This window comes from Gemmatimonadota bacterium (genome assembly GCA_009692115.1).
GTDB lineage: Bacteria > Gemmatimonadota > Gemmatimonadetes > Gemmatimonadales > GWC2-71-9 > SHZU01.
In genome coordinates, this window is the sequence record SHZU01000006.1 from 1 (window position 1) to 57,671 (window position 57,671).

General features: G+C 65.7%; 45 protein-coding genes and 2 pseudogenes (1 of these 47 running past the window's edge). 26 read left to right on the forward strand and 21 right to left on the reverse strand.

All coding sequences use genetic code 11. The features are described from left to right. Positions 1-234 precede the first annotated feature (234 nt). Positions 235-1,692 (forward strand): class A beta-lactamase-related serine hydrolase, encoded by a 1,458-nt coding sequence (locus tag EXR94_08295; GenBank protein ID MSR02723.1) that lies wholly within the window; start codon positions 235-237, stop codon positions 1,690-1,692. Positions 1,693-1,773: 81 nt separating this feature from the next. On the opposite strand, the gene EXR94_08300 is transcribed toward EXR94_08295, so the two are convergent. Beyond that, on the reverse strand, positions 1,774-3,741 hold the full coding sequence (locus EXR94_08300; protein MSR02724.1) for a hypothetical protein: 1,968 nt from the start codon (positions 3,739-3,741) through the stop codon (positions 1,774-1,776). 11 nt (positions 3,742-3,752) lie between these two features. Then, on the reverse strand, positions 3,753-4,442 hold the full coding sequence (locus EXR94_08305; GenBank protein MSR02725.1) for a DUF305 domain-containing protein: 690 nt from the start codon (positions 4,440-4,442) through the stop codon (positions 3,753-3,755). 449 nt (positions 4,443-4,891) lie between these two features. On the opposite strand from EXR94_08305, the gene EXR94_08310 reads away from it, so the two are divergent. The 7 genes from EXR94_08310 to EXR94_08340 all read left to right on the forward strand — a co-directional run bounded on the left by EXR94_08310 (position 4,892) and on the right by EXR94_08340 (position 13,501). Next, positions 4,892-6,502, forward strand: coding sequence for a hypothetical protein (locus EXR94_08310; protein MSR02726.1), 1,611 nt, complete (start codon positions 4,892-4,894; stop codon positions 6,500-6,502). A gap of 1 nt (position 6,503) precedes the next feature. Next, on the forward strand, positions 6,504-7,145 hold the full coding sequence (locus EXR94_08315) for an arylsulfatase (GenBank protein MSR02727.1): 642 nt from the start codon (positions 6,504-6,506) through the stop codon (positions 7,143-7,145). Between the two features lie 4 nt (positions 7,146-7,149). Beyond that, entirely contained in the window at positions 7,150-7,659 is a 510-nt protein-coding gene (locus tag EXR94_08320; protein MSR02728.1) for a CHAT domain-containing protein, read from the forward strand. Between the two features lie 182 nt (positions 7,660-7,841). Then, entirely contained in the window at positions 7,842-10,028 is a 2,187-nt protein-coding gene (locus tag EXR94_08325) for a hypothetical protein (GenBank protein MSR02729.1), read from the forward strand. A gap of 5 nt (positions 10,029-10,033) precedes the next feature. Continuing rightward, positions 10,034-11,269 carry a DSD1 family PLP-dependent enzyme gene (locus EXR94_08330; protein MSR02730.1) on the forward strand — a complete coding sequence of 412 codons (1,236 nt, stop codon included), beginning with the start codon at positions 10,034-10,036 and terminating at the stop codon, positions 11,267-11,269. Beyond that, positions 11,266-12,300: an acetamidase gene (locus EXR94_08335; protein MSR02731.1), complete on the forward strand. Its 1,035-nt coding sequence runs from the start codon at positions 11,266-11,268 to the stop codon at positions 12,298-12,300. Before EXR94_08330 ends, EXR94_08335 begins: the two co-directional genes overlap by 4 nt. Before the next feature lie 73 nt (positions 12,301-12,373). Next, positions 12,374-13,501: a hypothetical protein gene (locus tag EXR94_08340; GenBank protein ID MSR02732.1), complete on the forward strand. Its 1,128-nt coding sequence runs from the start codon at positions 12,374-12,376 to the stop codon at positions 13,499-13,501. An 11-nt stretch (positions 13,502-13,512) separates the two neighbouring features. Here the strand turns inward: EXR94_08340 and EXR94_08345 are convergent, their stop codons facing one another. Then, positions 13,513-14,295 (reverse strand): peptidase E, encoded by a 783-nt coding sequence (locus EXR94_08345; GenBank protein ID MSR02733.1) that lies wholly within the window; start codon positions 14,293-14,295, stop codon positions 13,513-13,515. 65 nt (positions 14,296-14,360) lie between these two features. Here EXR94_08345 and EXR94_08350 point away from each other — a divergent pair, with 65 nt between their 5' ends. The 4 genes from EXR94_08350 to EXR94_08365 all read left to right on the forward strand — a co-directional run bounded on the left by EXR94_08350 (position 14,361) and on the right by EXR94_08365 (position 19,721). Continuing rightward, positions 14,361-15,959, forward strand: coding sequence for a class A beta-lactamase-related serine hydrolase (locus EXR94_08350; GenBank protein ID MSR02734.1), 1,599 nt, complete (start codon positions 14,361-14,363; stop codon positions 15,957-15,959). 96 nt (positions 15,960-16,055) lie between these two features. Beyond that, positions 16,056-17,105: a hypothetical protein gene (locus EXR94_08355; GenBank protein ID MSR02735.1), complete on the forward strand. Its 1,050-nt coding sequence runs from the start codon at positions 16,056-16,058 to the stop codon at positions 17,103-17,105. Between the two features lie 36 nt (positions 17,106-17,141). Then, complete coding sequence (locus EXR94_08360) at positions 17,142-18,338, forward strand: hypothetical protein (GenBank protein MSR02736.1); 1,197 nt, start codon at positions 17,142-17,144, stop codon at positions 18,336-18,338. A gap of 303 nt (positions 18,339-18,641) precedes the next feature. Continuing rightward, positions 18,642-19,721 (forward strand): MBL fold metallo-hydrolase, encoded by a 1,080-nt coding sequence (locus tag EXR94_08365; GenBank protein ID MSR02737.1) that lies wholly within the window; start codon positions 18,642-18,644, stop codon positions 19,719-19,721. Here EXR94_08365 and EXR94_08370 read toward each other — a convergent pair. From EXR94_08370 to EXR94_08385, 4 genes are read right to left on the reverse strand one after another with little or no spacing between them, the layout of a single operon-like run. Then, positions 19,714-20,841, reverse strand: a complete 1,128-nt coding sequence (locus tag EXR94_08370; GenBank protein ID MSR02738.1) for a hypothetical protein — start codon at positions 20,839-20,841, stop codon at positions 19,714-19,716. The two genes, EXR94_08365 and EXR94_08370, sit on opposite strands and share 8 nt — an antisense overlap. Continuing rightward, complete coding sequence (locus EXR94_08375) at positions 20,838-21,998, reverse strand: acyl-CoA dehydrogenase (protein MSR02739.1); 1,161 nt, start codon at positions 21,996-21,998, stop codon at positions 20,838-20,840. The genes EXR94_08370 and EXR94_08375 overlap by 4 nt, the downstream gene beginning before the upstream one ends. Then, positions 21,995-22,192 carry a hypothetical protein gene (locus tag EXR94_08380; protein MSR02740.1) on the reverse strand — a complete coding sequence of 66 codons (198 nt, stop codon included), beginning with the start codon at positions 22,190-22,192 and terminating at the stop codon, positions 21,995-21,997. Before EXR94_08380 ends, EXR94_08375 begins: the two co-directional genes overlap by 4 nt. Next, the gene (locus EXR94_08385) at positions 22,113-22,811 is read right to left on the reverse strand and encodes a 3-keto-5-aminohexanoate cleavage protein (GenBank protein ID MSR02741.1); all 699 of its coding nucleotides are present in this window, start codon (positions 22,809-22,811) and stop codon (positions 22,113-22,115) included. The genes EXR94_08380 and EXR94_08385 overlap by 80 nt, the downstream gene beginning before the upstream one ends. 89 nt (positions 22,812-22,900) lie before the next feature. Between EXR94_08385 and EXR94_08390 the strand changes: the two genes are divergently transcribed. Together EXR94_08390 and EXR94_08395 are read left to right on the forward strand one after the other, a co-directional pair. Beyond that, complete coding sequence (locus EXR94_08390; protein MSR02742.1) at positions 22,901-24,436, forward strand: M20/M25/M40 family metallo-hydrolase; 1,536 nt, start codon at positions 22,901-22,903, stop codon at positions 24,434-24,436. Between the two features lie 3 nt (positions 24,437-24,439). After that, positions 24,440-25,579 carry a hypothetical protein gene (locus tag EXR94_08395; GenBank protein MSR02743.1) on the forward strand — a complete coding sequence of 380 codons (1,140 nt, stop codon included), beginning with the start codon at positions 24,440-24,442 and terminating at the stop codon, positions 25,577-25,579. Between the two features lie 255 nt (positions 25,580-25,834). Here the strand turns inward: EXR94_08395 and EXR94_08400 are convergent, their stop codons facing one another. Both EXR94_08400 and EXR94_08405 read right to left on the reverse strand, forming a co-directional pair. After that, positions 25,835-27,427, reverse strand: a complete 1,593-nt coding sequence (locus tag EXR94_08400) for an L-lactate permease (protein MSR02744.1) — start codon at positions 27,425-27,427, stop codon at positions 25,835-25,837. Positions 27,428-27,430: 3 nt separating this feature from the next. After that, on the reverse strand, positions 27,431-28,429 hold the full coding sequence (locus tag EXR94_08405; GenBank protein ID MSR02745.1) for a dipeptide epimerase: 999 nt from the start codon (positions 28,427-28,429) through the stop codon (positions 27,431-27,433). Positions 28,430-28,522: 93 nt separating this feature from the next. Here EXR94_08405 and EXR94_08410 point away from each other — a divergent pair, with 93 nt between their 5' ends. Continuing rightward, positions 28,523-30,151 carry a M1 family peptidase gene (locus EXR94_08410; protein ID MSR02746.1) on the forward strand — a complete coding sequence of 543 codons (1,629 nt, stop codon included), beginning with the start codon at positions 28,523-28,525 and terminating at the stop codon, positions 30,149-30,151. 7 nt (positions 30,152-30,158) lie between these two features. Here the strand turns inward: EXR94_08410 and EXR94_08415 are convergent, their stop codons facing one another. Genes EXR94_08415 through EXR94_08425 form a run of 3 tightly spaced genes read right to left on the reverse strand, consistent with a single transcriptional unit; the run spans position 30,159 to position 32,410 of the window. Then, entirely contained in the window at positions 30,159-30,551 is a 393-nt protein-coding gene (locus EXR94_08415; GenBank protein MSR02747.1) for a hypothetical protein, read from the reverse strand. Positions 30,552-30,589: 38 nt separating this feature from the next. Further along, entirely contained in the window at positions 30,590-30,949 is a 360-nt protein-coding gene (locus EXR94_08420) for a hypothetical protein (GenBank protein MSR02748.1), read from the reverse strand. A gap of 9 nt (positions 30,950-30,958) precedes the next feature. Next, positions 30,959-32,410, reverse strand: a complete 1,452-nt coding sequence (locus EXR94_08425) for an SDR family oxidoreductase (GenBank protein ID MSR02749.1) — start codon at positions 32,408-32,410, stop codon at positions 30,959-30,961. A gap of 142 nt (positions 32,411-32,552) precedes the next feature. Here EXR94_08425 and EXR94_08430 point away from each other — a divergent pair, with 142 nt between their 5' ends. Both EXR94_08430 and EXR94_08435 read left to right on the forward strand, forming a co-directional pair. Further along, positions 32,553-33,173 (forward strand): alpha/beta fold hydrolase, encoded by a 621-nt coding sequence (locus tag EXR94_08430; GenBank protein ID MSR02750.1) that lies wholly within the window; start codon positions 32,553-32,555, stop codon positions 33,171-33,173. Beyond that, the gene (locus EXR94_08435; GenBank protein MSR02751.1) at positions 33,149-36,073 is read left to right on the forward strand and encodes a hypothetical protein; all 2,925 of its coding nucleotides are present in this window, start codon (positions 33,149-33,151) and stop codon (positions 36,071-36,073) included. Before EXR94_08430 ends, EXR94_08435 begins: the two co-directional genes overlap by 25 nt. Here the strand turns inward: EXR94_08435 and EXR94_08440 are convergent. Both EXR94_08440 and EXR94_08445 read right to left on the reverse strand, forming a co-directional pair. Beyond that, positions 36,066-36,881, reverse strand: a complete 816-nt coding sequence (locus tag EXR94_08440; protein ID MSR02752.1) for a GNAT family N-acetyltransferase — start codon at positions 36,879-36,881, stop codon at positions 36,066-36,068. The two genes, EXR94_08435 and EXR94_08440, sit on opposite strands and share 8 nt — an antisense overlap. Then, positions 36,878-37,576, reverse strand: coding sequence for a DUF72 domain-containing protein (locus tag EXR94_08445; GenBank protein MSR02753.1), 699 nt, complete (start codon positions 37,574-37,576; stop codon positions 36,878-36,880). The genes EXR94_08440 and EXR94_08445 overlap by 4 nt, the downstream gene beginning before the upstream one ends. Before the next feature lie 140 nt (positions 37,577-37,716). Between EXR94_08445 and EXR94_08450 the strand changes: the two genes are divergently transcribed. After that, positions 37,717-39,618, forward strand: a complete 1,902-nt coding sequence (locus EXR94_08450) for a pyrroloquinoline quinone-dependent dehydrogenase (GenBank protein MSR02754.1) — start codon at positions 37,717-37,719, stop codon at positions 39,616-39,618. On the opposite strand, the gene EXR94_08455 is transcribed toward EXR94_08450, so the two are convergent. The 4 genes from EXR94_08455 to EXR94_08470 form a co-directional block, all read right to left on the reverse strand. Further along, positions 39,607-40,032 carry a PIN domain-containing protein gene (locus EXR94_08455; protein MSR02755.1) on the reverse strand — a complete coding sequence of 142 codons (426 nt, stop codon included), beginning with the start codon at positions 40,030-40,032 and terminating at the stop codon, positions 39,607-39,609. The two genes, EXR94_08450 and EXR94_08455, sit on opposite strands and share 12 nt — an antisense overlap. Next, positions 40,019-40,246: a MerR family transcriptional regulator gene (locus EXR94_08460; protein ID MSR02756.1), complete on the reverse strand. Its 228-nt coding sequence runs from the start codon at positions 40,244-40,246 to the stop codon at positions 40,019-40,021. Before EXR94_08460 ends, EXR94_08455 begins: the two co-directional genes overlap by 14 nt. A gap of 236 nt (positions 40,247-40,482) precedes the next feature. Continuing rightward, positions 40,483-41,901, reverse strand: coding sequence for an AarF/ABC1/UbiB kinase family protein (locus EXR94_08465; GenBank protein MSR02757.1), 1,419 nt, complete (start codon positions 41,899-41,901; stop codon positions 40,483-40,485). Between the two features lie 16 nt (positions 41,902-41,917). After that, positions 41,918-45,169 carry a sialidase gene (locus EXR94_08470; protein ID MSR02758.1) on the reverse strand — a complete coding sequence of 1,084 codons (3,252 nt, stop codon included), beginning with the start codon at positions 45,167-45,169 and terminating at the stop codon, positions 41,918-41,920. Between the two features lie 78 nt (positions 45,170-45,247). On the opposite strand from EXR94_08470, the gene xth reads away from it, so the two are divergent. The 5 genes and pseudogenes from xth to EXR94_08495 all read left to right on the forward strand — a co-directional run bounded on the left by xth (position 45,248) and on the right by EXR94_08495 (position 51,183). Then, the gene (xth, locus tag EXR94_08475) at positions 45,248-46,030 is read left to right on the forward strand and encodes an exodeoxyribonuclease III (GenBank protein MSR02759.1); all 783 of its coding nucleotides are present in this window, start codon (positions 45,248-45,250) and stop codon (positions 46,028-46,030) included. 193 nt (positions 46,031-46,223) lie between these two features. Then, positions 46,224-47,018: pseudogene (locus EXR94_08480) on the forward strand (hypothetical protein). A 57-nt stretch (positions 47,019-47,075) separates the two neighbouring features. Continuing rightward, positions 47,076-49,697: an aminopeptidase gene (locus tag EXR94_08485; GenBank protein MSR02760.1), complete on the forward strand. Its 2,622-nt coding sequence runs from the start codon at positions 47,076-47,078 to the stop codon at positions 49,695-49,697. Positions 49,698-49,707: 10 nt separating this feature from the next. Further along, a complete protein-coding gene (locus EXR94_08490; protein ID MSR02761.1) occupies positions 49,708-50,487 on the forward strand; it encodes an MBL fold metallo-hydrolase in 780 nt (259 codons plus the stop codon). Between the two features lie 174 nt (positions 50,488-50,661). Continuing rightward, on the forward strand, positions 50,662-51,183 hold the full coding sequence (locus EXR94_08495; GenBank protein ID MSR02762.1) for a hypothetical protein: 522 nt from the start codon (positions 50,662-50,664) through the stop codon (positions 51,181-51,183). On the opposite strand, the gene EXR94_08500 is transcribed toward EXR94_08495, so the two are convergent. After that, positions 51,165-51,509: a nuclear transport factor 2 family protein gene (locus EXR94_08500; protein ID MSR02763.1), complete on the reverse strand. Its 345-nt coding sequence runs from the start codon at positions 51,507-51,509 to the stop codon at positions 51,165-51,167. The genes EXR94_08495 and EXR94_08500 overlap by 19 nt on opposite strands. A gap of 123 nt (positions 51,510-51,632) precedes the next feature. On the opposite strand from EXR94_08500, the gene alr reads away from it, so the two are divergent. Beyond that, on the forward strand, positions 51,633-52,838 hold the full coding sequence (gene alr / locus EXR94_08505; GenBank protein MSR02764.1) for an alanine racemase: 1,206 nt from the start codon (positions 51,633-51,635) through the stop codon (positions 52,836-52,838). 129 nt (positions 52,839-52,967) lie between these two features. On the opposite strand, the gene EXR94_08510 is transcribed toward alr, so the two are convergent. Then, positions 52,968-54,932 (reverse strand): oligopeptide transporter, OPT family, encoded by a 1,965-nt coding sequence (locus tag EXR94_08510; protein ID MSR02765.1) that lies wholly within the window; start codon positions 54,930-54,932, stop codon positions 52,968-52,970. Between the two features lie 18 nt (positions 54,933-54,950). Next, positions 54,951-55,541 (reverse strand): annotated as a pseudogene (locus EXR94_08515) (phosphoribosylanthranilate isomerase). 37 nt (positions 55,542-55,578) lie between these two features. On the opposite strand from EXR94_08515, the gene EXR94_08520 reads away from it, so the two are divergent. Next, complete coding sequence (locus EXR94_08520; GenBank protein MSR02766.1) at positions 55,579-55,995, forward strand: hypothetical protein; 417 nt, start codon at positions 55,579-55,581, stop codon at positions 55,993-55,995. 64 nt (positions 55,996-56,059) lie between these two features. After that, positions 56,060-57,671, forward strand: partial view of a gamma-glutamyltransferase family protein gene (locus EXR94_08525; GenBank protein ID MSR02767.1) — the 5' portion only. It continues 236 nt past the right edge of the window; 1,612 of the gene's 1,848 nt are visible here — the first part of the coding sequence; it begins with the start codon at positions 56,060-56,062; its stop codon lies beyond the right edge, outside the window.

Sequence of the window (57,671 nt, forward strand, 5' to 3'; positions counted from 1 at the left end):
GCCACCGCGCTCGACGACATCGACTTCGATGCCTCGGAAAGCGTGATCGGCCCCTACGAGAAGCGGAACTGGGACGGGAGCCGGATGCGGGCCATCAGCGTCACCTGTGTGCGGGGCGAACTCCTCGTCTAATCCGTCCGGGGGCGTTCCCAAGCTAGCGCGATGGCGGCGCGTCTGATTGCGGTCCATCGGAGAGGCCCGTAGGTTCGCAAAAGGAATTCATGGGAGGGCCCGATGCGCTTGAATGAACTGTGCCGCCGGATGACCACTCTCACTGCCCTCGAACCGATCCTTCAGGCCCAGCTCGCCGAACTGGCCCCCAAGAGCCTGGTCCCCGGATACGTGGCGGGCGTCTACCACGCCGGCCAGCAGATCACGCCGGTCCACGGAATCGCCAATCTCAACACCGGCGCCCCGATGACCGCCGACACCGGCTGGCTCCTCGGGTCGATCACCAAGGTCCTCACCACCACGGCGTTGCTCCGGCTGGTCGAACGAGGCCAGGTGGATCTCGATCAACCCGTGGTTCGCTACGTGCCCGATTTCCGGCTCAGCGAGCCGGGCGCGGCGGAGCGGATCCTGGTCCGTCACCTGGTGAACCACACCAATGGCATCGATGCCGACACCTTGATGCCCACCCGCGAGTTCGGGCCCAGGGCCGTGGCGTCCTATATATCCGCCCTGGCCAGCTGCGGCACTCTCTTCGAGCCGGGCACTTTCAGCCACTACTCGAACCCCGGCTTTACCCTGGCCGGGCGGATCATCGAGCTGGTGACCGGACTGCCATTCAACGAGGCGTTCGAACGGGAGATCTACGCCACCGTCGGGATGCCCGACTCGTCCACCTCGGCCACCCAGGCCATCCTTCGGCGGACGGCGATCGGCGCTTTCGCCGACCCAGCCACCGGCGGCGTCAGGCCGTCCCACCTCTTCATGTTGCCGGTGTCCGCGGCCCCCGCCGGGGCAACCTCGATCGTCACGGCGGCCGACCTGATCGCGTTCGGGAGAACCCACCTCAACCACGGCGTTTCGCCTAACGGTACCCGGGTGATCTCCCGCGAGTCCGCGGAACTGATGCGGACCGCGAGCTTCGGGCCTGGCACCCCGAACTGCGAGCCGTCAGGCCTGGGGTGGCGCCTCACCCCGATCGGCGGCACCGTGGCCCTCGGCCATGGCGGCGGATCGCCGGGCGGGACCTCGTCGCTGGTGGTCTTCCCCGAGCTCGACCTGATCGTGGTGGGCTTCGGCAGCGGGCCGGGGTCGGTCGCCATCCACGACGCGGTGATCGCCACCGTGCTCAAGGAACTGGCGGGGCGTTCGGTCGAAGCGCCGTACCAGGTGTCGGCAGGTCCAACGGACCTCACGCCCTACGAGGGCGAATACCGGCACTTCCAGTCCCGGACCACGATCAAGGCGGTCGACGGCGTCCTCGAGATGGCGTCTGCCATCGAGCCCTGCGACGAGGAACACCACCGGTTCCTGGCGGATTACATGGGTGGCGCGCTCGCGTTCCCCGCCGTCAGATGGGTGCCCCTCACGCCAACCCTGTTCGCGGTGGCCGGTGCACCAGCCGAAATGTTCCATGGGGTCTGGGGCCGGATGGGGCTGGCATCGTTCCACCAGCCCGGGCCCGACGGGCGCTTCAAGTTCATGCACAGCTTGTGGCGGGCCGCTCGCCGTACCGGAGCCTGACCCGATGCCGACAGTGGCCAAACACAAGCGCCAGCGACCCGACGGGCCGCTGGCGCTTGATAATCGATGAACCGATTGTTACTACTTTGCCGCCAAGTTCTTCACGGCGCCGGCCAGGAGCCGAACCTTGGCCGCGTCCGAAGAGTCGTTGGCGTCCGAAGCCACCTGCGACGCCAGCTGGCCCAACGCGGAGCTGCGCCCCGAGCCTGAAGCCTTTTCCGCCGACGCCAGGGACTGCCGAATCGCTGAGATCCGTCCGCCCTGCAACCCACCTGACCGCTCCAGCTGATCGAGGTAAGCTCGTGCCAGCGGGTAGCTCGCCGGCCAGACGTGCTTGGGCTGACCCTGGGCGTTGAGGTAATCCAGCTTCACGGTCTTGGCGGCGTCGATCTCATTCTGCGTCATTGCCGGGCTCGCGGTCAGCTCGAAGACGTCGAGTCCCCGGCCAATCTCGGAGCTGACCATGTACCCGTTGTACCAATAGACCGACCAGGAGCCGGCGTTACCCATCCGCGCCCCATCCACCGGGCCGCGATCGAAGAACGCGATTTCCTTGGGGTGCTTGGGATCGGTCCAGTCGAACACGGTGATCCCGCCCTGATAGAAGGCTTGAACCATCACATCACGCCCGGGAATCGGGATCATTGAGCCGTTGTGGGCGACACAGTTCTCGAGCGAGGTCTGGGCCGCGGGGATCTTGTAGTAGCTCTGGAACACCATCCGGCCGTTCTCAATCGTGAAGATGGCGTCAGCACCCCATTCCTTCGGGTCCGTGGCCCGGCACTTCGGGCCGCCGCCGCCGCCCCACTCGTCGCTGAACAGGATCTTGGTGCCGTCGTTGTTGAACGTGGCCGAGTGCCAGTACGAGAAGTTGGTGTCGGATACCGCGCCGATCCGCCGGGGGTTGGCCGGATCTTTGATGTCGATCAACAGGCCGTAACCCTCGCAGGCGCCGCCAGCCATCCCGATGCCTGGAGCCAGGGTGATGTCGTGGCAACTGGTGACACCGGGGTGCGTGTGGCCGTCGTCCTTCCCGCGACCGATCATCTTGGCGATCATCGCGGGCAAGCCGGCCCGGAGCGCCGCGCTATCGGCTGAGGTGGGCAGGCCGCTGCCCTGGCGGGCCTGAACGACGGAATCGAGCAGCATCTTGGCAAAGCCCGCGGGGAGCACTTGATCGCCCCCGCCAAAGCTCACGACGAATTCACCCCGGGCTCGCGCGGCCTGGACCGTGGCAAGGTCGTCCGGGGCGGCCCCGTGCGCCTTGACGGCCTTGAGGTCGTTGAAGATCCGCGGCGTGCTCACGATGGCGGCCTTCGAGGGATCCTTGAGCGGAACCTGGATGACCTCGATCCGGAACTCGGCCGTGTTGGGGTCGTTCTTGTCGCCGATGCACCCGGGAAGCTCCAGATCCGAACGGCTGGGCGAGGATCCCGAGATGTAGACGTAGACGTTCTCGGTGTCCTTGGGATCAACCAGAACCGAGTGGGTGTGGGAGCCCCGGCAGGTCTGCACGTTGGCCACGTTCCGCGGGTTGCCGGGGTCGGTGATGTCGAAAATCCGGATCCCCTTGATCCGCTCTTGACTCACCGGGTCCTTGACGCCCTGGTCGCCGCAGTCGATCCGGCCGGTGTTCCCCTCGGCGGACACGAAGAGCAGGTTCTTGTAGGTCGACACATCGCTCTGCGAGGCTGGGCAATATTTGCTGTATGTGAGTGAGGGACTGGCGGGACTGGAGATGTCCCACACCTGGTACCCGTTGTAGTTGCCCTGGAACACTAGGTTGCCGCTGAAGGCCAGGTCCGAGTTGGTGCTGCCGACGAATTGGGCCGATGGCTTCGTGTTGGAGACCAGGCGCATGTTCCACGCGGCCTCGCCCGCGTCGTACACACCGGCCTTGAGGCCGACCCGAGGGTCGGGATTCGGCGGCGTAATCGACAAGGCAGCCCTCGGGTTCGGCATCGAGCCGCCCGAGCTGCTGGTATTGGAGCACCCTGCCAGGGCCACCAGGCCGAGCGCGAGCGGGGCAAGCGGACGAGCGAGACGCATGGAGCGGTTCCTCATTTGGAGTGTCGTTCTAGGATGATCGAGAACAGCAGCTTTTCCATCCGGGCAATTTCAGTCGTCTGATCGATGTTGACGTCGGCGGCAAACTTGAACACCAACTGATCCTGCCCGGCGCCGTAGGTGTCGAACAATTCCTTGACCATGGCGGTGGCGCCGTTGTGGTGCTGGATCATGAACTTGAGGAAGAGTTGGTCGAACTCGGGGCCCCGAGCGGCGGTGAGTTGGCGCATCTGCTCGGGGGTGAGCATCCCGGGCATCAACATGTCGTGTTCGACGCCATTCATCACCATCTTTGTGCCGGCGGGGTTGGGCTCCGGCACCGGTTGGCGCCGCTCGCGGAGCCAGTTCTGCATCAGAGCGATTTCGTCCTGCTGGGCGTTGATGACCCGGCCAGCGAGGGTCACCACGGTGGGACGGGCCCCATTGGTGGGGGCCAACCGAGCCATCGCAATCGCCTGGGCGTGGTGGCTGATCATTCCCGACATGAACCGGATGTCGGCTTCGGTGTAGGCGTAACGGGCGCTGTCGGCCTGGGCTTTGGCGATGCTGCGTTCCAGCGACGCCGCGACCTCCGCGCTCGGGATCGGGGCCGGAGTGGTGGTGGCCGGCTGGCCGGCGCAGGCCATGGCGGCGGCGCCAAACAGCGCCAATCCAACCCCGCGATTGAGGATGATGCTTGTCACACGACTGTCTCCTTGAGCCTCCGACGACCGGCTGGCTACCTCCAATACTACTTAGATATTGGCCAAACGGATTCAACCCGTGCCTCCGTCGCCCTTGGGGGGGTAGCCGCCCAGGACAGAGGAGAGACATAACGGCAGGCGGCACAAAAGGTTACAACCCGGGCCGTCGAAGGATGGCGCACCCGGCCCACCGGCGGTATCGTAGACGGTCCTCACCTTATTCAGCTTCGTGCGAAAGACCGCAAAAATCCTCGGCGGGGTTCTCGTCGTTGTCCTCGTCCTCGGGGCGGGGGCCTCTGGGTACATCCAGGCCGCCTGGGACCGGGACTACAGTGCCGTCCCTGCCGACCGGGCCCTGACCCGCTCGGGCCCGATGTTGGTACCGAAACGAACCTGAGGCGTACTTTGGTATCGCGCTTGGGTACCTGACCGCCCCTTGGAGATCTCGGATGAACCTCCGCGTTTTGATGCTAATGCCCGGCCTGGTCGTTCTCCTGACCGGAATGGCGTCGGGGCAGGCCGCTCCGGTCCCGATCCGAGCGGACCTCCTGCTGCTCGGGGGTCGGCTGCTGGACGGGGCCGGCGGCGACTGGGTCTCCGCCGACATTGGGATCACGGGAGACAAAATCAGTTTCGTCGGACATGCCGAGAGCGCCCGCATTCGGGCCCGGGACACCGTGTTGGTGAAGGAGCTCTTAGTCACGCCCGGGCTCTGGGATGTCCACTCCCACGAGGAGGCCGGCCGCGAGCCCGGGCGGTGGGGGCGTCCCTTCGTGACGCAAGGAGTCACGACCGTTATCCTCGGCATTGACGGTTTCGGCGACAACGACATTGCGGCCACGTTCGCGCGCTATCGGAAGCAGGGCATCACCCTCAACGCCGCGCGGTTCGTGGGGCACGGCCCCGCGCGCACCATGGTGATGGGGAACGACTTCGCCCGCCCCGCCGCGCCGGCGGAGGTCGACCTCATGAAGGCCTACATTCGCAAAGGCATGGACGAAGGGGCCTTGGGCTTCTCGACGGGGCTCGCCTACAACCCAGGCTACTACTCCTCGACCGACGAAGTCATCGCGCTCAACCGGGTGGCGGCGGAGTACGGCGGGGTCTACGATACCCACGACCGCGACATGGGCGTGTCCTATAAAGGAGTTGGTTTCCTCAATTCGGTCACCGAGGCCATCCAAATCGCGGAAGAAGGCGGGACGCCGCTAGTGTTCAGCCACTTCAACTCGCTCGGACTGAAGGCGCATCCCGACATGCCGGAGGCCATCCGCCGGATCGAGGCGGCCCGAGGGCGGGGGGTCAACATCATGGGGGCGCAGATCGTCTACACCGCCTCCGAGTCGAGCGTCGACGGCCACCTGATGCCGCGGTGGGCGCCGGCCGGGGGCCCGGACTCGTTGCTGGCTCGGTTGAAGGATCCGGTTTCCTGGGCCAGGATGGAACCCGAGATCGCCGAAATCCTGGCCAACCGGGGTGGGCCGACCAAGATCCTCATCACCGAAGGCCCCAAGGAATTCACCAAGCGCTCGCTTAGCGACATCGCATCCAGGTGGGGGGTGACACCGACCGAGGCGATTCGCCGTCTCCTGATCCAGACCCACGGCACCCGGCTGATGGACATGAACCTCGACATTTACAGCATCGAGAACGTCCGCACCCTGGCCCGGAAGGACTGGATCATGACGACGACCGACGGCTACACCCCGGCCAGCGACAGCACCTATACTCACCCGCGGACCTATGGCGGCTTTACCCGGAAGTTCACCCAGCTCGTGCGGGACGAGAAGCTGATCACCATGCCCTACGCCATCCGCGGGATGACGTCGCTCCCCGCCTCGTTCTACGGAATCCCGAACCGCGGCCTCATCAAACCAGGATTCTTCGCCGACATTGCGGTGTTCGATGAGGCGAGGATCCAGGAAAAGGCCACCTACGACGAGCCCCGTCAATACTCGGAGGGCACGGTCCATGTTCTTGTGAACGGCAAGTTTGCGCTCAAGAACGGAAAAGTCACCGGGGTCCTGGCGGGCCAGCCGATCCGCCGCGGCGGCCGGTAGCGTGGCGCGGGTCGCGCTGATCCACGCGCTGCAGCAATCGATCGCGCCGGTCAACGAGGAAATGGCCCGGAGCTGGCCCGAGGCCGAGCGGATCAACCTGTTGGATGATTCACTCTCAGCGGATCTGGCCCGGTCCGGAGGACTCGATGTCGCCATGACCGAGCGCTTCCTCATCCTGGCCGACTACGCCGTCCAGGCCGGCGCGGATGGGCTTCTGTTCAGTTGCTCGGCGTTTGGTCCCTGCATCGAGGCGGTCGCGCGCCGGTTGGCCCCGCGTCCCGTGCTCAAGCCGAACGAGGCAATGATCGAGGAGGCCGTGAGGACCGGCGGCCGGGTTGGGTTGGTGGCCACGTTCGCCCCGACCCTGGCCTCGATGCGGCCGGAGTTCCCGCCGGAGCTGGACGTCCGCGTGGCACTCGCCGACGGCGGGCTCGCGGCGCTCCAAGCCGGGGACGGCCCGCGTCACGACGACCTGGTGTCGGCGGCGGCCCGGCGACTGGTGGAGCAGGAGGGGTGTACCACGATTGCGCTGGCCCAGTTCAGCATGGCCCGCGCGGCACCGATGGTGGCAGCCGCGACCGGGAGGCCGGTGCTGACTCCGGTCGCGAGCGCCGTCCGGGCCATGCGGGAGCGCTGCCGCTAGCTACATTCATGGGGACCGGACCACCGCGCCCCTCGGAGTTGCAGGAGACCCCTCATGGCAACCCTATCCCCGTAGCTTGCCGTGGAGCGGGGCTGAGGCCGTTCAGGTGGCGAAGGCGTTTGACCGGGTGGAGCGGCTGACCGGTGCCGCCGCCTCCAAGGCGAATCTCTCGGCGGCGATGAACCGGGTCGAGGTGATCCACGTGGCGACTCATGCCTCGCTCAATGCCGACAATCCGTTGTTTTCGCGGATCGACCTGGCGCCGGGCGGGGACGGGGATGGGCGGCTCGAGGTCCACGAGATCGACGGTCTTCGGACGACGGCCCGCTTGGTTTTCTTGTCGGGATGCGAAACGGCCCGCCGGGCGCCGATTCGGAGCGGAGCGGATCCCGGGGAAGATCTCGCGACCCTGGCGCTCGCGTTCCACCGGGCCGGGGCGGCGAACGTGGTGGCGACGTTGTGGCGGTGTCGGACCGGGGCGCGGGCTCATCTCCGTATCAGTATCATCAGGTGAGGGTCGTTGCCCTAGTGGGTGAGCTAGACTCTCGGTCTTTGGCGCCGTATGTTGGAACCGGTACCAACTTGCTCAGCAAGAACAATCGGGTGTCGCGTCGATGCTGGCTCGCGGGTACAGACTGCTGTAAGACCACTAAACAGCGCCTCGGTAGATCGGCGCTGGGATTCCTGGAGAATCCCGTGTTACCACGAACCCAGAGGGTGTTGGTGACGCTGGCGCTGGCCTATGGCGCGGTGCCCGCCCTCGTCCCCGCTGGCGCGCAGACGAGCGCTCTCCTCGCCAAACCGTTCTTCGAGGCAATTCGCGCCGAGAGCTCGGGCGAGCTGCCGCTTGTCCACTTCCAGACCATCCAGACCCGCTTCAGTGGATTTGCGCCGTCAAAAGGTCACGATCAGATCGCCGACTATCTAGCCGGGCGGGCCCGCGAGTACGGCTTGGCGGATGTGACGATCGAGGCCTTTCCGGCTGATGGGAGGAAGTTCTTCTGGACGTTTCTGACAGAGCCGGCCTGGGAGGCCGACGTGGGCACCCTCACGATGATCTCGCCGCGCCGGATGCTGCTCGCCGATTTTGCGGTTCACCGGGTGGTACTCGGCCGCTTTAGCTCGAGCGGGGAGGTGACGGCGGAGCTCGTCGATGTGGGCACCGGGCTTCGCCCCGCCGACTATGCCGGGAAGGATGTGCGGGGCAAGATGGTTCTGGCGTCGGGTGAGCCGGGCGCGGTGCATGCCGAGGCGGTCTGGAATCAGGGCGCGGCTGGGGTGGTGTGGTACCGCACCGTCGAGGCCATCGATTTCCCGGATCTGATCAGCAACCCGACGCTGCTGCCATGGTTTGGGCCGAAGGGTGAACCCACGGGGTTTGCCTTTGGTTTGTCCTATGCGAGAGGCACCGAGCTCCGGGAGCTGTTGAACCGAGGGGAGCACATCACCCTCAGGTCGGTCGTGAAGACCGCCATGGGTCCGGGCGAGTACAAGGTGGTGAACGCCGTCATTCCCGGCACCGAACCTAACTTGCCCGAGGTCTACATCTACGCCCACGATAACTATCGCAACACGGGCGGCGCCAACAATCTGAGCGGCCTGGGTACGACCGTCGAGATCGCCCGGGTGCTCAGCACGTTGATCGCTGAGGGCCGACTGCCTCGGCCCCGCCGGACCATCCGGTTCTTGTGGGGCCCGGAGCACTACGGCAGCATCTACAACTTGTTCGGTGATCCCGCTGAGCGGAAACGGATTCTCGTCATGCTCAACGTCGACATGGCGGGGTTCCATCAGGAGCGGGCGAAAGCCATCTTCAGGATGTACCGACTCCCGTACTCTCATCCCCATTTTCTGAGTGATGTCGCCGAGGACTTCATGCATGCCGTCGGCCGGGCGAATTCAACGGCCATTCGGAATGCCGCAATCCACTCGGCGCGGCCCGGACCGGGCTTCGAGGACCCGACCTTTGCGCCGAGCGGGAGCCGCGATCAGTTCCATTACGCCATCGAGCCGTTCTGGGGCCCGAGCGATCATGAGGACGTGGGCGATGCGAGCCTGGGGGTGCCGGCCGTCCTCTATAATGACTGGCCTGACATCTATCTTGGGACCCAGCAGGACGACATCACGAAGATGGACGCCACCCAGTTGCGGCGTTCGGTGATCACGGTCGCCGCGACCGGATACTACCTGGCGGCGGTATCGCCCGAGGCGGTGACCACACTGGCCCCGGTCGTAGTGGGCTATGCCCAGTCCCGGATGGCAGCGGAGGGCCGGCGCGCCGCGACGATGTTGACCGGTGCCGAGCCGGCTTCATTTCAAGAGCGCTATCGCGAGGCGGCCAACGTGTTGGCTCAGTCAACCGCGCGTGAGACGGCGGCGATCGAAACACTTAGCGGCCTCACTAGCACGCCATCGGGGCGCTCGGCCATTGTCAGGGCGCGGAAACAAATCGAGGCGCTGGGCGCCGCCAACACCACGGGCTTCCATGAGCTTGCGGCCGCGCTGGCCGCCGATCGTCGGCTGACGCTCGCCATGCCGGGGCCCACAACAACAGAAACTCAGCTGGCGACGATCATCCCCCAGCGGACCGACAGCCTCCGCGGCCCGGTCAACTTCTTTCGACCCGAGTACGGCATGGAGTGGCTTCGGCAACAAACCGGCGACCCCAATTGGCGCGGCAAGATCAACCTCGCCAAACGGGGTCACTACCTGCTCTTCGAAGCGCTCAATTTCGCGAACGGTACCCGGAACCTGCGGGAGATTCGGGACGCGGTCGGGGCGGAATACGGCGTGGTTGATGGCGCCGATCTGGAACAGTACTTCCGATTCTTGGCGTCGGTCGGCGTCGTGTCGCTCCGTGTCATTCCTCCAAAGGCGAGATAGCTATCATGCACCGGCAACACTGGTCCCGGCGCGATTTCCTAGCCCAGTCAACCGCCACCGCGGCCGTAGTCGGCGGCGTCGTCGCCTCCGGCCGAGCCGCACTGGAAGTACAGCAGCCTGCTTCGGCGTATGCTGAATTCCTCAAGGCTGGTATCGAGGAGCTTCCCACCCCGGCGTTGATGATCGATCTCGACATCTTCGAGCGGAACCTCAAGACGATGCAGGACGCTTGCCGGAGCCAGCACGGGAAGTACCGTCCCCACGGCAAAGCCCACAAGTCCGCTGTTCTGGGGAAGAAGCAGCTTGCCGCGGGGGCGGAAGGCCTCTGCGCCGCGAAGCTCGGCGAAGCCGAAGTCTTCGTGAAGGGTGGGATCACAGACGTCCTGATCACGACCGCGGTGGTCGGGCGACGCAAGATCCAGCGTCTCCTTGCGCTCGCCGAGGTTGCTCCGGCCATCAAGGTCGTGGCGGATAGTACCCGGAATCTCGACGAGCTGGATGCGGCCGCTACTGCCGCCAAGCGGACGCTCACGGTGTTGGTGGACGTCAATGTGGGGCAGAATCGGACCGGGGTGGACACCCCGGGCGAGGCGGTCGCGTTGGTCCAGCATCTGACGAAGCTGTCGTCACTCAGGTTCGGGGGCATTCAGGCCTACGCGGGCATGAACATGCACGTGGTCGGTTTCCAGAACCGCCGCGACGCCTCGATGATGGCGCTCGACCGGGCGTTGGCCGCCAGGTCGGCGCTCGAAAAGGCCGGCTTTGCGATTCCAATCCTGAGCGTGGGCGGCACCGGCACTTACAACATCGACCTCAAAGTGCCGGGGGTCACTGAGATTCAGCCGGGTTCGTACATCTTCATGGACGCCCACTACCGCGCCATTGGTGGCGAGCACAGCGAAGCCTTCTTGGATTTCGGGACCTCGTTGTCGGTGCTCACCACGGTGATCAGCCGGGCCAAGGGTCGGGCCATCACGGACGGCGGCAACAAGGCCCTGTCGACCGATGAATCGATGCCTTCGCCGAAGGGCCTCACCGGGATTGAATACCGGCAGGGCGGCGACGAGCATGGGATCATCGTGCTCAAGAATCCCAGTCGGGATCTCCAGGTAGGCGACAAGGTCGAGTTCGTGCCGGGCCACTGCGACACGACGGTCAATCTGCATAACGTATTCTTCGGGGTCCGCAATGGAATGGTGGAGTCGGTGTGGCCGGTTGAAGCTCGCGGGCGGGTCGATTGAAACGGAACCCGGTCGCCACAGTCGGGTTGACGGTCGCTGTTGCCGCCGCGCTCGTCGCGCCTGGAGCCGCGCAAACCGGCAAGACTCACCAGTTGAAGCCGACCGTCTCCACCGTGGAGTGGGGCTATTACGACGCCACGGCGAAGCCGGCACTGACCGTCGCATCGGGTGACGTGGTGGAGGTGGAGACCGTACTCCACTCGGCCGAGGTCCTGGGGCGGTACGGAATGGAAGCGAAGTGGGTCACCGACGAGATGCGAGCGTTCAACCAAATCAAGGACCGCGGAATCGGTGGCCATCTTCTGGTCGGCCCCGTCTACGTCCGAGGGGCGGAACCGGGCGATGTGCTCGAGGTAAGAATCCTCGAAGTCCGCGGGCGGGAGCCGTTCGGAATCAACCTGTTCAGACCGAACGGCGGCACGCTCCCGGCAGACTTCCCCTACGGATACTTCAAGACCGTGCCGGTGGACCTCAAAGCGAACGTCGCGCATTTCGCACCGAACATCGAATTTCCGCTGGCGCCATTCTTCGGCAGTCTCGGCGTGGCGCCTCCGGCGATGATGGGACGGATTTCGAGCGGGCCGCCGGGCGTTCATACCGGGAATCTCGACAACAAAGATCTGGTGTCGGGGACGACCCTCTATCTGCCGGTTCACGTCACCGGCGCGCTCTTGTCCATTGGCGACGGTCATTTGGCGCAAGGACACGGGGAGGTGGATGGGACGGCGCTCGAAGGTGCCCTGTGGGGACGCCTCCATCTGATCGTGCGGAAAGACCTCAAGCTGACGTGGCCCCGGGCCGAAACTCCGACCCACTACATCACCATGGGCCTCAACGAGGACCTCGACGAAGCGGCCCGGATGGCTACCCGCGAGATGGTTAAGCACTTGAGCGATACTTACCAGCTCACACCAGCCGACGCTTACGCTTTGGCGAGCATGGTGGTGGACTTGCATGTGACCCAGCTGGTCGACGGCGTCAAGGGTGTCCACGCGACCGTGCCAAAGAGCATCTTCAAGAGGCGGCCCTGAAGGTCTCGCTCGTAACGCCTTCCGGTCGAACCCCGCCGTCGCCTTCGCCCCTCGGAGTTGCAGGAGACCCCTCATGGCAGATCACCGAGCCCGCCTGGCGACGATCCTTCTCGCGATCGGGGTGACCCCGCCCCCGTCGCCGGAGATTGCGTTCGTGGCTAACGGCGAATCAGGCACGGTCACCCTGGTAGACCTCGCGGCCCGCACCGTGGTCGGGACCATCGACGTCAATCCCGCCCGCACCGTCCGTCGGGGCCCCGGCCGCCCGAACTATGCCCAGGACACCGACGTCTCCCCCGACGGCCGCACCCTCTACGTCTCCCGCGGCTATCTCGGCGACGTCGCGGCCTTCGACATCGCGAGCGGCCGGCCGCTCTGGACCCGATCCCTCGAAACGCTCCGCGCCGACCACCTAACGATCACTCCCGACGGGAAGAGTCTCTTCGTCTCGGCGATGCTCGACAACCGGATTTACCGGATCACCGCCGCCACCGGTGAGATCACCGGTCACCTGATCGCCGGGGTCAACCCCCACGACAACAAGATCTCGAAGGACGGAACGCTCCTCTACAACACCAGCATTGGTCCCCTGGCTTCCCTCGCCCGCCCGGCGGACGCGCCGGCGCTGACGGAAAAGCCGGGCTTTCCCAACCAGCTGACCATCGCCGATGTGAAGACCCTGGAGATTCGCGACCGGATCGATGTCGAGAAGCCGATTCGGCCGTGGCACTTCGCCCCGGGCGAACGGGGCCTCTACGCCCAGCTGGCGAACGAACATGCGGTGGTCGCCTTCGACCTCACTACCAACCGAGTGGTCAAGCGTCTCGAGCTGACTGTGAAGGAGGGAATAACGACAGCGGACTCCGACTTCGAGGCGCCCCATCACGGCTTGGCCCTTACCCACGACGGCGCCACCCTCTGCCTGGCCGGCCGCGCGTCCGACTATGCGGCCCTCGTCCACGCGCCGGAACTCACCCCGATCGCCACCATCCCGGTGGGCGATGGGCCTGGTTGGGCGGAAGTCTCGGAAGACGGGCGGCTCTGCCTCATCGCCAACACCCGGAGCGACGATCTCTCGATCATCTCGATTCCGGATCGCCGGGAGGTCGTCCGGCTGCCGATGGGAGACGGGCCCAAGCACATCACCGTCGCCAGGCTACCGGCCGCGGTGATCGCGGCGGTCAAAGCGCGCTCGCGGTGATCGAAGGCCCGCTACGCGATCGGTTCCGGCTCCATCACCTTCTCCGACACCGTCCCACCGCTCGCGCTGACGTAGTAGACCTTGGCACCGTCCCGCGCCGACACCACCCGCTTGACGTCGTTGTCCTCGAAGTAGATCCCGGCGTCGTTGTCGCAAGCGTACCCGGGCTTCATCTCGCCCGAGCCGATCAGCTTGTGATACAGCGGCCGCCGCCCCGCCTCGGCGTCATAGTGCGGCGAGTGGCTGCTCTTGAGGAAACCCAGGCATTTCACGATCGAAAGCGCCTTGGGCCGCGAATCGGTGGTGCCTTCCTCGAACCAACACAGCGAACCGGCGCTCGCGCCGCCCAGGACGATGCCCTGGTCCCACGCCCGTCGGAGCACGACGTCGATGCCCTGCGCCCTCCAGATGGCCTGCTGGTTCAAGGTATTGCCGCCCGACACCACGATGGCGTCCATCGACAGGAAAACCTCGTCCCACCCCTCCTTCTGGCTCAGGCTCTCGATGAACGAATCCTGGACGTGCGGTTCGACGTCGAGCGGGGCGCAGTCCTTGAAGAAGGCGAGCTTGCCGGCGGCGCTGTCGGCGGAGGCGGTCGGTAGGTAGCAGATCCGGGGACGCTTCTTGCCGGTGAGCGTGGCCATGTACCGGATGAAGGCGGTGTGAAACCCGCCGCCCGCGATCAGGATCTTCCGGCTGGAGCAGGACGCGGCCAAGGAGTCCAAGGGGAGACGGGCGGTGCCGATGCTGAACGAGCCGAGGGCCGAGGCGGCGACGAAATCCCTGCGATTCATCTGGTTGGCTTTCGGTTGAGCTTGGGGATGACGAAATCCACCGGCGTGCGGTAAACTAAGCCTTCATGAATGACCTCCGCCAGAACCTTTCGGATGTTCTCGGCTCGGCCCACCGGATCGCGGCCATCCTGGCCCTCGGCCTTGTCGTGCCTCGGCCCGCCGCCGCTCAAGAACGGCCCACGGAGAACGAGGCCCGCCTCATCGAGGTCCTCAAGGCCGACATTCCCCAGATCCTTCGATTGACCGGGGCCCCGGGTCTCAATCTGGCCATTGCCCGCCGAGGCCAGGTGATCTGGGAGGAAGGGTTCGGGTTCGCCGATCTCGAGCGGCGGATCCCGATGACGGCGGCGACCGTGACCCACTCCGGCTCGATGGGCAAGACCTACACCGCGACCGCCGTGATGCAGCTGGTGGAGCAGGGCATCCTCGAGCTCGACGGGCCGGTCAATCGTTACCTGTCCGGCTGGCAGATCGCCAACCCGCTCGGCGGCCGCGACGTCACCATTCGGGATCTGTTGACCCACCGGAGCGGCCTGGCCGGGAACGGAGCCTGGAGCGTGCTCCGCGATCCGAAGCCGCTCGCCGAGCACGTCCCCGAAGCCTACGGCAAGAAGCAGAACGATTTCTACGGCGGCCTGCTACCGACCTGGGCGACCCGCGCCGGCGAGAAGTATGACTACTCGAATCTCGGCATCGCGACGTTAGGGTATCTGGTCCAGGTCACCAACCCCGAGAAGCTCTCGTTTTCCGACTACGTCCAGCGTCACATCATCGATCCCCTGGGAATGACCTCGACTCAATTCCCTCCGGTGCAGGATTCGGCCCACATCCGGCCCGATATCTGGGCCAAGATGTCCCGGGGCTATGCCGGCCTCGGCTCGATCCGGATTCCGACGCCCGCGATCTATTTCGAGGATCATCCCGCCGGCACCGTGGTCACCAAACCGAGCGACCACATCCGGATCTTGCTCGCCATGCAACACGACGGGCGGTACAACGGCTACCAACTCCTCAAGCCTGAGACCGTCAAACTGATGTTGACGCCGTACCCGGGGACGGAGTCGCCCACCGTGGGCCTGGTGTGGGCCCTGGCGGACTGGGACAAGCCCTATCGCCGGATCTTCGCCCACTCCGGCGCGCACATGTGGGGGTGGACCAACACCTACCTCGCTTTTCCCGGGCTCGATCTCGCCATCGCGGTCTTCATGAATCAGTGGGCGCTTCCGAACGACGCTCAGGGCGCCCGCTACCAGGAGGCGGGGTTGGTCACCAACTTCGTCCGATCCTGGGTGGAGCGGGACCTGACCGGTACCCTCCGGCCGGTGGCGGCTCATTCATGGGCTTGGAAAGTGTCCTATGTCCAGGGCCTGATGATGGTGGAAAGCGTCAATGGCGTCTTGGGCATCAAGGAGCCACTCTCGGCCGCAACGATCGACATGATGGTCCGCGGCGCCGCGCCCCGGATCGAGCGGAACGGGGCTTCGGTCTGGGACCCCGAAGGGTTTCGGGCCGGCATCGCCGACATGGCCGGCGCCGAGTTGACGCCGACGGGGATCGCCGCGTTCTTCCAGTCCGACCGGCTCCGGGTGCTCCTGGAAGAACTTCCCCTACTCTACCTCGAGCTCGGCGGTCGAGGCAATCTCCCTGATCCGAAGCCGAGGTGACGTCATGAAACGCCGAACGGTTAGGGTTCGATCTGGCGTCGGCCTGCGAATGGGGGCCACCGCTCATCCCGGCCTGATCGATGCTAGATCACCGGAATGACTCGCCACCATCGCTCGCTCGGTAGCGCCCTCCTGTTCGCTCTTGCCACCTGTGGCGGGGGGAACGGGGGCACCGGACCCACCGACAACCCGTGGGGCGTGACGGCCACGGGACCGGGTGTGCTCTCGGTGTCCCCGATCGATACGGCGTCGGTGATCTATACCACTCCGCTCGGCAAACTCGGCCCACCGTGGCACACCCTGCCGACCGATCATGTCTATATCTCGTTCGTCGACCCCTACGGCGGCAATCAGCAGCACAATGACTGCCGCAAGCGCCCGATCTACGCCGCCGGGAGTGGCGTCATCACTTTGGTCTTGGCGACCGAGGCGCGCGGCGACACCAAGGTCGACATCCAGATGACGAAGACCTTCCACTACTACTACGATCACGTGCTGCTCTTGCCGGGCATGGTCCCCGGAACCCGGGTCACCGCCGGGCAGCCGATCGGGACTACCACCGGTTTCTGCCCGTCGTTCGACCTCGGCGCCTACGACCGTGATGTCACGCTTCCCGGCTTGGTGAACCCAGCCCGCTACGGCCTCGGAACCCGGTACGCGGTCTCGCCGTACAAGTACCTCGCCGAGCCGCTTCGGAGTCTCTACTACTCGCGGTCACGGCTGTTGGAGGGGGCGCCGGTCGACAAGGACGGCCGGATCGACTTCGGCGTGGCCGGTCGGCTGGTGGGCGACTGGTTCCACTCCTCGCTCCCGGTGGATCATCTAAGCACCGGAAGTATGGCAGGGTGGGTCAAATCGCTGGCGTTCGTGCCCGACTGGTTCAGCGGCCGGCCCCAAGTGTCGGTGGGCGGCACCATCGCGTCCCCGTTCTTCGGGAACATCGGAGCGAATGACCCCCACCCGGCCACCGTGAGCCCCGCGAGCGGCGTGGTCGGTTACCAGATTTCCCGGCCCGGTGCAACCGAGACCTTTGGCTGGTTGCTGGTCCAAATGACCGCCGCCGACCGGATCAAGGTGGAGTTCTTCCTCGGAGCGACCGCCCGGCCGGGAGCCTTCACCAGCGCCGCGGCTGAGTATCTTCGGTAGGGGCCACGACGTTCCAGCCCGGTCCGGAGAGCACGGATGTTCTCGACGCGTTCTTCCAGTCCGACCGGCTCCGGGTGCTCCCGGAAGAACTTCCCCTGCTCTACCTCGAGCTCGGCGGTCGAGGCAATCTCCCTGATCCGAAGCCGAGGTGACGTCATGAAACGCCGTGATCTGCTCCAAGGCGCGTTGGCGGCGGGAACCCTCCCGATGCTGCCGTTCGGTTCGGCTCCGGCACGGGCCGCATCCCAAGATCAACCAATCGTGGTCGAAGGGCTCTTCGCGGGCACCATCCGGCTTTCGCATCTCCGCGGAATGCAACAGGGCGGTGTCCATTGTGGCGTGGCCGGCGGGCCGTCGGACATGGCGTCGTTTGCCGCACTGCTCGGGTTCTTCGACCGGTACAAGGACGAGGTCGTCCTGGCCAAGTCGGTGGCGGATATTCGCGAGGCCCGGCGGGCCGGCAAGATCTCCAACGTGTTCTGCTGGCAGGCCGCCGACGCTTTGGGGCAACAGTTCAATTCGCCGCTCGGCACTTCGGCGACCGCCCTTCGGGCGTTCCACGAAGTGGGTCTCCGGATCGTGGGCCTCTGCTACAACACCGTGAACGCATTCGGCGGCGGCTGTCTCGAACCCACGGTTGGGCTGACCCGGGCCGGCCATCGTCTCGTCGAAGAGATCCATCGCCTCAAGATCGTGCTCGATGTCGGGGGCCACACCGGCGAGCAAACCTCGCTCGACGCGATCGCGGTCTCCCGGGGTGTTCCGGTGATTTGCAGCCACACCAACGTCGCGTCGATCGCCAACAACAACCGCTGCATCAGCGACCGGGTCATCGACGCGATCGCGGCCACCGGCGGGGTGATCGGGATCACGGCGGTCAACGATTTCCACGTCCGCGGTCGAGGCAACACCGGCCGGGTGCCGCACGTCGGGATCGATGCCCACATCGATCAGTACGAGTACATCCGGAAGCGCGTCGGGATCGATCACGTCGGGATGGGCACCGACTTCGTCGATGGGATGCCGATTCCCTACGACGGCGGGGTCAACCGGGACATCATCCCGCTGGACATGATCGACGAGCCGTGGAAGTTCATCGACGGATTTGGCAGCATCGGGGAACTGCCGAATCTGATTGCCGGCTTCAAGCGGCGTGGCTGGTCCGACGCCGACCTCGCGAAAGCGATGGGCGGCAACTGGCTTCGGGTCTACCGCCAAGTATGGGGTGGCTGAGCGTCGTCAGTGAGTTCCCGCTGAGGCCCGTTCCGGGACCGCCCGGTCGTGCCGGAATCGGTCAAGGGCAAACGGCGCGATCAACGGTGGCACCCGGCCCGTCGCGAGGAGTTCGGCCATCGGGGTGGCCTGTCCGTCACCGAGGTGGACCCCGAAGGTGAAGCAGGCGCTCGTGGCCGGCTGCCTTGCGGTGGCGGAACGGGTGTCGCGGCTGCTCGGTCACCGGTAACCCACCGTCGCTGACTTGGTACCGCGGATCGGCAGGGGCGTTACCCTTGAGGGTGGGAGCGTTCTTCAAGGGAGGTGCCCGTGACGATTCGTGGCCTCGGTGTGGTCCTGGTGGCGGTGCTGGTGGCACCGGCAACGGCTCAGAAGCGCAACGCCGATCGGCCGGCCGGCGCCAGATACGAGGGCCGGGCGTTCGACTTCAAGAAGATCGCCGAAGGTGTCTTTCTGGCGGCCGGTACCGGCAACTTGAGCGCCGAGTCGAACGCCGTCATTGTCGTCAATGACCACGATGTCTTGGTAGTCGACGGGGAAACCAGTCCGGCGGCCGGCTGGGCTTTGATGAAGGAGCTCCGGTCGATCACGGCCAAGCCGGTTCGCTACTTGGTGATTTCCCACTTCCATTACGATCACGCTCACGGAACCCAGTTCTTTCCGCCAGGCATTGAGATCATCGGCACCGAATTCACTCGCCGGATGCTGGCCGAAGGCAAGTCGCTGAGTCATCCCACGGCCGCCGGCAACCGGACGTTTTCGGCGGCCCAGATCAGCAACCTCACCAAAGCTCTCGACACGGCCTCAACACCGGCCGGCCGGAAGGACATCGAGAAGCGACGGATGGTCTGGCAGGAGTACGTCGCGTCGATTGCCACGATTACGCCGGTGCCGCCGAACGTGACGGTGACGGACCGGATGACGTTGACCCGGGGCGGCCGCGAGATCGTGATCTTCCATCCCGGACCCGCCCACACCGCCGGCGATCTCGTCGTCTGGCTTCCCAAGGAGAGGATCCTGGCCACCGGCGACATGCTGCAACCCAACCTCCCGTATCTGGGCGATGGGTTCATTCAACAGTGGACCACGGCCTTGGATTCGCTCAAGGCGCTGGCTCCAGCGGTGATACTCCCGGGTCATGGTGACCCGATCACCGATCTGGCCGTGTTGGATCACTTGCGGGATTATTTGCGGGACTTGTGGACCCAGTCCGTGGCGCTCAAGCAGGAGGGGCTGGCCTTTGCCGAGGCGGCCAAGCGTCTCGATTTGACGAAGTACGACGCCTACTATCCTCGGTTCCCAGGTTGGACGGATGAAATGGTGGCCCGCCGGCGGGCCGGTTCGGTCAAACGGGTCTACGATTTAGTGGACGGCCTCAAATAGGCGGGCCGCTGCCCCACACGGTTCCGAACAACCGGAGGAAATTCCCCCCGATGATCTTCTCGATCCGGGCATCGGAGTAGCCCCGAGCCGCGAGCCGCTCGGCAATCGACTCCATCCGCCTTGGCGTGTTCAGGTCGGCCACGAACATGAAGTCCTCCTCCCGGGGCGCCGCGATGCCTAACCGCTTGCGCCCCTCCACGAACTGCTGGTGCTTCCGGGTGTACTCCGGGGTGACCTGATGCGGCGTAATCGAGAGGTCACTCCCGATCCCGACATGATCCTCGCCGCAGACATTGACGGCGTGCTCGATTTGCCGGATCAGGTCGTCAGCCGTCGGCTGGCCGGCGGCGTTGATGAACGGCATCAGGTAGATCCCGATGACACCGCCCTTGTCGGCCAGGCGCTTGAGGGTCGCGTCGGACTTGCTCCGAGGGTGATCGAACACCGCTTTGCAGCCACTGTGGGTGATCGCAACCGGGGCGGATGACGCCGCAATGCCGTCATCGGTGGTCCGGGTGCCGCAATGACTCAGATCGACGACCATGCCGAGCTGGTTCATCCGGGCCACCACCGCCCGGCCGTGGACGCTCAGGCCGGCGTCGGCCGGTTCGAGGCAGCCGTCGCCGAGGAAGTTCCGGACGTTGTAGGTGAGCTGGACGATCTTGACGCCGTAGCGATGGAAGAGGTCGAGGCGTGCGGGATCCCCTTCGAGCATGACGGCGTCCTGGAATCCGTAGATCAGCCCGACTCGGCCGGTCCGCTTGGCGTCGGTCAGCTCGGCGATCGTTCGGACCCGGCAGAACACGTCGGGATGGGCCGCCAACTCGCGCTCCCAATAGCCGATACTGGCGAAAGTGTCGTCAAAACTGGCGTGACCCCGTCCGCCACCGCTCAGCGTCAGGTTGACGGCGGTCAGCCCTGACGCGCGGGCGTTGGCCACCATCTCGTCGGTCAACGGTCCCGTCCCACTATCAGGACTATTGAACGGACCGGGACTGGCCAGGCAGTCGATGACGGTGGCCTTGGCATAGCCGGGCCAGGACCGGCGGGCCAGCGGGCGGAAGTGCCGGGCCAGCGGCAACGCCGCGGCCGACGAGACCACGAAGTCGCGTCGCTTCATGACTGGCGCTCCTTGATCATGGCCTTGGCGATGATCAGTTGCTGAATCTGCGTGGTGCCTTCATAGAGGCGAAACACCCGGACATCTCGGTAGAGCCGTTCCGCGGCGCACTCGGAGATGTAGCCGGCTCCGCCATGGATTTGGAGCACCCGGTCGGCCACCCGGCAGCACATTTCCGAGGCGAACATCTTGCTGCAGGACGCCTCGACCGACACCCGCTCGCCTCGGTCGAGCCGGCGGGCCGTGTCGAGGACCATGCAGCGGGCCGCGTAGGCCTCCGCCTTGCTGTCGGCCAGCATGGCCTGGATCAACTGATACTCCGCGATCGGCTTGCCGAATTGGGGCCGTTCCAAAGCATAGGTCAAACCCTCGTCGATCAGTCGTTCGGAAATCCCGACGCACATGGCCGCGATGTGCACCCGTCCCCGGTCGAGCGCCCGCATCGCCACTTTGAACCCCTGGCCCTCCTGGCCGATCAGCGCCGAGGCTGGAATCCGGCAGTCCTCGAAGATCACGTCGGCCAGGTGGGCGCCTTTCTGGCCCATTTTCCGGTCGGGCTTGGCCACCGAGAGGCCCGGCGTATCCCGTTCGACAATAAAAGCGGACACCCCGGCGGCCCCGGCTTTCGTGGGATCGGTGCGGGCCATGACGATGAAGATCCCGGCCTCTGGGGCGTTGGTGATGTACCGCTTGGTGCCGTTCACGACGTAGTGGTCCCCGTCGCGCCGGGCGGTGGTGGTGAGGGCCCCGGCGTCGGAGCCGGAATCCGGCTCGGTCAGGCAGAACGCCGCGATCAGCTCGCCGCTGGCGAGGCGCCGGACATACCGGTTCCGCTGTTCATCGTTGCCGTCATGGAGGATGCTCGACGAGCCGAGCCCGTTGTTGATCCCGGTGACCGACCGGAAGGCCGGCGCCGCCCGGCAGAGCTCGAAAAAGACCTGGACCGACTCCTCGGCATTGAGCCCAAGCCCGCCGTACTCGGCCGGGATCGTGATCCCGTAGAGTCCCATCGCCTTCATGTCCTGCAGGATGTCGGCCGGCATCCGGTCTTCCCGGTCGACTTTCTCCTCGGCGGGAATCAGCCGCTCGGTGACGAACCGGCGGATCGTCTGGAGCAGCTCGGTCAGGGTGTCGGCGTCGAGCGCGGCGGCGGTCATGAGTTGGTGATCTTGAGCATGGCTCGGGCTTCGTCGGGGGTGGCGATCTCGCGCTGGAGTTCCTTGGCCAGCCGCACGGTGCGCTGGACCAACTGCTCGTTGGTGGCCAGCACTTTATACGAGTAGAAGATGTTGTCCTCGAGGCCAACGCGCGAGTTGCCGCCCAGGACAATGCCGAGGGCGGAGGCGGGCAAGCCGGGCCTTGGCCACGCCGATGACGCTCCAGAGGGCCCCTGGCGGCAGGGTACCGATCATGTGAATCAGGTGTTGGGGGGCGTAGGGCAGCGCGTTCTGGACGCCCATCACGAAGTCGAAGTACGGCGGATCCTTGATCAGCCCTTTCTTCATCAGGGTCATGCCGGCGTGGATATGGCTCACGTCGAAACACTCGATTTCTGGTTTGACGCCGTATTCGATCATCTTCCCGGCGTAGTACTGGACATCGACGGGGTCGTTGATGTATGGTCCCCGGGCCAGATTGACCGAGCCGACGTTCAGGCTCATCATGTCGGGGCGGAGGTCAACGGCCCGGATCCGGTCGTCGCGGTGGGTTGGGAACCGGAAGCCGGTCGAGATTTGGATGATCAGCTTGGTATGCTTCCGGAGCCCTTCCAGGACCGTGGCAAAGAACTGGTAGTCGAGACACGGCTTCTGGTCTTTGTCGCGGGCGTGGTAGTGCAGGATGCTGGCGCCGGCCTCCCAGCACTTGATCCCGTCTTCGATCAGTTCACTCGGCGTCACCGGCAAGTGCGGCGTGTCCGACTTGAACGAGAACGAGCCAATCGGGGCCACGGTAATAATCAGTTTGTTCATGGGTTCCTCTTTCGAACTTGAACGTACCAGCCGGACTTTAGTACCAACAGGCCGACCCTTCGTATCCCGTCACCGACTTGGAGGTCCCGATGGCCCGGCTTCGTCTTCTCGCCTTGCTCGCCTTGCTCCCGCTGTCGCTCTCGGCTCAGGTGGTCCAGGAACGGCTCGACCTCGACGCGCTCCGCCGGATCAAGGACGAAGGTATGAACCGGTCCGAGGTCATGGCCACCGCCGGCTACCTCGCCGACGTCATCGGGCCCAGGCCCCAGGGGTCCACCGCCGTCAAACAGGCCAACCACTGGACCGCCGACCGGCTCCGGGCCTGGGGCCTCGCCAACGTCGTCGTCGAGCCCTGGGGCACCTGGGGCCGGGGCTGGGAGCGGGTCCGCTACGCCGCCAACCTCACCAAGCCTTACCCCCAGCCGCTGGTAGCGCAACCGATGGGCTGGAGCGGGAGCACCAAGGGCACCATCAAGGCCCCGGTCGTCATTCTCGACGCCACCGACTCGGCGTCGTTCCCAAAATACCGCGGTACGCTGAAGGGCAAGTTCGTCCTGTTTGGCGAACCCCCCAAGCTCCAGCCGAATTTCTACATCGAACCGTGGCCCTTCCTCGCGATGGAGGACCCGCCGCGCCGCCGCCGGCTGTCGCAGGAAGACCTCGACAATCCGAATCTCAAGCCCGACTTCGCCTGGTCCCCCCTGGCGACCCGGCTCGAACGGCGGAAGGCCGGAGACCGCTATGCCGACGTGTTCCGCCAGCTCAAGGGTGAAGATATCGCCGCTCTGATCCTTTGCTCGCCGCTGCCCTACAATATCATTCGGGTCATGGCCGTGCCCGGCTGGCAGGACGTCCGCCAAGCCAAAGAGGGCGCCCCGATCGCGGCGATGGTCGCTTCTTTCGAACAGTTCGGCCAAATGTACCGGAACATCAAGCGGGGCATTCCGGTCGAGCTCGAGGCGGCGATCGAGAACCGGTTCGTGACCGACGATTCCCTGGGCTATAACACCCTTGCCGAGCTTCCGGGTACCGATCTGGCGGCCGAATCGGTGATGTTCGGCGGTCATCTTGATAGCTGGCACGCGGGGACCGGGGCCACCGACAACGCCGCCGGCGTGGCGATCGGAATGGAGGCCATCCGGATTCTCAAGGCAGCTGGCCTCAAACCCCGTCGCATCATTCGCCTCGGCGTCTGGACCTCGGAGGAAGGCCGCCACCTCGGCGTCGCCGGTTGGGTGGCCAAGCACCGGGATCAATGGCCCAAGATCTCCGCATATTTCAACGTCGACAACGGCGCCGGCCGGCTCCGGGGGCTTTGGGACCAGTCGAATCCGTTCATCGCGCCGATCTTTCAGCAGATCTTCGCCCCGGTGCGCGACCTAGGGGTGATGGTCATCAAACAGGGCAATGTCGGCGGCAACGAGCATCAGGACTTCGACGACGTCGGGATTCCCGGGTTCACCTACCTCCAGGATCCGCTCGAATACGTTCTGCGAAGCCACCATACCAACGCCGACACCTTCGAGCGGCTGATCGAGGATGATCTCAAGCAGGCCGCCATTGTTCTCGCCTGGACTGCCTATACCGTCGCCAACCGCGATGAGATGATTCCCCGGAAGCGGTGACCGATGCACATGCTCCTGTTGGCTCTGGCGATCGGGTCGCAGCCGAACCCCAAGCCACGGCCACCGGTACTGACCGACGAATTCGACCTCTTCCTGGTGACCGCCGCGACCGAGGCCGGCGCTGTCGTTGGGCGGATTCAACCGGTCTTTCCCAATGACAAGCCGATCCGCTGGTCGTTGATCAAGCCGGTGCCGGGTGGCGATCCGCGGGGCTACCTCCGCGGGGGCCAGCTCGACGCCACCACGATCGTGACGATCGATTCAGCCACCGGCGTCCTCCGCCTGGTCCGGCATCCGGATCGCTATCCGCAGACCCTCTATGCCGAGGTCAGAGCCACCAACGACGACGGGTTCATGGAGCAGGTCCTGATCATCGTGGCGCTCGCCGAGGCGCCCCGCCGGGAACAGGCGCTCGACATTTTTCCGAAGCGGAGCCAAGTGCACGGCATCCGGTTCCTGGCCACGGCCGGGGTCGACCCGGCCAAAATCGGCCATGCCACCAAGGTGGCGAAGGCTCTCTTGTCCAAGGACCTGAAGGGTTCAGGGCGGATCGTGGCCGCGCTGAAAAAACAGGAGCGGATGATGACGCTCTTCATGACCTTCGAGGAGCGAAACACAGCCGTCGGCTTTCAGATGTTCGCCGGTGACTACGATGCCCAGGACCTCGAAGACGAGGAGATCATCCCCGACTACTTCCGGCTTGGCGGGCCGGATACCCTCCGGCGGGATGCCTCGGTCGAGGAGATCACCCATCTCATCCATGGCGCCGGGATCGTCACGGCTTACCCCAAGATCCAGCAACGACTCGAACGGGCGACCCAGGCCGCGATCGACCGGAAGTTCTTCCGGCCGTGGGACGGTTTGCCCGCCGATTCATTCAGCCATGAGTATCTCACGATCGGCTTGGAGATCGTCTACGGCGGCCGCCAGCGGTCTCGGTATATGGGCCGGATCATCGCGGCGGGTGGCAGCCCGCAGCAGCCATCGTTTCGCTTGAGCCTGGACAACGATCGGCTGCTGACGGCGGAGAATCTCAGGCGGTACGATCGGGAACTCTATGAGATCGTCCGGTTTCTATTCCCGACGAAGGAGGAGTTCTTCGCGGAAATGGGATGGACCGGCCCGCCTTCCAAACCGGATTGACGATCTGGCCCGGGACGAACCATGCCCGGCAGCCGATTCAAGCGGAAGGACCGACCGCTCCGGCTGGATCGCCGAAATCCCAATCACCACCGGGCAATTCTTGCCATCAGTACGGCCTTTTGGGATGCCATGCTCCGGCAGGACCAAGCGGCCCGGGCTTGGCTTGACGGCGAGGGACGCGCGCGGTCATCGAGCCGGGCGATCGGTGGCAACACAAGTAGCCGGGCGGTGGGATCGCTACCCGGGCGCCGCCGCTCAGCGGGCTTGCCAGGTCACCAGCAAGCCGACCAGCGAGGCCAACGCGATGCTATGGAAGAAGACATACCGGAGGATTTCTCCCTCCTTGCCTTCATATTTCGTCACCACCCCGGCCACCACGATGCTCTGCGCGTCGATCATCTTGCCCATAACGCCGCCCGAGGAGTTCGCCGCCGCCATCAGAGTTGGATTTAGTCCGAGCTGCTCGGCGGTGATTCGCTGGAGGCTCCCGAACAGAACATTGGAGGACGTATCGGATCCGGTTAGCGCCACGCCGAGCCAACCGAGCAGGGTGCCAAAGAAGGGATAGAAGGCGCCGGTCCGGGCGAACGCCAGTCCGAGAATCGCGTCGAGCCCGCTATACCGGGTGAGGTAGCCCAGCGCCATCATCACGGCAATCGTCACCAGCGACGTTCGCACCGCCAGGAACGTCTTCCCGTAGGCGCGGACCACCTCGCCCGGCCGATAGCGAAGCATGACCGCGGTCACGAGCGCCGCGATCAGGATGGCCGTCCCGGTTGCCGAGAGCCAGTTCAAGGTGAAGATCGCCCCCTCGGCGGCCGGGGTGGCCACCACCGGGGCGGTTCGCTGGACCAAGTTGTGGAGGCCCGGCACCGGAACTTTCGGTGCCGAGATACCGTTGAGCAGACTCTTCACCGCCGGAATGCCCCAGGCAAAGACCAAAACGCTGAGCACAGCCCAGGGGAGCCACGCCTGGGCTGTGGTCGGGCCGCTTGGCTTGGCCGTGGCGGCCACCCTGGGTCCGGCGGTCTTCGGACGCCAGATTTTGAGGAACAACGTGAGGCCCGCCATCGACGATACCGCGGCGACGATATCCACCAACCACGGTCCGTGGTACGTCGCCATCAGGTACTGCGGTACCGCAAAGGTGACCCCCGCGACCAGAACGGCGGGCCAGACTTCCTTGAGGCCCTTGAATCCGGCGTAGGCGGCCACCAGCCAGAACGGAACGATGACCGAAAACCAGGGAAGCTGCCGCCCGACCTGGGCCGATAACTCATGGAGGTCGAGGCCCGTCACGGCTTGGAGGGCGATGATCGGAGTGCCTAACGCCCCGAACGCGACCGGTGCCGTGTTGGCAATCAGCGACAGGGCCGAGGCCTGGAGCGGCGAAAAGCCCAACGCAATGAGCAACCCGCCGGTGACCGCGACCGGGGTGCCGAATCCGGCGGCACCCTCGACAAACGCACCGAAACTGAACGCGATCAGCAACAGTTGCAGCCGTGGGTCGTCAGTCAAGCCGGCAATGCTTCGCCGGAGCACATCCAAGAGCCCCCGGTCCTCGGCCAACCGATAGAGAAACAGGACGTTCAGCACGATCCAGCCGATCGGGAACAGGCCGTAGGCCGCTCCGAATCCGGTGCTGGCCAACGCCATCGATGGCGGCATTCCGAGCAGGGCCACCGCGAGGACCAGGGCGGAGCCGAGCCCGATGGCCGCTGCCACCGGGGCCTTGAGGCGAAACCAGGCCAGCGAGGCTAGCAGCGCCACGACCGGAATGGCGGCCAGCAGCGCCGACAGCAGCGGGTGCCCCAGCGGATCGTAGACCTGAGGCCATGGACTCGTCATCGCTCAGCCCCACAACGCCGGCGTTGGGAACGACATGACGCCGCGCTCGTAGCGGAGACCATTGGGCCGGTCGGAGGAGTGGAGCAACGGGCCGTCAAGGTCGATGAACTGGGCCTGCTGCGCGATGACGGCACCAGGAGCCATGGCGAGCGAGGTGCCCGCCATGCAGCCGATCATGATGCCAAGGCCCCGGGCCCGGGCGTCGGCGGCTAAGGCCAGCGCCTCGGTCAGCCCGCCGGTCTTGTCGAGCTTGATGTTGACCACGTGGTAGAGTCCAACCAGTCCCGGCAGTGACGACCGATCGACACAGGATTCATCGGCCGCGAGCGGGATGGTGCCGGTATACCCGGCCAATTGCCGGTCGGTGCCCTTCTTCACGGGTTGCTCGATCAGCGCGACATTCAGCGCCGCCAACTCGGGCCCGAGTTGGTTCAGCAAGTCCACGGTCCAACTCTGATTGGCGTCCACGATGAACCGGGCGGAAGGACATTCCTCATGGGCGATCCGGACGGGGCCGAGATGGGAGACGGCGTCGGCCTTCATCTTGATCAGCGGCCAATCCCGGATGGCCCGGGCCTTGGTGCGGACCTCCGCGTCGGAACCGATCCCGATCGTCATGGCGGTCGTCACCGGCCCCACCTGATCGAGACCGGCGGTGCGCCACGCTGGAATCCCGCTAGTCTTGGCTTCGAGATCCCAAAGGGCACAGTCGACCGCGTTCCGGGCTCCGCCGGCCGGCAGCAGGTCTTGGAGCGCCGCCCGGGTGAGACCGTCGGTCAACCCGCGGCGGACCTGGTCGATCTGAGCGATCATCGAGGCGAGGGATTCGCCCTCGTAGTCGACGCCCGAGGCCTCTCCCCAGCCCGTTTGGCCCCGCGCGTCCGTCAGACGGACGACGATGACCCCGAGTTCGGTTTCCACTCCGCGGGCGATCCGGAACGGCGTGTGGTAGGGCCACCGTTCAGTGGTGACGGCGCATCGCAGCAGTTGGTTGTCGTTCATCGAACGAATCTACGTCTCGCGCCGGGGTTCGCCAACGGGACGATCGGCCGAGTCGGTGCTAGATTGAACCCCTACCTTCACAGCCGGTGCCCTTTGAACCCCAGCCGTCAACTGGTCGTCTGGTCGGGAGCGATGCTCGTTCTTGGATCCGCCCCGGCGGACCCGTATCCCCGGAACGCCGATCTCGACGTCATCGACTACCGCTACCAACTCGCGCTCTCCGACAGTTCCGATCAGATCCGGATGGAGGCGACGATCGCCTTCCGGTTCCTCGCGGCCGGGCGAACCCGGTTGGCACTCGACCTCGTGGGCCGAGGCGACTCCGGGCGCGGCATGGTGGTCGGCCAAGTCGCCGACTCGGCCGGACCGCTGACCTTTACCCATCGGGCCAACCGGCTCGAGATCGCACTTCGGCGGCCGGGCCGCTCCGGCGAACGGAGCCGAGTCTCGATCGCGTACCATGGCGTCCCGGCGGCGGCCCTGAAGATCGGCCCCAACAAGTCCGGCGACCGGACGTTCTCCAGTGACAACTGGCCCGACCTGGCCCGCCACTGGCTGGTCGGCGTCGACCACCCCTACGACAAAGCCACCTCCGAATTCATCGTCACGGCGCCGGCGCACTACCAGGTCGTGTCGAACGGCCTCCTGGTTGAGCAAACCGATCTCGCGAGCGGCTTCCGCCGGACCCATTGGCGCCAGTCGGTGCCGATCGCCACCTGGCTCCAGACGTTAGGCGTGGCCCGGTACGCCATCGAGCACTCGGGTACCGTCGATGGCACGCCGATCCAGGCCTGGGCCTATCCGGCGGACCGGGAGCGGGCCTTCGCGGATTTTGGCGGGCCGACCAAGGCGGCGCTCCGGTTCTACAACGAGTGGGTTGGCCCCTACGCCTATGAGAAGCTCGCCAACGTCGAATCGGTGGCGGCGGGGGGCGGGATGGAGGCTGCGACCGCGATCGGCTACACCGAGCGTCTGATCGGCACCGCCCGGGTCCGGGAGGTCGTCGTGCACGAGATCGCCCATCAATGGTTCGGCAACGCGGTGACCGAATCCGACTGGAACGATGTCTGGCTCAGTGAAGGGTTCGCGACCTACTTCACGCTGCTGTTCACCGAGCACGACGCCGGGCGCGATGCCTTCGTCGAGGGGCTCCTGAAAAGCCGGGCCACCGTGCTCGACTACGATGCCAAGCACCCCGGATACCAAGTGGTGCATGCGAATCTGACCGACATGTCCGAGGTCACGAGCTCGCAGACGTACCAGAAGGGGGCCTGGACGCTCCATATGCTCCGCGGCTTGGTCGGGACTGACACCTTCTGGCGGGGGATTCGAGAATATTACCGCGAGTACCGGAACGCCAATGCCACGACCGAAGACTTTCGGCGGGTCATGGAGGCTGCGTCAGGCAAGGATCTGGATTGGTTCTTTCGGCAGTGGCTGACCCGGTCAGGGGCACCGAAGCTCGAGGGGGGATGGCGCTATGATGCCGGCGCCAAGCGGATCGAGATCAATCTGAGCCAGACCCAGGATGGTGAGCCGTTCCGGGTGCCGCTTGAGATCGGGATCCGGTTTCCCGGGGAATCCGGGATCCGAACCGAGCGGGTCGAAATCACCGGCGGCCAAGCCCGGTTCGCCTTCGACTCACCCCGGGAGCCGGCCTCCGTGACGCTCGACCCGAATCTCTGGGTCCTGATGGAGGCCAAGTTCGACCGGCGGCCGTAATCGGGGCTCAGTCCGGGTCGCCGTCCCGATCCTCATCTTCGAAGGCGTGGAACGAGCGCCGGATGTTCTGTTCGATCTGCGAGCGGACCTGCTGTGACGGCGCCATTGGGTTGAGGATCGCTCCTGCGGCTCCGGCGAACCACGTCCCAAGATCGATCTGCAGGGTCATGGCCGCGGGCTTGCCGGCCGTCACTTCGACCGGCGTGTCCAAATCGATCTTCACCTCGGCGGTGACGGCGGTGGTGAACGTGAAGGGGGCGCCATTGAAGGTACCGGTCACCTTGACGCTGATGTCGGCGAATTCGGGATGGGCCTCCAAGAAGCCGCCTCCCTCAGTGCCCCCAACCGGGGTATGCACCTGCATCTTCAGTTCTTTGTAGATGCCCTCGGGGAGGTCCACGGTGAAGGCCGTCTGCGCTTGGGGGCCAACCGGCGGGTTCAAAATCCTCGGTTCGAGCCATAAATCCGCGCATTCCGAATTGCCCCCGCGCCGCCCGCCCGCATCGGATCGGTGCCCGCCAGTTGGCCCCGCGAGAGGATCCGGAGGCCACCGGTGACCGTCATCCGGGCGGCCACCACGTTGCTCTTGCCGAACGCCGCGCCTCGGACCCCAGTCGAGTCGAGCGATACGTCGATTCCGCCTAACGCCACGCCCGGATTGAACGTCAGCAAGGCCTGGCCGGCCAGCCGTTGGTGGAAGGCCTCGAGCAGCCCGACCGCCTCCCGGCGGTGGGCCTCGACGTGGGTCACCACCGAACGTTCGGCCGCCGTCAAGGCCCGCAGCAGCGTGGCCAGCATGGCGGTAGGCTACCGCCGGGTGGTAGCGGCGGCAATGCCTCGGAGCATCCCTCCGAAGATGACCAAGTGGAGCGGGTACAAAGCGTACCAATAGAGCAGGCCCGCGAGGCCGCGCGGGTCGAAGATGGCCGTCTGGCGGATGTCCGATGAGGTCCCGGTTTCCGTGACCTCGAATTGGAGCCAGGCCCGGCCCGGGAGCTTCATCTCCGCGGAAAGCCGGAGCAGACGATTCGGCTCGACCGACTCGACCCGCCAGCAATCGACCGTGTCGCCCGGTGCCAAAGCCGTCGGATCACGCCGGCCGCGAAGTCCCGGCCCCCCGGCTGCCAAGTCGATGAGACCGCGAAGCCACCACCACCCGTTGCCGTAATACCAACCGGTCCGGCCTCCAATCCGGGCGATCGGTGCGAACGCCTGTTCCGGTCCGACCGCCACTCGGATGACCCGAGAGTCGACTAGTCGAGTTCCGAACCGAACTCCGGCCCACGACCCGCCACTCGGCGTCATCGAGAGCGCGTCCGACCAGCGGGTCAGCGCGAATTCCTGGTCCTCGTTGCTCAAGGCCCGAGCGAGGGCCGCGCGAACTCCCATTGGTCGAACCGGGAATAGGGCCAGGGCGCTCTCGTCCCGAACCACGGTTTCGTTCCGAAGGCCGTCGATCAGCTTCCGGCCCACCCGGGCATACACGGGCGTCACCAAGCGGAGCCAGAGGCTCGACAAATGAGGCGTCAGGATCGGGACGGGGATCATCAGGCGGCGAAGTCCGCGAAGGCGGGCGTACTCCCGCATCAAGTCACCGTACGACACCTGATCTGGGCCGCCGATCTCAATGATTCGGCTCTGGTCGAGGGGCAGATCGAGGGCAGCCGCCAGATACGCGAGCACGTCCTCGATTCCGATCGGTTGGGCCAAGGTTCGGACCCATCGGGGGGTGACCATCACCGGGAGCCGTTCGACCAGCGCCCGGATCATTTCGAACGACAGGCTGCCCGAGCCGAGGATGATCGAGGCCCGAAACTCGAGCGTGGGAATACCCGACTCGCTGAGGATTCTACCGACCGCTTGGCGGCTCCGGAGATGGGCCGACAATTCCCGACCGTCGCCCAACCCGCCCAGGTAGATGATGCGGCGCACGCCGGTCGCGCGAGCGGCCGCCACCAACGCCTCGGCCCCCGCTCGCTCCTCGTCCTCAAAGGTGCCGGCCGTACCCATGGCGTGGGCCAGGAAATACACCGTGTCGACCCCGACCATGGCAGCTTGAACGGTCGGCGGGTCAGCGAGATCTCCGCGCACCACGTCGGTGCCCGGCCGAACCCGCCCCGCGAGGTATTCAGGGCGCCGGGCCATGCAACGGAGCCGTTCCCCGCGAGCCTCCAGGACCGGGAGAAGTCGGCCGCCGATGTAGCCGGTGGCGCCGATGATTAACGTAAGTCGTTGCTTGGTATTGCTTTGCGGTTCCATGGGACCAAAATATCAATTCGTACCTGTTTTGTCAATGTTTTGTCCGGATTTATGACCCCTTCCTTCTCAGGCCGAGTAGCCCTTCAATTCGAGCGTGGAACTCCCCGTCGTCGTCGAAACGCTGGCCTGCCCGGTGTCCGCCCTGTTGCTCGAGGCCCCGCGCCCCGTCGCCGGGTACGTCCTGGCGCACGGTGCCGGTGCCGGCATGCGGCATCCGTTCATGGCGGACGTCGCGGCCGCTCTCGCCGCCGCTGGTGTCACGACGCTTCGGTATCAGTTCCCATTTATGGAAGCCGGAAGCAGCCGTCCGGACTCGCCCGCGGTGGCCGCCGCGACCGTTCGGGCCGCGGTCGATCGGGCCCGGGCCCTCCTCCCCGGCCTTCCCCTCGTTGCCGGGGGCAAGTCCTTCGGGGGCCGGATGACGTCGACGGCGGCGGCCGAGGCGGCGCTCGAGGGGGTGCGGGGTCTGGTATTCCTCGGCTTTCCGCTCCATCCGCCGAAACGTCCCGCCGTCACCCGGGGCGATCACCTCGATCGGGTTGCGGTGCCGATGCTGTTTCTTCAGGGGACTCGGGATGACTTGGCGGATCTCGAGTTGATCCGTTCGGTCGGTGGCCGGTTAGGCGCTCGCGCCACGGTGCATGAAATCACCGAGGCCAATCATGCCTTCGCGGTGCCGAAACGGACCGGCCGGACCGCCGCCGAGGTCATCGTCGAGCTCGCGGTCACCACCGCCGAGTGGATCGGGAGGCTCCCGCGGTGACGCCGCCCTCGCGTCCGACACCGTCCCCGGCCCAAAGCAAAGCCATTGGTGCGGGCGCGGGACCGGTACTGGTCCTGGCGGGCCCCGGTGCCGGCAAAACGTTTTGCCTGATCGAGCGGATCCGGTTTCTGGTGGACCAAGGCGGCGTTGACCCCGAGCGGATCTGCGCGCTGACCTTCACCAACAAGGCCGCCGAGGAAGTGGCCGCCCGGCTCCGCCGCGAGCTCGGGCCCCGGGCCGACGCGGTGACTCGGTCCACCATTCACTCCCTGTGCGTCAAGATTCTCCGGACCCACGGCGAAGCGTTAGGCCTGGAGAAGGGGTTCGGGATTGCCGACGAAGACTACCAGAAAGAACTGCTCGGCTGGCTCAAGGTCCCGCCTCAGTGGCGAAGCAATCTGCTCGGCCGCTTCGGTCTGGCCCGGCTCGGCGCGAAACCGCTTCAGGAGGACAACGCCCGGACCTTCAAGCGCTACCGTGCTCATCTGGTCAAGCGTGGGATGATCGACTTCGACGACATCGTCCATCTGACCAAAGAGCTCTTCGACCGGTTTCCGGAAACCGCCGCCGAGGTGGCCGGCCGGTGGGACCATCTCCTGGTCGACGAGGTCCAGGATCTGAATCCGGTCCAGTTTTCGATCGTGACCACGCTCGGGCGGGCGCACGGCAACGTCTTCGTCGTCGGCGACGACGAACAGTCGATCTTCTCGTGGACCGGGGCCGATCCCCGGCTGATCGCGACGTTCGCCAACGAGTTCCGCGCCGTGGACCGGATCGTGCTCGACGAGAACCGGCGCACCGCGGGGCAAATCTTTGCCCTGGCCCGCCGCCTGATCTCGAGCAACGTGCCGCTGTTCGGCCCGAAGCACATCACGGCGACCCACGAGTCGGAGTACCCCGTCCTAACCCGCTCGTTTCCCGATGAGCACGCCGAGGTTGCCTGGCTCCTCGAGGACGTCCAAGCCGATCGGGCGGCCTCCGGCCTCCCCTGGGGCGAATACGCCGTTCTCTACCGCAAACACGCCGATGGTAATCTCCTCGAAGGGGCCCTGATGCAGGCCGGCTTGCCGTGCCGCCTGGCTCACGGCCGGGCGCTGGCGGACGACTTGGCCGTCCGGTATCTGATCGCGGCGCTCAAGGTGATCTCGTACCCCGGCGACCCGGTCATCGACGAAGGCTTTGCGCGGGTGGTCCTGCCGGAGGCGCTCTGCGATGCCCTTCGGAAGGCCGCGCTGAAGGACCGGATCGGCTTCCTCGGAACCCTCCATCGCCAAGTCCGGGCCCGCCCCCGCACCGACGAGGAAGGACGGAAGATTCGCCGGGCCTTGGCAGCGATACAGAACCTGACGGCGTTAGGTCAGCGGCACCGGCACCTGGCGCGGCTGGTCGACGAGATCCTGTCCCAACGGGTCGGTGCCTACCACACGATCCTCGAGCAACGGGCCGAGGAGCTCTCCGATCCGGCGGGGTATCCGGAAGTGGCGCGGCTTGCCGGGGAGCTGGAGCGGGTCCGGGATGCTCGGGCCCCGATGCTGATTCAAGCAATGGGGGGACTCGAGATCGGCTTGGCCGGAATGCTGGCCGGGGCCGGGATCCGCTTGTTTGAGGTTAGGACGACCCCGCCGGCCGGCCAATTCGTGCTCGGACCGGCGTGGTCGTGCCCCGATCTGGGGTTGGCCCTCACGGTATTCAAAGCACTCCAGTTCCTGACCGCCACGACCGAGCGGGCGGCCGGCAACTTCGTGGCGGTCGATCTCGAAACCACCGGCCGGGACGTGGCCACGGCCGAGATCGTCGAGCTCGGAGCGGTCCGGGTCCGTGACTGGGAAATCGTGGCGGAGTTCCATCAGCTGGTGAAGCCGGCTGTCCCGATCGAGCCGGGCGCGAGCGCCACCCACCACTACAGCGACGCGGATGTGGCCAACCAGCCCTCGTTTGACGAGGTGTGGCCCCGGTTCAAGGCCTTTGCCGCGACCGACGAGCTGGTGGCCCACAACGGCTACGACTTCGACTTCCCGATTCTCCGCCGGATGTCGGGCGACCGGGACTTTGTGACCTACGATACGGTGCCCTTGGCCTGGTCCCTCCGGCTCGGCAGCGCCAAGCTCCAGCACTTGGCCGCCCGGTTCGGGGTCGACCCCGGCACTGCGCACACCGCGCTCTCGGACGTCCGGACGCTGGCCCAGGTCTACCGGAAGCTGGAAGAGGAAAAAGTGGCCCGAGCCAGACGGGTGGCCCTCTCGAATGTGCTCGACTATCTCGGCATCTCCCTGGCCCTCTCCGACCCCGACACCTTGGGAACGGAAGCCGGTCTCTTGCGGGACATCACCGCGGTCTATGCCTTGGGCCGGTTCAGCGACTGCCTGGAGTTCTACCGGGCCGAACGCGACCGTTGGAACCAGGGTGCCATTCCGGTCGACGAACTGATCGAACGTCTCGGCGGCCAGTCGCTGATGCTCAAAGTCCGCGCCGAGAAACGCTCCGACCAGCGCTACCCCGCCGCCATGGCCCGGGTCCGCCGCCTCCTCGAGGCTCTCTCGGAGGAGACCCTCGAAGCCGAAATCCAGGAATTCCTGAGCCGCGTAGCCCTCTCCAAGAGCGACGGCATCGAAACCGACCAAGACCGGATCAACCTCCTCACCCTCCACTCCACCAAAGGCCTAGAATTCTCCCGAGTCTACATCGTCGGCGTCGAAGACGCCGAGATGCCCGGCCTCCAATCCCTGCCGAGTGCCGAGCGCCGAGCGCCGAGTGCCGAGCTCGAAGAATCCCGCCGGCTCCTGTACGTCGGAATGACCCGGGCCAAGGAGCGTCTGGTCATGACCCGGGTGGAAGCGAGGGACGGCAAGTTGACCGGCGGCCACCGCTTCCTCGATGAGATGGCCCTCGTCCCTATTTGATGAGTTGCCACTTCGTACGGGTATAGGCGACCCGGAACCCGTGTCGCTCGGCATTCCGCTGGGATGCGCTGCCGGGAAGGGTGGTGATCATGGCCACGTCGCAGCCCTGCTTCACCGCAAACCGGAGCCTCGTGCCTAACAGGGCGAGCTGGGCTCCGTGACGGCGTTCCCCGGGAATGGTGCTTGCGCCGGCCAGGAGTGCCACCCCGCCCGTGATCGAGAGTGCACCCGCCGCGATCGGCCGGCCCCCGCGATCGGCCACGAAGGTCAAGGCGCCCGGGCGCCGGGCCCCGATCTCCGACAACTCGGCCATCATCGGGGCGTACTCGGGGAATTCACTCCAGCCTTCGGTTGCGGTGTCGGCCCAGGCCCGCCACTCGTCGGGTGCGGTCTGCCGAACGGTGACCTCCGCCGACGCGCCTGGGATATCGACGGCCTCGTCGATCGGCCGATAGAGGACATTCGACCACTCCATCGGCCGGTACCCGCGGGCGGGTAGCAGCGCCATGGTGGAGAGGTCCGCGAGCGGGCTCACCTCATGGAAGGTCGGGGCGCCCCGATCGCCGAAGAACCGTTCGATCCGCTCCAAGACCTCGGGCGTGCCCGGTTCAAAGACTCCGAGGCCGAAGGTCTGGGTGATTGGCGAATCGACACCGTCGAACATGGCGTAGGCGCCGGCCACGTCGATCCACTCCGCGCCGCTCTCGGGCCGGAGGGTCCGGCGGCCTTCGACGAACTGGGCGCAACCGGCTGCTTCGGTGCGCTCGAGCCGCCGGGCCAATGCGAGATCGGCAAACGGGACGCTCACAGCTTGGTCTTGAGACTCATGGCGACGGGCGGGCCGGAACCAGGTGAGTGGTCATGCTTGAAATAGATGTAGGTGTCGCTCCACCCGAAGCCCGCGATTCGGGCGGCCCACGCGGCCAGGCTCGCCTCGTCGTAGTCGAGCTTGTGGAGCCGGACGTAGCCCCAGCCCGCGGTGGCCACCAGCGGCGTCGGCACGCCGTTCTGGTCCGAAATGCACAGGGGAATACCCCGGGCCTTGAGGACGTCGAAGACCTGGTCATCGTCAAACCAGGTTTGGTTCCGAAACTCGATCGTGATCCGCCACCGCTTGGGTACGATATCGAGGAAGGCCTCCAGCCGGGGAATGTCCTTCTTCAAGTGCGGCGGGAGTTGAAACAGCGTAGGGCCGAGTTTGCTGCCTAACACGGCAACGGTCTGGGCCAGATACCCGACCAGTTCCCCCGCGTCCCGGAGTTGGGCGTGATGGGTAATCCGCTGACTGGCCTTGATGGCGAACTGGAAGCCCTCCGGGACCTCGGCGGTCCAATCGAGCAGGTTCTTTTCGCGGGGCATCCGGTAGAACGTGTTGTTGATCTCGACCGTCTGGAATTGGCTCGCGTAGTACGCCAACATGCCCTTGTCGGGGAGTTTGGCCGGATAGAACGGCCCTTTCCATTCCTTGAACGCAAATCCGCTGGTCCCGACGTACGACGCCATCAGGAGGCGCGGGCCAGGCCGAAGGAAATGGTGGCGGTACCGATCGAACGAGCGGGCATGGGGGCCCTCCTGGCGTTGGCCTCTAAGGTACTGGCGGCCGCCCCGGTTGAGAATGTCCGGTTCGGGGCTACCATTCCCGGATGCGAAGAGCCCTCCTTGCCCTGCTGGCCCCTGCTGCTCTCTCGGCCCAGACCGACTGGCCGGTCTACGGCGGCGACCCCGGCGCCATGAAATACTCCGCCCTCGCCGACTTGAATCCCGGCAACGTGGGCCGGCTGACCAAGCTCTGGGAATGGAGCACCGGCGAGGCCCCGATGGCTCAGTGGAAGACCCGGCCCGGACTGTTCCAGGCCACCCCCCTGATGATTGGCGATACTCTGTTCTTGCCGACCTCGTATAACCAAGTGGCCGCCCTCAATGCCGCCACCGGGCGCGAGTACTGGCGGTTCGACCCCCGGGCCTACGAGGCCGGCCAGGCGCCTAACGGCACGGGCTTCGTCCACCGGGGGGTTGCCAGCTGGAGTGATGGAAAGACCCGCCGGATCTTTCTCAATAGCCGGTGGCGCCTGATCGCCCTCGATGCCGCGACCGGCCGGCCGATTCCGTCGTTTGGCGCGGGCGGCGAGGTCGATTTGGCGGGAGATCTGGTGTGGCAGGTCAATCGACGGCGCTACACCAACACCTCGCCTCCGGTGGTGTGGGGTAACCTGGTCATCGTCGGGAACGGCGTGGCCGACAAGTTTGCCTACAAGAACGACCCCCCGGGCGATATCCAGGCTTTCGATGCGAGGACCGGCAAGCGAATCTGGAAATGGAGTCCGATTCCCCAAGGAGGCGACGGATCCGAGACCTGGGAAAACGAATCCTGGCGGTTCACCGGTCACACCAACGTGTGGGCGCCCTTCAGCGTCGACGTGGCGCGAGGACTCGTCTATCTCCCGGTCAGCACGCCGAGCAACGACTGGTACGGAGGAGCCCGGAAGGGCGACAATCTCTTTGCCGAGTCGCTGGTCTGCCTCGACGCCCGCACCGGGGAAAAACTGTGGCACTTCCAGACGGTGCACCATGGGCTCTGGGACTACGACCTCCCGACCGCGCCGGTGCTGGGCCGGGTCACCCAACCCGGCGGCCCCGTCGATTTTGTCGCCATGCCGACCAAGATGGGGATGCTGTTCGTCTTTGATCGGGTCACGGGCACGCCCCTTTGGCCGGTCGAGGAGCGGCCGGTTCCCGCCAGTGATGTCCTCGGCGAGCGGGCCGCGCCGACCCAGCCGTTTCCCACCAAACCGGCGCCCTACGCCCGCCAGGGCTTCAGTGCAACGGACGTGGTCGATTTTACGCCGGCTCTGAAAGAGTTGGCGACGAGGACCGTGACCAGCTATCGAACTGGGCCGCTGTTTACACCGCCCTCGCTTCAGGGGACGGTGGCTTCGCCGGGACTGATTGGCGGGTCGGGGTGGGGCGGGGGAGCGTATGACCCGGAAACCGGGATCATCTATTTGAAGGCCACCAACCAACCGGCCCTGCTCAAGTTGGTCACGCCACCACCGTCCGACTCACTCGACGCGGCCTACGCGCTCGATTTTACCGCCAGTCTCGACCTCAACGCCAAGCTGTTGTCGAGTCCCGACGACCCGCAGCGGGCGGCGGCCTCCCTGCCGATCAGCAAGCCTCCGTATGGAACGCTGACGGCCATCGATCTCGCGACCGGCGATCACCGGTGGCAAGTGCCCCTCGGCGACTCGCCGGAGATCCGGAATCACCCGCTCTTAAAGGGTGTGGCCCTGCCTCCGCTCGGCGTGGCCGGCGCTCCCGGGGCCATCGTGACCAAAGGGGGGCTGCTCTTTGCGACGGGTGGCGGCTCGGCCCTGATTGCGCTCGACAAGGCAACCGGGAAGGTGCTCTGGCAGGCGCCGCTCGGCGCGATCGGTTACGCCAATCCAATGACCTATCGGACCCGGGCGGGGCAGCAGGTGGTGGTGATTGCCACCGGCGGCGGGGCGGCGCCGGCCAAACTCCAGGCTTTTTCGTTACCGCGGTGAGGATCGAAACGGGTTGACCACCTCGAGCCCGTCGAGGCGCCAGCCGTGCTGGAGGTCCTCGGAGTAGAGGCGAGTGCAGCCGGAGGCCAGGGCGGCCCGGATGATGAGGCCGTCCCAGAACGACAGTTGATGGAGCCGGTGGAGGTCGATGGCGCCGAGAATGTCGTCGAGTCCGATGGGCACCAATTCGAATCGGCCGAACAACTCAGCTTTGCGGCGCGCGACGGGTGCCGTGACGCCGAGCTTCCTGGTCGCGGCGACGAAGTACTCCTGGACAACCTGCGTCGAGATGACCCCGGACCGATCGAGCCGGTGCTTGGCGATCAACTCCAAAGCCCTGGTCTGCTTCGCCGGCGCGTCGGCGTCGTCGGTGGAGACCAGGACGTTGGTGTCGAAGAAACTACGACCGCTCATGGAGGCTGCTGCGGTCAAACGTCCAGCCCTTGGACCGCCCCCCCGATTCGAGCGACAGCTGTTTCAACTCCTTCAGTTCGGCATCCATGGCGCCCTCCCCGGCCAGATAGGCCAAATGATCCCTGACGACTTGGTTGAGACTCTTGCCCATGGCCTCGGCGACCTTGCGGGCTCGCTCCACGAGTTGCCGGTCGACGGACAGGGTGATGTTCATGTCCACGTAATACGTGTCCACGTATGAAGGTGTCAACGGCTCTCCTGGGTTCGGGTCAGCCATCAAGATCGCGGGACCCCGCGGGTCGGTGGTAACCCATTGAACGACTAAAGACATCAATCCGACGCAGGGGCCGGGCTATTATTGGGAATCATGGCCGACCAAGAGCCATCCCTGCGGAGCAACTGGCCGCGTACCGGGCCAAACGGTCCGCTTCGAAGGACGGCTGATGGCCGTCAGGGCTTGGTGGCGGGGGGCCGAGGCTTGAGGAATCCGGACAGGAAGTCGCCCGCTTTGGAAAGGTTGGCCGCAGCCCGGCCCAAGAGATAGCCCACGGCCGTTGGCCAGTCGAGTTGTTGCAGGGCCTTGGTGTCGGACAACGAGGCAAACAATTCCCGCCGCATCCGCCACAACGACGGGCCCGCCGACATGATCGGGTTGTACTCGGCGTCGTATCGCACCCCAACGCCTTCGATCAGCGCCGATGTCCTGGCAAAGTACACCAGGTCGCTCGGCAGCCGGATCGGCCAATTGTACAGCTCCTTCATGATTTCCCGGGTCAGCATGTCGACCCGTTGCCGGGTGGTGGTCCGTTGAGCCGCCAGATCGAGCAGCATATTGACGAGGCGCTCGATCACCCCGCGGTCGGCCCCGGCTTCGACCAGCCCGAGCGCGTAGAATCCGTCGACCACGCCGGCAGTTTGGTTTTGAATGGCCGCGAACACCGTATCGACCAAGACCTTCCGGCGTTCCCGGGGGACTTGAATGACCACGCCGAAATCAAGCAGGACGATCCGGCCCGCGGGATCGACCAAGACATTGCCGGGATGGGGATCGGCGTGGAAGAACCCGTCGATCAACATCATCTGGATGTAGAGCTCCTGAAGCCGCTCAACAAAATCGGGAATCCGGAGCCCGCCGTACCGGGCGGCGGGGTCGAGCCCATCGATCCGGATCCCGGCGATGTACTCCATCACCAACACGTCCCGTCCCGACACCTCGTCGACCACCTCGGGAATCCGGATCCGCGGGTTCTTGGTGAAGTTGGCGCGGACCGCCCGGATGTTGGCGGCCTCGATCACGAAGTCCATCTCGTCGCCGATTCGCCGCTCGAACTCTTCGACGATGGCGGTGAGCGCGTGGGTGTGGATGTTCGGCATCCACCGGGCCACCCGTTCTGAGAGCATTCGTGCCACCTTGATGTCGGTGGCCACCAGCGGCCGGACGCCGGGGCGGAGTACCTTGACCGCCACTTCCCGCCCGCGGTACGAGGCCCGATGAACTTGCCCTAACGACCCGGCCGCGAGCGGGGTCGCATCGAACCGTTCGAAGATCTCGGCCACCGAGCGCCCTCGCTCGGCTTCGACGATCCGCTCGATCTCGGCGTACGGCACCGGGGGCACTTGGTCGGTGAGAGTTCCAAGCGCGTCGGCATACTCGTCCGGCAAGAGGTCGGTCCGCCCCGAGAAGATCTGCCCCAGCTTCACGAAACTCGGCCCGAGGGTGGTGATCGCCCGGAGCAGCCGCCGGGCCCGGGCCTCATGAAACGCACGGCTCCGCGGAATCGGCCCCCCAAAGACCAACCACCGCCGCCGGTCCCGGATGACCGAGACCAGCAACGGCCCCGCATGGCGCAGGATCACGAGGAGCCGCATAGGGGTCGGCGCCGAGCTACGAAATCTTTGCCGGGGCGGTTCGTGGCACGATGCCGCCAAGACCCTTGCCTTGCAGCATCTTGTTGAAGGCGTCGAGGTCGCGGTTGATCAGGCGGTCGAGTTCGTTCCGGGCGCTCTTGGCGCGGTCCTTCAAAACGCCGCCCACTTCCCGCTGCGGCGTGGTGGGGCCGTTATCGGTGCTGACCACGTCGCCGAGCAGGTAGACCATCTTCTCGCCGACCTTGGCGGCGTACCGGATCAGGTCCTGGCCCCGGCCGGTGATCCGGAGTTGGGTGAGTTGCTCTTCGACCGCGATGAACTTCTGCTCCAGTGAGTCAGCGGCTGCTCCAATGGCCTTCTCTTCTTTGGTGACGGCCTTGAGGGTCGCGAGTTGGGTCCGGATCACTTCGATGGTGTTGACCATGTCGACCACGCCGTCGAGCTCACTCCGCATCTCCGTGGCCATGGCGGCTTGGGCCCGGAGGTCGGTGTCGGTGCCGGCGGTGTTGGGGTCTTTGCGGACCTCGAGCGGCTGGGTTTCGGTCCGGACGCCGACGGTGAGCCGGATCGTGTATCGACCCGGGGGCACCAGCATCGAGTGCTGTTGAAGGCTCGGGCTCCGGCGGCCGGCCAATTCAGCGGCCACATACGGGGCGTAGAGCGGTTCGGTTCGGAGGAGGACCTGCTTGGTCGGCTCGGTCTGGAGGTTCCAGGTCACCCGGTTGATGCCGGCGGCCTTCGGCGCGTTGGCGAGCTTCCGAACCTCCTTGCCCTCGGCATCCAGCAGCGTCACCGAGACGGAGTCGGCGGCTCCCTTGAGCCAATAGTTGATTGAGGCACCGTACGGCGGGTTCTGGCCAGTGACGGGATCGTAGCTCGCCGTCATCGGCGCTTCGACGCCTCGGAACCGATAGGCGGGGCGGGGTCGAAACAGGTGAACGTCCTTGGTCGTGACATCGGTGGTCAGCTGCTGGAGCGGAGTGATGTCGTCCATGATCCAGAAGCCGCGGCCGTAGGTCGCGAGCACGAGGTCGTTGAAGTGCTCCTGGACGGTGATGTCGTGCACCGGGGCGTACGGCAGGTTGCTTTGAAGCGATTGCCACAACTCGCCGTCATTGAACGAAATCCAGATCGAGTTCTCGAGCCCCAAGTAGAGCAGGCCACGCCGCACCGGATCCTCCTTGATCCAATGGGCGTACGAGAGCGGCGTCTTGCCGATGCCGCCGACGATCAGCTTCCAGGTCTTGCCGAAGTCGGTGGTCCGGTACACCCAAGGATCCCGGTTATCGACTTGATGGCCGTCGACCGTGATGTAGGCCGTGCCGGCATCGTAGCGGGACGCGACGATGTTGCTGATGGTTCCCCAGTCGAGGAGGCCGGCAATGTTCCGGGTGAGGTTGGTCCAGGTCCGGCCGCCGTCCTGGGTGAGTTGGACCAGTCCGTCGTTGGTACCGGCCCAAATCAGCCCCGCCTGAAGCTTCGACTCGGCAATCGCGAAGACCACGCCGGCGTACTCGACGCCGATATTGTCCGGGGTCAAGCCGCCGGACATACCCTGTCGGCTCTTGTCGTTCCGGGTCAGGTCGGGGCTGATGAGCTGCCAGGTCTTCCCGCCATCGGTCGTGGCGTGGACGTGCTGGCTCCCGACGTAGACCTTATTCCGGTTGTGGGGCGAGATCACCAGGGGGAAGGTCCACTGAAACCGGTACTTCACTTCGGCGGCGGAATGCCCGGCCGTCATCTCGGGCCAAATCTCGACGTTTTCCGCGATCCCGGTCCGGTGATCGTAGCGGGAAACGATGCCGCCGACGCTCCCGAACCCGGAGGCGCTCGACCAGATGATGTTGGGGTCTTCCGGGTCCGGCGTAGCCCATCCGCTCTCGCCGCCGCCGACCGAATGCCAGAGCCCGCGGGGGATGCCGGCGTCGCCACCGAAGCCGGACATCCGGCTGTTGCTCGGTCCCCGGGCCGAGGGGCCGTCTTGGCGGTTGCCGTAGACGTAGTAGGGGATCCGGTTGTCGACGGTGACGTGGTACATCTGGGCCACCGGGAGCTGGACTTGATTCCACGTCTTGCCGCGGTTGGTCGTGATCGAGATCCCGCCGTCGTGCCCGACCGCCATCCGGTTGGCGTTGGTGCCGTCGATCCAGATGTCATGGTGGTCGCCGCCGGGCACCTCGACGTTAGGTGGATCGATCGAGGTCTTGCCGCCGTCGAGGGTTTTGGTCCAGCTTGCGGCCAGGAAGTACGCTTCGTTCTCATTGTCCGGCATCACGGCCATGCGGGTGTAGTATTGGGTCCGCCCGCCTAGGTTCCGGTCGTTGCTGGTCATTTGCCACGTGGCGCCGGCGTCGTCCGAACGCCAGAGCTCACCGGCCTCGGCCTCGACGCCCGGAAGCGGCACGCCGTCGCTGGTTTCGATCAGCGCATACACCCGATTGGAGTTCGATTGCGCCACCGCGAGGTCGGTTTTTCCGAATGGCTTCGTCGGAAGGCCATTGCCGGTGAGCCGCTTCCAGGTGGTACCCGCGTCGGTGCTCTTCCAGATCCCACTCCCGGCCCCGCCGCTGGTCCGGCCCCAGGTGTGGACGACGAACTGCCAGGTCGAGGCGTAGAGAATCCGGGGATTGTTGGGATCCATCACCAGGGCGTACGCCCCGGTGTTGTCATCGACGAACAGGACCCGCTCCCATGACTTTCCGCCGTCCACGGTTCGGTAGACGCCCCGCTCCGGTTGAGGCCCGTAGCCCCGACCCACGGCCGTGGCGTACACGAGATCGGGGTTGGTCGGGTGGATTTGGATGCGGCCGATCCGGCCGGTATTCTCGAGGCCGGCCCTGGCCCAGGTCTTACCCGCATCGGTCGACTTGAACATGCCCCAGCCAACGGAGATGGTGCTTCGGATGTAGGGTTCACCGGTGCCGGCCCAGACGACGTTCGGGTCGGACGGCGCCACCGCCAGCGCCCCGACGGACGACACGGGCTGGGCGTCGAAGATCGATTCCCAGTGGATCCCGCCGTCGACGGTCTTGAAGATCCCTCCGGAGGCCGCGCCAGCGTAATAGACGTTCGGATCGCGCGCTATACCGGCCACGCTGGAGACCCGGTTGCCCTCAGGCCCGATATACCGGTACTTGAGTTGGCCCAGGAGTTCGGAGCTCACCAAGGGCAGGGGCGGGGTTGGCGCGGGGTCGCGTTTGCGTTGGGCGGCGGCTGGAGCGTGAAGCAGGGCGACGAGGGCCATGACGATCGAGAGCGTGCGCGGCATGAGAAAATCCTGTGAGGTGCGGAGTTAGGGCGGAATATAGCGATTGACGCCGGGGCCCGCGTCGCCTACCCTCCCAGGGTGAAACTCGCCACCTGGAACGTCAATTCGATCCGCGCTCGGCTGCCCCGGCTTCTCGACTGGCTCGGCCGCGCCAATCCCGATGTCGTCTGCCTGCAGGAACTCAAGGTCCCTGACGCCGACTTTCCGCTCGCTGAACTTGAAGCGGCCGGATACCGCGCGGCCTTTTTCGGCCAGCGGACCTACAACGGAGTTGCGATCCTGGCCCGGGAACCGATGACCGATGTCTCCGTCGGGATGGCCGACGACAGCCCGGACGACCAAGCCCGCCTGATCGCGGCTACGGTCGGTGGCGTCCGGATCATCTCGGCCTATTTCCCGAACGGGCAGGAGGTCGGGAGTGACAAGTGGGCCTACAAGCTCGATTGGATGGCCCGCCTCGAGCGGCATCTGGCCCGGACCTACCGGCCCAACCAGCCGCTGGTGCTGGCCGGCGACTTCAATGTGGCCCCTGACGATCGCGACGTGGCGCGTCCCGAAGAATGGCGCGAGAGTGTCCTCTGCCACCCGGACGCCCAGGCGGCGTTAGGCCGGATCGGGGCGTGGGGCCTGGTCGACGGGCTTCGGCTCACTGAACCAGGGCCCGGGCCATATTCGTGGTGGGATTACCGGATGCTGGCGTTTCCCAAAGGCAATGGGCTCCGGATCGACCACATCTATGTGACGGCGCCCCTGGCAGGGCGGTGCGTCAAGGCCTGGGTCGAGCGGAACGAGCGGAAAGGCAAGCTGCCGTCCGATCATGCCCCGGTCATGGTGGATCTCGTGGAGGGCTCTCAGGCGTAACGCTGCCCTGTTGGTGCTGGCCGTGACCGGCCCGATGCTGGCCGCCCAAACCCGGCGACGCTGGTGAGAAGACGACCTTGAGAGCCTGATCTCGGTGTCGGAACCGGCGCTTCGACCGGATGGCGTCCAACTGGTGTACGTCCGGGGCCGGGCCGACCTGGCCGCCAATCTGAACCGGAGCGAGATCGTCTTGGTGGCCACGGAAACCGGCCGGGTCCTGACGCAGTGGGAGGGGAGCTCGCCCCGGTGGTCGCCGAACGGACGGGAAATCGCCTCAGCGGGGAGCCGTGACGGCCGGAACGGCATCTGGGTCCGGCAGGTCGAGTCCGGCACCGACCGGTTCTTGGTCGAGACACCGCAATCCAACGCCTGGCTGGGCCGCGGTGCCGCCAATAACTTCGAGTGGTGGCCGGACGGGCAGTGGATTGCCTTCGTGGCCGCCGGGGGCGTGATTGGATATCCCAGCCTGGCCGCCACCTCGAGCGAGCAGGGGCGGCTGGCGGCGTGTCATGCGTTAGGCGCGCCGGCCCATCCGATGGCACCGCACTTCCCGATCGGGATCTATGCGATTCCAGAGATCTCGATGGTGGGTGAACCGGAGCATGTCCTGACCAAGAAGAAGGTGCCGTACGAAGTGGCATTGCCCGGTACCGGGAAATTGCCTGGGGCCAGATCCTGGGCGACGGCGACGGCTTGCTCAAGCTCCTGTTTGCCCGGGAGGACCGCCGGCTGCTCGGCGTCCATGTCATCGGAACTGGAGCCACAGAACTCCTCCACATTGGCCAGACCGTGATCGGCCTCGGTGGTGGTCTCGACTATTTCCTCCGGACCGTGTTCAACTATCCGACCTTGGCGGAGTGCTAACAAGGTGGCGGCGCTGAATGCGTCGAACAAAATGATGGCCGGCGAGGAGTACGGGGTTCGGGGGGCCGCGGCCACCGCGCTGCCATCGGCCCGGCCCGAGATCCTCAAGGCGGCCACCTACTAGGCAGCGGTACCACAACCCGGCGGGGTGTGCGGCCGGGCCTGTCGCTATCTTTTTGTCATGAAACGACTGCCGATTGCCGCGGCCGCGGCGTTGCTGCTGGCGCCGCCTCTGCTCTCCGCCCAGGCTCCCGGACCCGCTTTCTTGGGGCATGGGGTATCCCATGGCCTTGCGGTCTGGCGGGCCCGGACCATTCGGGATGTCCGGTATGACCTGAAGCTCGACCTCACCCCGCTCGACAGCGCCATCGGTCAGGTCACGATTCGCTTCGTCCGCCAGGGTGGCGACGATGCCATTGTCGACTTCCGGGGCCGCCGGCTCCGGTCCGCCACCGCCAACGGCCGGCCGGTTTCACCGGGCGCATTCAACGGGAACCACCTTCGGATCCCTGCCGGACTCCTTGCTTCGGGCCCGAACACGGTCGAGATCTCGTTCGTTTCCGACATCGCCCCGTCGGGGGCCAGCATCATCAAGGTGCACGACCCCGCCGAGCGAACCGACTACCTCTACACGTTGCTGGTTCCGGCCGACGCAAATCAGCTCTTCCCTTGTTTTGACCAGCCCGACCTCAAAGCCCGGGTCACCCTGGCCCTCACGACACCCCGCGACTGGAACGCGCTCGGCAACGGTTCCCTGGCGCGAACCGACTCAGCGGCCGACCGGACGACCAGTCATTTCACCGAAACCAAGCCGCTTCCAACCTATCTGATTGCCTTCGCCGCCGGACCCTGGGCCCGGGTTGCCTCGACCCACAAGGGCCGGACGGTGAACCTGTTGGTTCGTCGGTCCCGCGCCACAGAGGCCGACACCGATACGCTCCTGGCGCTCCAGCACCGGGCCCTCGACTGGATGGAGCAGTACTTCGGAACGCCATATCCCTTCGAGAAATACGATATGGTCCTGGCCCCCGCCTTTCCGTTCGGCGGCATGGAACACCCCGGCGCGATCATGTACAGCGAGGATCGGTTCATTTTTCGGGAGCGGCCTACCCTGACGCGGCGGCTCGACCGGTTCTCGACCATCCTCCACGAGACGGCCCATCAGTGGTTCGGCGACCTCGTTACCATGAAGTGGTTCGACGATCTCTGGCTCAAGGAGGGTTTCGCGACGTACTTGGGCGCCAAGGCCCTCGCCGACCTCGAACCGGGTAGTGACGCCTGGAAGACGTTCTATCAAGGGAACAAACCCGCGGCGTACGCCGTGGACCAAACCCTCGGGACCACGCCGCTCTGGCAGCGGATGGCCAACCTCGACCTTGCCAAGAGCGCCTACGGAGCCATCGTCTACAACAAGGCGCCGAGCGTGCTGAAGCAACTCAACTACCTGGTGGGTGACTCCGCGTTCCAGCAGGGCGTCCGCTCGTTTCTGACCACTCACGCCTATGCCAACGCCACGTGGCAGGATCTGCTCTCCGCCATCGGCCGCGCCGGGAACCGTTCGCTGGCGGGGTTCGGGCAGAACTTCATGCTCCGCCGCGGGATGCCCGTTGTCGATGTGCAGATTCGGATCCGGAACGGGACCATTGCCCGATTGGCGCTCCGGCAACGTCCGGCCCAGGTCACGCTGTCCGGGCCGGCTCCTTGGCCGATGCGGACTGAGGTCCTCCTCGCGTACCGAGACGCACCGGCGGTGCGGATCCCCGTGACCTTGACCGCCGCAACGACTGAAGTTGTGGCCGCCCGCGGCAAGCCGGCCCCGCTTTTCGTCTTTCCGAACGCCGATGACTACGGGTATTTCCTCTCGCTCCTTGATTCGGCGAGCACCGAAGCGCTCGAGACCGGGGCCCTTGGCGGGGTCAAGGACGGACTGCTTCGCTCGATGCTCTGGGGCGCGCTCTTTGACCAAGTTCGCGATGCCCGAATGGCTCCGGCGCGGTACGCGGGCCTCGTCCTTCGCGAGCTGCCCCGGGAGCAAGATGAGCAGCTCGTCTCCGCGTTGTTGGGGCGGCTCGAGCGGACCGTCCGGGCCTACCTTCCGCCGGCTGAACGGGAGCCGGTCCGCCGGGAGGCGGAGCGGGTGCTATGGGCGGGGGCCATCGATGCTACCAGGGCGTACGGGATTCGGCGGGGCCATCTGGATGCGTTCGTCAGCCTCGCGACGTCGCCGTTCGGGACAGCTCGAATGGTGGCCCTGCTCACCGCCGACTCGGCGGCGGGCGAGCCGGTCCGTGACCCGACTCGTTGGAATATCGTGGAGCGTCTCCTGGCGCTTGGCGCGCCGGAGGCGGAGGCCGCGCTGACCGCTCAGGTAGCACGCGACACGACGCCCGACGGCCGCCGCCGTCGGTTCATCGCCGGCGGGGCGAGACCAACCGCCGAGGCCAAGGCGGACTACTTCCGGCGCTACTTTGCTGATACTGCCCTCAACGAAGATTGGGCCAGCGGCAGCCTCGGTCCTTTCAACGCGATCGAGCACGAACGCCTAACGCTCCCGTACCTTCGGCCTGCGCTGGATTCGCTTCGGTACATCCAAGCCAACCGCCGGATCTTCTTCCTGGGCTCGTGGCTCGGCGCATTTCTCGGGGGCCAGACCGGGCGGGCCGCTCTCGACGTCGTCCAGGAGTTTCTGGCCGACAATCCGAAACTCCCCGCCGACCTCAGGCAGAAGGTTCTTCAGAACACCGACGAGTTGGAACGAACCGTCCGGGTCCGGCTCGCCCTCCCACTCTCGGGCCGGCCATGAGGCACCTGGCGTGATCCAACTGGTACGACACGGATTGGTCTCCGAGGTGGTGCTATCGACCGCGGTCAGCCGGACGGTCGGTTTCCGGGTCAGTGCCTTCTACCATCGTGGCTTGGTAATCGACACGGGCTTTCCCCGGATGGCCGAGACGTTCTTTTCGTGGCTCGCCACGGTGTCGGTGGCCGGATTCATCGTCACCCACTTCCACGAGGACCACGCCGGCAACCTTGGGTTGGTCACGGCCCGCGGCATTCCGGCAACCGTGTCGGCAGACACCCTGCGGCGTCATCGGGATCTGCTGCGGGTGCCCCCCTACCGGTGGGTGGTGTGGGGACACCCCCATGTTAGTGTCCGCGATCCTGAGCCGGCCGATCACCCGTTCCAGTTGATTCCGACGCCGGGCCACTCCGCGGACCATCTGGCCGTCTACGATCCAGATGCCAGGATCGTGTTCTTGGGAGACCTCTTCCTCGGGGTCAAAGCCGCGCTGGCCCATGCCGATGAATCGCCGAGCGCCATGGTTGCGAGCCTTCGAACGGTTGCGGTGCTCAATCCGAAAGCCGTGTTCGACTCACACCGTGGCTCGCTCCGGGATCCCGTAGCGACGCTCACGAGCAAGGCGGACTGGCTCGAAGGGACCATCGAGGCCATTCGCACGGCCGGTCGGGCGGGGCAGCCGGCCGTGGTGATCGTGCGTGAACTCCTCGGTGGAGAGGACCGGGCGGCGCTGGTGTCGTTCGGCCAACGGTCGAAGCGGAACTTCGTTCAAGCAGTTCTCAACGGTCAGTGAGGGTCCTACCGACATCGAGTCCGAGAGTCGATTCGCCCGTTTGCCTCGCTCGGCGGTTACGACGTCCAGATCTCCCGAACTTGACACAGTACCATAGTACTAGTACGCCTGACCAAGAGCTGCTACCCCGGCTGGCGGTCCGAGGCGGCCGCCGCGCTCCGGCAGGAGTTCGAGTTGCCCCTCGGTGCGAAGATCACGGCGCTTTCGAAGGGCATCCGGATCAAGCTGGCGCTACTGCTGGCGTGCTGCCGAGGGGCGGACCTCTTGGTCCTGGACGAGCCCACCGACGGGCTCGATCCGGCGTCGACGGAAGCAGTGCTCGCGGCGTTGATGGGGGTGGCGGCCACTGAGGGCACCACCATGCTGATCTCGTCGCACCACATCGAGGAGATCGAGCGAGTTGCCGACCGGGTGGCGCTGGTCAACCGGGGTCGGGTGCTCCTCGAGTCCGGATTGGATGAGGTTCGCAACCGATTTCGGTGGGTCCGGGTCGTGGTGGACGAAGCGAGCGATGCCGTGGCCGGCCTCGCGTCTGAGCCCGGGGTGGTTCGGGCCGACCGGTCCGGACGAGTGATCACGCTGTTGGCGGATCTGGAATTGGTCCGCCTCGCCTTTCCGCGCCGAGTGTACACCCAAAGCCACACGGACTATGTGGCCGAAGTGCTGGTCCACCTCAATCAGACGAGGGGAACGTAGAAATAGGACTTCCGCCGCCAGAGAAGGCCTTCCTTGAAGCGGTAGCAATCGGCGAATTGGAGGTCAACCGGCGTCCCGTCCTTCTTGGCTCCGACGAATCGGCCCCAGCAGGCGCCAGCCTCGGGCTCGAGCGCGAAGCACTCGAACCGGTGCTCCCCCTGGATCGCCCGGATTTCCCGATAAAACCGAAGGGTCTGATCGCGGCCTTCGATCAGGGCGAACCCCGGGCGATCGTAGACGAGATCCGGATGAAAGTAGCGGGCGACGGTTTCCCAGTCGGCAGCGTCGATGGCGCGGAACATGGCTTCGAGGTCGGCACGAGTCACAGGTCCTCCCGGATGAAGCGACACGAATGGTGACGCACCGGAGCCTATGGCCGTTGCCTCGTTTGGACAAGCGGGTCACGAGGCGGTACCTTCGGCCGTTGACCCTCCCGATCCGGTACGCCCATGCCCCTGTCCCGTCGTTCGTTTCTGGCGACCGCCGCTGTGTCGCCGCTGGTGTCCCCGTCCCTCGGGTTACCGAGCGCCGACCCGTCGTACGCCGCCGATCCAGCCCGGTTCGAGCCCTGGATCGAGGTCGATTCGGCAGCGCTTCGGGCCAACGTGGCGGTGCTTTGGGAACTCGCCGGGGGTCGGCCCATCATGGCGGTGGTCAAGAACAACGGCTACGGACTCGGCATCAGGGCGGTGGCGAGGCCGCTGGACGCCGACCCGCGGGTGAGCGGATTTGGTGTCGTAAAGGTCGCCGAGGCGTTGGCACTCCGCGACGCTGGGGTTCGGAAACCGATCCTCCTCCTGGCGCTGTTCGACGCTGCTGACGGGGAAGAACTCGTCCGGCGGGGGATCACGTTGAGTCTGGGTGTTCCGGACATCGGCGCCCGAGTCGCGAAGGCCACCACCGGGGCCGGGCGCTCCGCCCGCGGGCAGTTCTACATCGACACCGGGATGAGTCGGATGGGGCTCCCGTACCACACGGCCCTTCCCATTCTGCGCGACCTCTCGCGTCAGCCGCGACTGGAAATCACCGGGATGATGACGGAGTTGGCTGAGGAGCCTGAGTTTGATGCCGAGCAAGTCCGTCGGCTCTCGACCCTGGCCGCGGAAGCCCGAGCGGCCGGAGTAACCACCGGACCGTTGCATGCCGCGTCCTCGCACGCGGTCTTCAACCGCAAGGAGACCCTGCTCGACGCCGTGCGTCCGGGGATTTCGCTGTTCGGCGCCTATCCCACTGACGATGGGAGCGAGCGCTCGATCGCCGCGCTGACGGTGGCGTTTCGTCTCAAGGCCCGGGTGGTCAGAGTGGAGCAACTCCGGTCCGGCGACACGGTCAGCTACGGCCGCCGGTTCAAAGCCGAGTCACCGACCTGGGTGGCGACGGTCCCGATCGGGCACGCCGACGGGTACCCGCGGTCGGCGGTTCGAGGCGGGCAGATGTTGATTGGCGGCCGGCCGTATCCGGTGGTCGGGGCCGTGAGTGCCAGCCATGCCATCGTCAACCTCGGTGCGGCCACCGCCGTGAAGGTCGGCGACGTCGCAATAGTCTTGGGGCCGGACCATGCGGCCATCCATCCGAATACCCTCGCCGGCACGACCGGGATTTCGGTCTACGACGTCCTGATGCATCTGAGCCCGAGTCTGCCCCGGATTGGGTGAGGAACCCCGGGGTGCGGTTCCGCACTGCGACGGATCACCCTAGCGGTGAAAGAAGTACCGGCCCTTCCACCGGGGCCGGGTGGTCTGGGCCGACCGGCGCCCCGCGCCCGCCCCGTCGGCGGGCGGCAGCTAGCCGGCCTGGCCCGGCACCTCGACCTCCGATTGCCGCGACACCCAGGCGTAACAGGCCACGATCAGCGCCGCGAAGAGCGCCGCCCCCACCCACCGCGAGGCATTCGCGAATTCCGCTCCGACCAGCCCCAACGGCGCCGGGTTGCTCGTCGCGACGATCAGACCGGCATTGAGGACGCCGAGGAGGCTCTCACCGACGATCAAGCCCGAGGCGAGTAACACTCCAAACCGGAGCGCCATATCGGCATTGCCCCGCCGGGCCATGGCCCGATTGTAAAGCCACCCGATCACCGCGCCGAGCACCACTGGTTGGGTGGCGTCCATCGGGAGATAGATCCCGATCCCGATTGCCAGCGGCGACAACCTGAGCAGTTTGAACACCCCGAGTAACTCGTCGACGAAGATGGCGGCGAGTCCCACCAAGGCCCCGATCCCGATCAAGTTCCAGTCGAGCTCCGCGTTGAGGACGCCGCGCGCCAAGGTCGAGATCAAGGCGGCCTGCGGGGCCGGAAGCGGTTCGGCGGTAATGGCCGAGCGGTTGGGGTCGCCGGGGAAACCATAGGCCTGGTTCAAGAGATCGAGGATCGGGGGAATGATGAGGGACCCGGCCACGACGCCGACGATCAGCGCCACCTGCTGCCGCCAGGGCGTGGCGCCCACCAGTTGCCCGGTCTTGAGATCCTGGAGATTGTCGTTCGAAATCGTGGCGATCGAAAACACGATCGCCACCGCAAACAGGGCAAAGGCCACCAACGCGTTCGTGGCGCTTCCACCTAACGTCGGCTGGACGAACACCGCCAGGAGCAGCGCCGCCGACACCGTGGCCAAGATCCCGATGCCGGACACCGGACTGTTCGACGCCCCGATCAACCCAGCCATGTAGCCGGCCACCGTGGCGACAAACGCGCCCATCAGCAGCGTGAAGAGCACCCCGGTCACGACCAGCGGCCACTTGAGCGGACTCAAGGGGCCGGTGCCGATGAAGTCGGCAAACAGCCAGCCGATCAGCACCAGGCAGACCAGGCTCAGTCCCCCGATCAGGCTAAGCGGTAGATCGCGATCGTCGGTGGCGCCGGTCTTGGCCGCCGCCCCCGCCCGCGCCGTCGCGATGATGCCGGCCGTAACCGGCCGGATCAATTTCAGCAGACTCCAAATCGCCGCGACCCCGATCGTCCCGGCGCCGATGAACCGCACCTGGGTCCGCCACACCGTCATGGCCACTTCGGCCGCCGGCCCGTCAATGCCCGCACTCAACAACGGCGTGGCCACTCCCCAGGCGATCAGCAGTCCGGTGAGCATCGCCAAGCCTACCGAGATGCCGACCAGGTGGCCCGCTCCGAGAAGCGCCAAGGAAAATCCAAGGTTGAACCCCGTCGCGCCGGTACCGATCCGGAAATAGTTTGCCAGGTTGGCCGCCGCGACCCCGGTGGCCGCCACGATCTGGGCACCCGCCGCGACCAGCGCGCCGACCAGGACGATCAGCGGACCACGTTTCCGCTCGATGGCATTGGGCGAGGCTTCATCGCCGGTGGCGCCGACCTTGAGCACTTCGGCGGCCGCGACACCCTCGGGATAGGGCAGCGGGGAGTTGACCACGAGGGCCCGCCGGAGCGGGATCGAAAACAACACGCCGAGGATGCCGCCCAGCGCGCAGATCGAGAAGGTGACCAAGAACGGGAAGCTTCGCCACCAGCCCACCATGATGAGGCCGGGCAAGACGAAGATAATGGCCGAGAGGGTTCCCCCGGCCGAAGCGACCGTCTGGACGATGTTGTTCTCTTTGATTGTCCCGGTCCGGAGAGCCCGGAGGACACCCATCGAAATGACCGCCGCCGGGATCGAGGAGGCGATGGTCAGGCCGACCCGAAGGCCGAGGTACACGTTGGCGGCGGTAAAGACCGCGGCGATGATCGCGCCGAGAATCAGGCCGCGGAGGGTGAGTTCGGTTTCGGCTTTGGCCATGAGGTCTCGCGCGAGGGATTATGAAGATAACCCGCCGGCGGCGGCCATGAAGGAGTTCAGCTTGACTGGATCGAGCCGTCCATCTGCTCGCGTCGAGGCCCCCGGCGAGGAAGACCGGAATCGAGACCGCCAGCCGAATCGCCGCGCTGAGATCCCAATCGTGAACCCGGCCGGTACCACCAAGTTCCTTGATTGCGAGGCCCTGGTTTCCCGAATCGAGCAACAGCCCATTGGCCTCGCTGGAGATCGCGACCGCCTCGGGGATCGACTCCGGACCGGTGACGGGAACCACCTGAACCAGCGACACGGCGGGGAGCAACCTGCCCAGTTCGGCGGATTCGCCCGGCGCGAGTCGGTCACAAATCTGGATGGTCGATGTCCCACAACGCCGATGTTGCGCCGCGATACCCACCGCTGTTCGGATGTTGGTCAAAAGAAACGTGGCGGTGGGTCCGCATCTCTCGGTCAATGGCCGCGATCAACGGCTCCGGAATGACCCCGGGCCCGCTCGGCATGGCCGACACCGCCCCGACCGCGCGCGCCGGCCCGGACGGCCAAGTGCGCCTCAGCGACACTCGAAATGCAACCAACCTTGATCTGCGGCTTCAACGCCTCGGCTCCCGAGCGGCACCTCGCGTATTAGCATCTGCTCGAGGCCCGGCAATTCTCGCTCTCGGTTGATGTGCCGCTGCTCCAGTGGGGCGCCCGGAAAGAAGCGATCGGGGCCGCCCGCTCGGATCGGGACCGGGCGGTCAGCAATGCGCGCGGCGTCCTGGCCCAGGCGGCCCAGGATGCCCATTTCGCGGCCCTCCAACTCTCCCAGGCCCGCCGTTCATTGGCGCTCTCGGCCAAGGCGGATACGGTTGCCGGGAAGCGATTCGAGGTGGCCTACAATCGGTCCGTGATCGGACGGATCCAGATCGACAATCTCTATGTTGCCCAGACTGAGAAGGATCAGGCGCTGGCGCGGTTCGTTCAATCGCGCCGGGGGTATTGGCAGGCCTACTTCCGGCTCCGGCGCGCCACGATGTTCGACTTCGAGACCGGAAACCCGATTCAATAGCCGGGTCCGATCCTGGCTGGTATCTTGGAGGGGTTGGTTTCCCCTCACTATTCGGAGTCCCCGCATGCTCAGCTCCGCCGTCCGCTCGATTGCCGTGGTTGCGTTGCTCGCGGGAACCGCTACCGCGCAACGGACCGTCAAACCCGTCCTCCACGGCCGCCATTGGGTGGCCATCACCGGGAAGCCGCTCGCCGCCACCGCCGGCGCGATGATTTTTCAGCGCGGGGGCAACGCCGTCGACGCCACCTGCGCGATGCTCGCCGCCGTCACCACGATGTGGGATGTGCTCTCATGGGGTGGTGAGACCCAGGCCCTGATCTACCACCCCGGCCTGAAGAAAGTGATCGGGATCAATGCCCTCGGCGTCGCGCCGACGGGGGCCACGCCGGAGTTCTACCGCTCCAAAGGGATGAACTATCCGCCCGAGTTCGGTCCCTTGGCCGCCGTGACACCCGGTACCCCCGGCGGGCTGATGACCATGCTGGCCGAGTATGGGACCATGTCCCTGGCCGAGGTGCTGGCGCCGGCCATCCAGATGGCGGACGGGTATCCGATCGAAGCCCAGACCGCCAACAGTATCGAAAGCCAAAAGAACTGGATCAAGCAGTGGCCCTATTCGAAGGCGCTCTTCCTGACCCATCCCGGCCAGAAGCGGGAGGCGCCTAACGCCGGTGAAATTTTCCAGCAGGCCGATTTGGCCGCCACCCTCCGGAAGCTGGTCGAGGCGGAAGCCCGGGCCAAGAAGGCGGGAAAATCCCGGAAAGAGGCGATCTACGCCGCCTACGACCGGTTCTACAAGGGAGACATCGCGGCCGAAATCGCCCGGTCCACCCAGGAACAAGGCGGCTTGATCACGGTCGAGGACCTCGCCAACTGGAAAGTGAAGATCGAGGAACCGCTTTCGACCACCTATCGAGGGATCGAGGTCTTCAAGCTCCGGGAATGGCAGCAGGGGCCGGCGTTGCTCCAGGCCCTCAATATCCTCGAGAACGCCGACCTCAAGTCGATGGGCTACAACAGCACCCGCTACGTCCACACCGTTTATCAGACTATGAGTCTGGCGTTTGCCGACCGGGACTTTTACTACGGTGACCCGGCGTTTCCGCCGGCGAGCCCGATCAAGGGTCTTCTGTCCAAAGAATACGCCAAACAGCGATTCGGCCAAATCAATTGGACGGAGAACGACCCCACGATCAAGCCCGGCGATCCCTATCCGTTCCAAGGCAGCCAGAACCCGTTTCTTGAAGTGCTGAAGAGCTGGCCGCCCAAACCCAAGCCGCAGCCGAACACCACCGACCAGGCCGCGATGTCGTTCGATGAGGCGTTCCGGGCGGGAACCACGTCCATTCAAGCGGCCGACGAAAACGGCTGGGTCGTGTCGGTCACCCCGAGTGGCGGATGGGTCCCGGCGGTCATCGCCGGGAAAACAGGGGTCGGTCTGAGCCAACGAGCCCAGAGTTTCGTCCTCGACCCCGCCGAAAGCCCCTTCAACGTGATGGCGCCGGGCAAACGCCCCCGGGTCACCCTGACGCCGACCCTGGCGTTGAAAGACGGCAAACCCTACGCGTCATTCGCCGTGCAGGGTGGCGATACCCAGGATCAGAACCTGCTCCAGTTCTTCCTCAACATGGTGGAATTCGGGATGAACGTGCAGCAGGCCGTCGAAGCGCCGAATA

Bases quoted from the DNA above. Each gene is read 5' to 3' on its own strand.
- EXR94_08350 (MSR02734.1), top strand. From the start codon at position 14,361: ATGAATGACCTCCGCCAGAACCTTTCGGATGTTCTCGGCTCGGCCCAC.
- EXR94_08395 (MSR02743.1), top strand. From the start codon at position 24,440: ATGCACATGCTCCTGTTGGCTCTGGCGATCGGGTCGCAGCCGAACCCC.
- EXR94_08360 (MSR02736.1), top strand. From the start codon at position 17,142: ATGTTCTCGACGCGTTCTTCCAGTCCGACCGGCTCCGGGTGCTCCCGG.
- EXR94_08375 (MSR02739.1), bottom strand. From the start codon at position 21,998: ATGACCGCCGCCGCGCTCGACGCCGACACCCTGACCGAGCTGCTCCAG.
- EXR94_08445 (MSR02753.1), bottom strand. From the start codon at position 37,576: ATGGCGTCGTACGTCGGGACCAGCGGATTTGCGTTCAAGGAATGGAAA.
- EXR94_08390 (MSR02742.1), top strand. From the start codon at position 22,901: ATGGCCCGGCTTCGTCTTCTCGCCTTGCTCGCCTTGCTCCCGCTGTCG.
- EXR94_08485 (MSR02760.1), top strand. From the start codon at position 47,076: ATGAAACGACTGCCGATTGCCGCGGCCGCGGCGTTGCTGCTGGCGCCG.
- EXR94_08355 (MSR02735.1), top strand. From the start codon at position 16,056: ATGACTCGCCACCATCGCTCGCTCGGTAGCGCCCTCCTGTTCGCTCTT.
- EXR94_08470 (MSR02758.1), bottom strand. From the start codon at position 45,169: ATGCCGCGCACGCTCTCGATCGTCATGGCCCTCGTCGCCCTGCTTCAC.
- EXR94_08370 (MSR02738.1), bottom strand. From the start codon at position 20,841: ATGAAGCGACGCGACTTCGTGGTCTCGTCGGCCGCGGCGTTGCCGCTG.
- EXR94_08385 (MSR02741.1), bottom strand. From the start codon at position 22,811: ATGAACAAACTGATTATTACCGTGGCCCCGATTGGCTCGTTCTCGTTC.
- EXR94_08455 (MSR02755.1), bottom strand. From the start codon at position 40,032: ATGAGCGGTCGTAGTTTCTTCGACACCAACGTCCTGGTCTCCACCGAC.
- EXR94_08295 (MSR02723.1), top strand. From the start codon at position 235: ATGCGCTTGAATGAACTGTGCCGCCGGATGACCACTCTCACTGCCCTC.
- EXR94_08425 (MSR02749.1), bottom strand. From the start codon at position 32,410: ATGGAACCGCAAAGCAATACCAAGCAACGACTTACGTTAATCATCGGC.
- EXR94_08420 (MSR02748.1), bottom strand. From the start codon at position 30,949: ATGCTGGCCACGCTGCTGCGGGCCTTGACGGCGGCCGAACGTTCGGTG.
- EXR94_08465 (MSR02757.1), bottom strand. From the start codon at position 41,901: ATGCGGCTCCTCGTGATCCTGCGCCATGCGGGGCCGTTGCTGGTCTCG.
- EXR94_08400 (MSR02744.1), bottom strand. From the start codon at position 27,427: ATGACGAGTCCATGGCCTCAGGTCTACGATCCGCTGGGGCACCCGCTG.
- EXR94_08310 (MSR02726.1), top strand. From the start codon at position 4,892: ATGAACCTCCGCGTTTTGATGCTAATGCCCGGCCTGGTCGTTCTCCTG.
- EXR94_08510 (MSR02765.1), bottom strand. From the start codon at position 54,932: ATGGCCAAAGCCGAAACCGAACTCACCCTCCGCGGCCTGATTCTCGGC.
- EXR94_08450 (MSR02754.1), top strand. From the start codon at position 37,717: ATGCGAAGAGCCCTCCTTGCCCTGCTGGCCCCTGCTGCTCTCTCGGCC.
- EXR94_08345 (MSR02733.1), bottom strand. From the start codon at position 14,295: ATGAATCGCAGGGATTTCGTCGCCGCCTCGGCCCTCGGCTCGTTCAGC.
- EXR94_08460 (MSR02756.1), bottom strand. From the start codon at position 40,246: ATGAACATCACCCTGTCCGTCGACCGGCAACTCGTGGAGCGAGCCCGC.
- alr (MSR02764.1), top strand. From the start codon at position 51,633: ATGCCCCTGTCCCGTCGTTCGTTTCTGGCGACCGCCGCTGTGTCGCCG.
- EXR94_08300 (MSR02724.1), bottom strand. From the start codon at position 3,741: ATGCGTCTCGCTCGTCCGCTTGCCCCGCTCGCGCTCGGCCTGGTGGCC.
- EXR94_08330 (MSR02730.1), top strand. From the start codon at position 10,034: ATGCACCGGCAACACTGGTCCCGGCGCGATTTCCTAGCCCAGTCAACC.
- EXR94_08340 (MSR02732.1), top strand. From the start codon at position 12,374: ATGGCAGATCACCGAGCCCGCCTGGCGACGATCCTTCTCGCGATCGGG.
- EXR94_08405 (MSR02745.1), bottom strand. From the start codon at position 28,429: ATGAACGACAACCAACTGCTGCGATGCGCCGTCACCACTGAACGGTGG.